The sequence below is a fragment of the Bacillus vallismortis genome, from assembly GCF_004116955.1.
GTDB classification, from domain to species: domain Bacteria; phylum Bacillota; class Bacilli; order Bacillales; family Bacillaceae; genus Bacillus; species Bacillus vallismortis.
Window position 1 is genome coordinate 3,627,672 of record NZ_CP026362.1, and the last position, 57,671, is coordinate 3,685,342.

Sequence of the window (57,671 nt, forward strand, 5' to 3'; positions counted from 1 at the left end):
GCGAAATGTAATGTAGTATCAAAAAAGGTACTATTGGAGGTCAAGTATGAGTGAAAAAAAGAATAAATACCCGAACAAAGAAGGCTGTCCAGTTGAATTTACGCTAGATGTCATTGGCGGAAAGTGGAAAGGAATTCTTTTTTATCACATGATAGATGGCAAGAAGCGGTTTAATGAGTTTCGCCGGATCTGCCCGAGTATCACCCAAAGAATGCTCACTCTTCAGCTGCGGGAGCTGGAAGCGGATGGCATCGTGCATCGTGAGGTATACCATCAGGTGCCGCCAAAGGTTGAATACTCTCTGACGGAATTCGGGCGAACGCTGGAACCAATCGTGTTGCAAATGAAAGAGTGGGGAGAATCTAACAGAGATGTGCTGGAATCTTATCGTTCGAACGGCATGCTGAAGGATCAGCACAAATAGCAGCAAAGGGATCTCCTTTGCTGCTTGTTTTATTTCATTGAAAGAGCTTTGTTGGCGTTTCTGACATCATTTTTCAATAGTTCAGAAAGGTTGTAGGCTGGATAGTATCCGTGCTGATACATGTATTGGAATACTTGCGCATGCCACTTAATGGCTGCGTTGAGCTGTTTGACAAGCACATTTCTTAATTGAGGTGTCGCTGTTTCAGTGATGGCGATCGCGTAGTTGCGGACTGATGTTTTGGCAAGAACAAGCAGGTCGCCGCTGTAGAATGGGTTATCCGCGCGTTCTTCCTCGTCATCACGAGCCATCGGTGCTTGTGGGAAGAATGGGAGAAGCTCTCTTAGATTTTGCTCTATGGCTTGTATGGATACGGCATAAAGCTGTTTAAGCTGGGGATCTCTTACTTCCTTTATCATTTTCTTCAGTTTAATGAGTCCGATTGACTGAAAAGCGACCAGCTCATGCAACTCTAATGTTTCATGCCAAGCCAATGTTCTGCGTTCATCCATTTAACAATTCTCCTTTATCAATGAGATTCCATACCAGCATATGCCCAACGCTCAATGTTGTTCATGATGTTTTGAAGTTTTTAAAACGGGAAATTCACCTTATAAAGGATACGGGTTGAGAACATGCAAATGAGGTGAAACACATGTGGGACATGATAAGGAATTTTTTCTTGTTTAGCAGCGGCGTTCTGCAAGCAACAACCCTTTTACTAGTGATTTTAATCTTTATGTATGTCAGAAAAACGAAAAAGAAAAACAAGGAATCTTCTGGCTTTATGGATGATAAACATTAATCGTGATGGGCATTCTTTTCAAAGAATGTCTTTTCATTTGCAATGTTTCACATGAAACATCAGCGTCATTTTACTTGCGATTTGGACTTATGTTAAAATGGAAAAGGAAAATGCAGAGAAGATATGAAAACTTTCGGTGCAAAGCATGTTGCAGCGATGAAGAAAGAGCAGTCGTTTATGCTGCTCTTTTCTATTCGTGTGTTCAGGATGATACGAGGTGACTAAGTGAAACAAACGAGAGCATTAATGGAAGGTGCTGTTTTAATCAGTCTTTTTGCGATCATCACGCTTTTGGTCGTATATGTACCTGTGATCGGAACAATTCTGTTTTTGGCAATGCCTCTGCCCTTGATCCTGTATACGATCAGACATGGATTGAAATTAGGGATGTGGATGGGCGCTGTCAGTCTTCCGGTTGTTTTTATTGTCGGGTCTTTCAACGGACTTATTTTAGCTTTTATGTCAGCTTGCGCTGGCATTGCCATGGGGCACTTTTTCAAGAAGAAAGAACCCGGGAACGCCATCATTTCGGGCGCTCTTATTTATATGCTTTGTATTGTCTTCTATTTTGTGATAAGCATTCAGTTTTTGGGTATCAATATCATTGATGAAGCAATGATACAATACCGGCAGACTCTTGATATGGTAGGAACGGTAGTGAAGCAGTCGGGCAATGCTGAACAGCTTGATAAGCAATTGAAACTGATGGAAGAACAAATGGGTATCGTTCAATATCTTTTTCCAACAGCTATTGTGATGGTCGGAGCTATTTTTTCTTTCCTCAGTTACCTTATCGCTAAGCCGCTCTTAAGGCGATTCTCCCCCGATATTCCTAATCTAAAGCCTTTTAGAGAGTTGAAGTTTCCACAAAGTGTTGTAGTGCTGTATTTAATGATTGTGTTGCTTTCATTTTTGCCTTTAGAAAAGGGCCAAATGCTGTACTCTATCGCTTTAAATGGGGAGTTTATACTCGGGTTTCTGATTTTCATCCAAGGTTTATCATTTATCTTTTTCTATTGCCATAAAAAACAATATCCGAAGGCTGCGGCAGTGATTGCAGTGATTCTTGGGCTGATGCATCCGATTTTTATGGCAGCGATTCGCATTTTAGGCGTAATAGATATAGGCTTTCATATAAGGAAAAAGGTGAAGTGAACATGAGTTTTACTCACATGGTGGGGAGTGATAGAATTGCCAAGCTTTTATGAAAAACCGCTGTTTCGGTATCCCATCTATGCAATGATTGCTCTGTCAATCATTACAATCCTCATCAGCTTTTATTTTAACTGGATATTAGGAACCGTCGAAGTGCTGCTGCTTGCAGTTATTTTGTTTTTTATTAAACGCGCTGATTCTCTTATTCGACAAGAGATTGATGCTTATATTTCTACGTTATCCTACAGGTTGAAAAAAGTCGGTGAAGAGGCATTGATGGAAATGCCGATTGGCATCATGCTTTTTAATGACCAATATTATATAGAATGGGCAAATCCGTTTCTTTCTTCTTGCTTTAATGAAAGCACATTAGTGGGGAGATCACTTTACGACACTTGTGAATCGGTTGTGCCGCTCATCAAACAAGAGGTGGAATCGGAAACGGTTACATTGAATGACCGCAAGTTTAAGGTTGTCATCAAACGGGATGAGCGCTTGCTGTATTTCTTTGATGTAACAGAACAAATCCAGATTGAAAAGCTTTATGAAAACGAAAGAACCGTGCTGGCGTATATTTTCCTTGATAACTATGATGATGTGACACAAGGATTGGATGACCAGACGAGAAGCACGATGAACAGCCAGGTGACATCTTTGCTGAACGCTTGGGCGCAGGAGTATGGGATCTTCCTGAAAAGGACGTCTTCAGAACGCTTTATCGCTGTGCTTAATGAACATATCTTAACGAAACTCGAAAATTCGAAGTTTTCGATTCTTGATGAGGTGCGGGAAAAAACCTCATTTGATGGCGTTGCGCTGACGTTGAGCGTTGGTGTCGGGGCTTCAGTCTCCTCGCTGAAAGAACTTGGCGATTTGGCGCAATCCAGCTTGGACTTGGCGCTGGGGCGCGGCGGAGACCAAGTAGCCATTAAGCTGCCGAACGGCAAGGTGAAGTTTTACGGAGGTAAAACAAACCCGATGGAGAAACGAACAAGGGTGCGGGCCCGCGTCATTTCTCACGCCTTAAAAGAAATCGTCTCTGAAAGCAGCAATGTCATTATCATGGGGCATAAATTCCCCGACATGGATTCTATCGGCGCGGCGATCGGGATTTTAAAGGTCGCACAGGCAAATAACAAAGATGGTTTTATCGTGATTGATCCAAATCAAATCGGATCAAGTGTCCAGCGCTTGATTGAAGAAATCAAAAAATATGAAGAATTGTGGTCAAGGTTTATTACGCCTGAAGAAGCGATGGAAATTTCCAATGATGACACGCTGCTTGTGATCGTTGATACACATAAGCCGTCACTTGTCATGGAGGAACGGCTGGTCAATAAAATTGAACATGTCGTGGTCATCGACCATCACCGCAGGGGTGAGGAGTTTATCAGAGATCCGTTGCTCGTTTATATGGAGCCGTACGCTTCTTCGACAGCGGAATTGGTGACTGAGCTGCTTGAATATCAGCCGAAGCGCTTAAAAATCAATATGATTGAAGCAACAGCCCTATTAGCTGGTATAATAGTGGATACAAAGAGCTTTTCTCTCCGCACGGGCTCGCGGACTTTTGATGCGGCTTCTTATTTAAGGGCTAAAGGCGCCGACACGGTGCTTGTGCAGAAGTTCCTGAAAGAAACCGTTGATTCCTATATTAAACGGGCAAAGCTGATCCAGCATACGGTCCTTTATAAAGAGAACATTGCGATTGCTTCTCTTCCTGAAAATGAGGAGGAATACTTCGATCAAGTGCTGATTGCGCAGGCAGCTGATTCATTGCTGTCGATGAGTGAGGTTGAGGCTTCATTTGCTGTCGCGAGACGAGATGAACAAACCGTTTGCATCAGTGCGCGGTCACTTGGCGAGGTCAATGTTCAGATCATCATGGAGGCGCTGGAAGGCGGAGGACATTTAACAAATGCGGCGACTCAGTTGTCCGGCATTTCAGTAACGGAAGCGCTGGAACGGCTGAAGCACGCCATAGATGAGTATTTTGAGGGAGGCGTACAGAGATGAAGGTTATTTTCTTGCAAGATGTAAAAGGAAAAGGGAAAAAAGGCGAAGTCAAAAACGTAGCAGACGGATATGCGCAAAACTTTCTGGTTAAAAAAGGCCTCGCGGTTGAAGCGAATGCGTCAAACATCAGCGCGCTAAACGGACAAAAGCAGAAAGAGAAGAAAGAAGCCATCGCCGAACTTGAGCAGGCTAAGAGCCTAAAAGAGACTTTAGAAAAACTGACTGTTGAGATCAGCGCGAAATCAGGTGAAGGCGGCCGTTTATTCGGTTCTGTGACTAGCAAGCAAATTGCTGAACAGCTCCAAAAAGACCATAAGATTAAAGTGGATAAGCGGAAACTTGACCTGCCGGATGGTATTCGCGCGTTAGGTTACACAAACGTGCCTGTGAAGCTGCATCCTGAGGTGCAGGCTGTATTGAAGGTGCATGTGAAAGAAGAAGCTTAATAGAAATAGAAAAGAGGCTTGGCGCAATCCAAGCCTCTCAGTTGATGACAAAGTCCTAAAACGGTTTTCATTTTAGGGCTTTGTCATTTTTTTAGGCTGAATTTCTTTGTCTTCCTGTCTGAAAAATGTATTGATCCCGTCCGGCTCCCAGTCCGGCTGCTCCCATTGCAACCAGGGCAGCAATGAGAAGGATAAGCGGCATTGTCCATGAATGCGTCTGGTCAAAGAGATAGCCGACAAAGATTGGCCCGATGGCCGCAAGCAGGTAGCCGAAAGACTGTGACATGCCTGACAGCGCCGCGGCCTGCTGGGCATTTTCACTGCGGAGGCCAATCAAAGTGAGTGCCAGGCTAATGCTGGAGCCTTGTCCGATACCGATAATCACCATCCAGATGGCAAGAAGTGTGTGGCTGCCGCCTGCCAGCAATCCGCACAGCCCGATGAGGTAAACGGCGATCAGCCCCGCAACAATGCCGCGCTGGTGTTTCAAGCGGTCTGCGAAAACAGGTGTCAGAAACGTGGAAGGCAGACTCGCAAATTGCATCAGTGACACCATCCATCCGGCTGTTGCCGTATCAATCCCGTGGGAACGGAGAATTTCGGGAAACCAGGTGATGCTGCTGTAAAACAAAAAGGATTGCAGTCCCATAAAGATGGTGACATACCATGCCATTTTTGAAGCCCAAATGGAACTGGTTTGAAGCTTTACCGCTTTGTTTGCCGTATCGCGGTGGCGCAGCTGTGGTATCCATATCAGCAATGCGAGTAAAGCCAGCCCGCCCCATAGGAGAAAGGCCTGCTTCCATCCGCCAGCCATCTGGGCCGCTAAAGGAACGCTGACACCCGATGCCAAAGCGGCGAATATGTTCATTGATGTTGTATACAGGCTGATCATGATCCCTGACTTTTCGGGGTATTTATGTTTGATTAAGCTTGGCAAAAGTACGTTTCCGAGCGCAATTCCGATACCGATGAGTGCCGTTCCGAAAAACAAAGCGGGAGTATAGCCGGCAGAGCGAACCAAGACGCCGATTAACAGTGCCAAAAGGCCAAGCCATAATGTCCGTTCATTTCCGAGCCGCTGTCCAAGCTTGGGTGCAAGCGGAGAAAAAACGGCAAACGATAGCAGCGGGAGTGCCGTCAAAAACCCGGCCGCCCCATTGGACATATGCAGCTCTGCCCGGATTGAGCTGATGACCGGACCGACTGAAGTGATCGCGGGCCGTAAGTTAAACGCAATAAAAATGATGCCGGCGATCAGCCAAAACGATTGGATTTTTTTATTTTGTGGATGTGGCAAAGCAGTTACCTCTTCTTTCTAACATATAATGATTATGATTCCGTAAGACGTAAGCAAGTATGCGAACGAAATGCTACGATTGTTTTTCTTCTTTCTGCAATTCAGCCAACTTGGCCAGCAGGGTATGCTGAGGCATATGCATGATCTGTTCAAGCGGCAGATTCAAGGACGCTGCAAGCTTTTGTGCAGTTTCAGCAGAAATTTGCAAAGGTCTCACAAAAGATCCCTCCTCTCTTCTGTCCATTGTACAAGAATCAGATGGGAAACGTAAGAAGATGTCACAAAGGAGTGGAGCAATCCGAAAATGCCCGTTATAAAAGAGGTAAAGGAGGGTTCCTATGCACGCGCAGTTGCCATTATTAAGACAAATGCTGATTGAACACCAAAAAGACACTCAGAAAGCTGTCACCTTTGAAGAATATGTAGAAGTGAAGCGAAAGCTTCAGGAGCTGATGGGGAAATGTGCTTTATTCGAGGAGTGGGACCTGTATCAAAAAGCCGCTGATCTGATGATGCACACAGGCTTCCAATGGATGAAATAAGCGAGTATCGCTAAAAAAACCCCCGCTGCAGCGAAGGGTTTTAATCATTAAAATGAGTGTTCTTCTTCCACATTTTTAAACTTGTCATAAATCACAAGCTTTGCCGGACTGTTTTCTTTTGCCACCTGTTTGGCTTTTTCAATTGCGGCGTCCTTAGATGTATACAAAGCTGTCGGCGCCACATTCTCCACTTTGATAAACCAGCCGTCCGCATCGACATTGGGTGTAACGGCATATTCTTTCATCATATTTCATTCCTCCCTCACGTTTTATTTCGTATTTCCCGAGCTGTTGCTGTCCAAAACGATCCAATCGGCTAGCTGAAAAAAATAGGAAACCAACAAATTTTCTATTTTTTTTCTGCAGAAATGGTAGAATGGGGTTTGGAGATTTTTTAATGAGAGGACGGTGCTTAGCATGACAGACCTTCTAAATGATCGGCTTCCTCCTCAAAACATAGAAGCCGAACAAGCCGTGTTAGGCGCTATTTTTTTACAGCCGTCTGCTTTAACACTGGCTTCAGAAGTATTGATACCAGATGATTTCTATAGAATGTCCCACCAAAAAATCTATAATGCGATGCTGGTGCTCGGTGACCGGGGTGAGCCTGTTGATCTAGTGACGGTTACGTCTGAGCTTGCGAACACGGAACTGCTGGAAGAAGTGGGCGGCATTTCATATCTGACAGATATCGCAAACTCGGTGCCGACAGCGGCTAACATAGAATATTACGCGAAAATCGTTGAGGAAAAATCGATTCTTCGCCGATTAATCAGAACCGCGACAACCATCGCTCAAGACGGATATACCCGTGAGGATGAGGTCGAGGATTTACTCAGTGAAGCGGAAAAAACGATTATGGAAGTGGCACAGCGCAAAAACACGAGTGCCTTCCAAAATATTAAGGACGTCCTTGTCCAGACTTATGACAATATCGAGCAGCTTCACAATCGAAAAGGCGATATTACGGGAATTCCGACAGGGTTTACAGAACTTGACCGGATGACTGCGGGGTTCCAGCGCAACGACTTGATCATTGTGGCTGCCCGTCCGTCTGTGGGGAAAACGGCCTTTGCCCTGAACATCGCCCAAAACGTGGCGACCAAGACCGACGAAAGCGTAGCGATTTTCAGTCTTGAGATGGGTGCAGAGCAGCTCGTGATGCGTATGCTCTGTGCCGAAGGAAATATCAATGCCCAAAATCTTCGTACCGGAAACCTGACGGAAGAGGATTGGGGCAAGCTGACGATGGCGATGGGAAGCCTGTCAAACAGCGGAATTTACATCGATGATACACCGGGTATCCGCGTGAGTGAAATCCGCGCCAAGTGCCGCCGTTTAAAGCAGGAAAGCGGACTCGGCATGATTTTGATCGATTACCTGCAATTGATTCAGGGAAGCGGGCGGTCAAAGGATAACCGTCAGCAGGAAGTATCAGAAATTTCCCGTGAGCTGAAGTCGATCGCCAGGGAGCTGCAAGTCCCTGTTATCGCGCTTTCTCAGCTCTCACGTGGTGTTGAGCAGCGTCAGGATAAACGTCCGATGATGTCTGATATTCGGGAATCAGGAAGTATCGAGCAGGATGCGGATATTGTCGCGTTCCTTTACCGCGATGACTACTATGATAAAGAGAGCGAGAATAAAAACATTATCGAAATTATTATTGCCAAACAGCGTAACGGCCCGGTGGGAACCGTGTCTCTTGCGTTCGTAAAAGAATACAATAAGTTCGTCAACCTGGAACGGCGTTTTGATGACGCAGGTGTTCCGCCTGGCGCATAAACCCCAAGAGCTGATCTTGGGGTTTTTTCATTCGAAAGATGGAAGACATTCCGGTCGCTCAGCGGATGTAAGTTTGAAAGCGTTTTAATAAAATGGTGTAAAAAGGAGATGGTAACATGGGAAATCGTTTTTCATATTTTCACGCTGCGCAAATCCGGATTGCCCGGCCTACGGGCCAGCTAGATGAAATCATTCGTTTTTACGAAGAGGGGCTGGGCTTGAAACGAATCGGAGAATTTTCGCAGCATAACGGATACGACGGTGTCATGTACGGCCTCCCGCGTGCTGATTATCATTTGGAATTCACTCAATATGAGGGGGAAAGCAGTGCCCCTGTTCCCCATCCCGACAGTCTCCTCGTTTTTTATGTGCCTGACGCTGATGAACTGGCAGCGATCACGTCAAAGCTTCAGCACATGGGCTATCAACAGGTGGAATCAGAGAACCCTTACTGGAGCCATGGAGGCGTGACGATAGAGGATCCGGACGGCTGGCGAGTCGTTTTTATGAATACAAAAGGGCTATCAGGCAAGTGAGACTTTTTTATGGTAAAGGACAAAAGTTTCGCAAGCTTTTGATGGCAAATCGGTGAGAAAACGCTTCTAAAACGAATGAAAGCGAACAAATATAGATTTACATTAATTTAATGTTCGGATTTACAATTGACTTTCTGTTTCTTCACTGATAAACTTGATTTGTTTGAATAGAATCGTTTTGAAAGGTTAACGGAGGTGCACGGACATGTCTTCAGTAGTTGTAGTAGGTACGCAATGGGGCGATGAAGGAAAAGGTAAAATTACAGATTTCCTGTCAGAAAATGCAGAAGTGATCGCCCGTTATCAAGGCGGAAATAACGCAGGGCATACAATCAAGTTTGACGGAGTCACATACAAGCTTCACTTAATCCCGTCTGGAATTTTCTATAAGGATAAAACGTGTGTGATCGGAAACGGAATGGTTGTAGACCCGAAAGCATTAGTCACAGAGCTAGCGTATCTTCACGAGCGCAACGTCAGTACAGATAACCTGAGAATCAGCAACAGAGCTCACGTCATTCTGCCGTATCACTTGAAATTGGATGAAGTGGAAGAAGAGCGAAAAGGGGCTAACAAGATCGGCACAACGAAAAAAGGAATCGGCCCTGCTTACATGGATAAAGCAGCCCGCATCGGAATTCGGATCGCGGACCTGTTAGACCGTGACGCATTTGCGGAAAAGCTTGAACGCAATCTTGAAGAAAAAAACCGTCTGCTTGAGAAAATGTACGAGACAGAAGGGTTTAAAATTGAGGAAATCTTAGACGAATATTATGAGTACGGCCAGCAGATTAAAAAATATGTCTGCGATACATCTGTTGTCTTAAATGATGCGCTTGATGATGGCCGCCGTGTATTGTTTGAAGGCGCGCAAGGGGTTATGCTCGATATCGACCAAGGAACATACCCGTTTGTGACATCATCTAACCCGGTTGCCGGCGGTGTCACGATTGGTTCTGGTGTCGGCCCGACCAAAATTCAGCACGTTGTCGGTGTATCAAAAGCATATACGACTCGTGTCGGTGATGGTCCTTTCCCGACTGAGCTGAAAGATGAAATCGGTGATCAAATCCGTGAAGTCGGACGTGAATATGGAACAACAACAGGCCGTCCGCGCCGTGTCGGCTGGTTTGACAGCGTCGTTGTCCGTCACGCCCGCCGTGTGAGCGGAATTACAGATCTTTCCCTGAACTCAATTGACGTTTTAACAGGAATTGAAACGCTGAAAATCTGTGTGGCGTACCGCTACAAAGGCGAAATCATTGAAGAATTCCCGGCAAGCCTCAAAGCGCTTGCTGAATGTGAGCCGGTATATGAAGAAATGCCGGGTTGGACTGAGGATATCACAGGTGCGAAGAGCTTGAGCGAGCTTCCGGAAAACGCGCGCCACTATCTTGAGCGTGTGTCTCAGCTGACAGGCATTCCGCTTTCTATTTTCTCTGTCGGTCCAGACCGTGCACAGACAAATGTCCTTCGCAGCGTGTACCGTGCGAACTAATAGATCATGCCCTTACAAGCCCCTAATTCTGGGGCTTGTTGTTTGTTTGAAAGCCGCATATAAGTTGGTCTGAGAAAAAAATATGAAAAAAAACCAAAAAAGTTATTGCCACTTCTATTTGTTCGTGATATTATAAATCTCGTTGTTACGGAAACTGCTTCAATAGAGTACAAGATGAGAACTTGATCCGAGTCGTTTGCTCTATGGAATATCCGGCATATTGAGAGCCATTAGCTCAGTTGGTAGAGCATCTGACTTTTAATCAGAGGGTCGAAGGTTCGAGTCCTTCATGGCTCACCATTTCGTGAAGGCCCGTTGGTCAAGCGGTTAAGACACCGCCCTTTCACGGCGGTAACACGGGTTCGAATCCCGTACGGGTCATTGATTTACTTTAGCGTTATTGCTAAATTCCTTATTTGTCTGTGAGAGCTGACACGACAGCTCTCCGGGCAATTACTGTAAGGTCCGGTAGTTCAGTTGGTTAGAATGCCTGCCTGTCACGCAGGAGGTCGCGGGTTCGAGTCCCGTCCGGACCGCCATTTTACTTTACATAGTAGAGAAAAATAAAACATTTGGCTCGGTAGCTCAGTTGGTAGAGCAACGGACTGAAAATCCGTGTGTCGGCGGTTCGATTCCGTCCCGAGCCACTTACCAAACGCATCTGCAATTGTAGGTGCGTTTTTTCTTTTAGGAAAAGGCAAACATGAGAAGTGTTATAATAGAAGAAAAAGGGAGAACCGGCCCTGCGGCCGGTTCAAAGAAGAAGACGTCATTGATAAAGACGCACTCCTATGAGGGGAGGTTTCAATTGAATGATCATTTTTTTTAAAAGATTTACCAGTATGACAAAAGAGAAACCATTGGCGGATAAAGGTGAAACATGTGTTTTTTTCTAAACCTTTATTTTTTTTATCTTTTCACCTTAAACCGTTATAATAGACAAGGACCTATTGTTTACAGGGCCATAAGTGATGAAATGAATAGGATATAGATGAAATGAAGTTATTCGGCAGGAGGAAAATCAAAATGATGGATAAAAAGATCCTTGTAGTAGATGATGAAAAACCGATTGCAGATATATTGGAATTTAACTTAAGAAAAGAAGGCTATGAAGTGCACTGCGCCCACGACGGAAATGAAGCCGTTGAAATGGTAGAAGAGCTTCAGCCTGATTTAATTCTTTTAGATATTATGCTTCCTAATAAAGACGGCGTTGAAGTGTGCCGTGAAGTCAGAAAGAAATACGATATGCCGATCATTATGCTGACGGCCAAGGATTCAGAAATTGATAAGGTCATCGGGCTTGAAATCGGTGCGGATGACTATGTGACAAAGCCATTCAGCACACGTGAGCTTCTGGCGCGTGTAAAAGCGAACTTGCGCCGACAGCTGACAACAGCGCCTGCGGAGGAAGAGCCGTCCTCTAACGAGATTCATATCGGTTCTCTCGTCATCTTCCCTGACGCGTACGTCGTATCAAAACGAGATGAAACAATCGAATTGACTCATCGTGAGTTCGAATTGCTTCATTATTTAGCAAAACATATCGGACAAGTGATGACACGTGAACATTTGCTTCAAACCGTTTGGGGCTATGATTACTTCGGTGATGTCAGAACGGTTGACGTAACAGTCCGCCGGCTTCGTGAAAAAATTGAGGACAACCCCAGCCATCCAAACTGGATTGTCACGCGCCGCGGAGTTGGTTATTACTTGAGAAACCCAGAACAGGACTAATGCCCTTATGAATAAGGTTGGTTTTTTTCGGTCGATCCAATTTAAGATTACCTTGATCTATGTGCTTTTGATCATCATTGCCATGCAAATCATTGGGGTGTATTTTGTCAATCAGGTCGAGAAATCGCTGATGAGCTCTTATGAACAGTCGCTGAATCAGCGAATCGACAACCTTTCTTACTATATCGAACAAGAATATAAAAGTGATAACGACAGTACCGTCATCAAGGATGACGTCAGCCGTATTTTGAATGATTTCACGAAAAGTGATGAAGTTCGGGAAATTAGTTTTGTAGATAAAAGCTATGAAGTGGTCGGTTCATCAAAACCGTATGGTGAGGAAGTAGCAGGGAAACAAACGACTGATCTCATATTTAAAAGGATTTTCTCTACTAAACAATCGTATTTAAGAAAGTACTATGACCCGAGAAGCAAAATTAGAGTGCTCATTTCCGCAAAGCCCGTCATGACTGAAAACCAAGAAGTTGTCGGTGCGATCTATGTTGTCGCGAGTATGGAAGAAGTTTTTAACCAAATGAAGACCATCAACACGATACTGGCGTCCGGCACTGGTTTGGCGCTCGTTTTGACGGCGCTCCTCGGTATTTTTCTGGCGCGAACCATCACCCACCCGCTTTCAGATATGAGAAAGCAGGCGATGGAGCTTGCGAAAGGGAATTTCTCGAGGAAGGTTAAAAAGTATGGGCATGATGAAATCGGGCAGCTCGCCACCACGTTTAACCACTTAACGAAAGAGCTTGAAGATGCCCAGGCGATGACAGAAGGAGAACGCAGAAAGCTAGCTTCTGTTATTGCGTATATGACAGACGGCGTTATCGCCACGAATCGTAACGGAGCGATTATTCTCTTAAACAGCCCGGCGCTTGAGCTGTTGAACGTTTCACGTGAAACAGCTTTAGAAATGCCGATTACGAGTTTGCTGGGGATTCAAGAGAATTATACGTTTGAAGATTTAGTGGAGCAGCAGGATTCTATGCTGCTTGAAATTGAGCGTGATGATCAATTAACGGTGCTTCGCGTGAATTTCTCTGTGATTCAAAGGGAACATGGCAAAATTGATGGCTTAATTGCGGTCATTTACGATGTAACCGAGCAAGAGAAAATGGATCAGGAGCGCAGAGAATTCGTGGCAAATGTATCACACGAGCTGCGGACGCCGCTTACGACAATGCGCAGTTATTTAGAAGCGTTAGCCGAAGGCGCGTGGGAAAATAAAGACATTGCCCCGCGTTTCTTAATGGTGACGCAAAATGAAACGGAGCGTATGATCCGGCTTGTCAATGACTTGCTTCAGCTTTCCAAATTCGACAGCAAGGATTATCAATTTAACCGGGAATGGATTCAAATTGTCCGGTTTATGTCCCTTATTATTGACCGTTTTGAAATGACAAAAGAACAGCATGTGGAATTTATCCGTAATCTGCCGGATAGAAATCTGTATGTTGAGATTGACCAAGATAAAATTACGCAGGTGCTTGATAATATTATTTCCAACGCTCTGAAATACTCACCGGAAGGCGGACATGTGACATTCTCAATTGACGTAAATGAAGAGGAAGAGCTTCTCTATATTAGCGTCAAGGATGAAGGGATCGGTATTCCGAAAAAAGATGTCGAAAAAGTCTTTGACCGCTTCTACAGGGTGGATAAAGCAAGAACGAGAAAGCTCGGCGGGACCGGTCTCGGACTGGCGATTGCCAGGGAAATGGTTCAGGCGCATGGCGGGGATATTTGGGCGGACAGCATAGAAGGAAAAGGCACGACGATTACATTTACTCTTCCATATAAAGAGGAACAAGAGGATGATTGGGATGAAGCGTGAAAATATAAAAACGATATTACTTACGGTACTCGTCGTCATCAGCCTTGTGTTTACGTGGGGGATATGGACGTTCCAGCCAAATTTTTCCGGAGGCTCATCTTCAACAGCGTCTCCTGTGCGTGAGAAGCATAAAATTGAAAAAAACACCCAAAGGCTGTCTGAAACGGTAAGGCCGAGAGACATGTTTATCCATGATAGCGGCGCTCATTATAAAGTGGACGATGATTCCCTTTATCATGAAGTCTGGTCTGACTTGCCGCATTGGGATGTAAAAGGAATCAAAGATATTTCTGATCAGTATGACAAGACAGCATTTAAGAGCTGGTTTTATGGGATAAGCGGGTATGATGCTAAACTCGACTTGCAATTCAATGACACGATTCCGATTGATATTTTCCAAACGCTGTTTAAATGGTCTAACCAGTCATTTGAATACAGTTCGTTTGACCACATTCTGATTCCGCTTCATGAAACAAAAGCGAACAAGAAAATCTATTTGGTATCTTTCAGCAAGCAGCTGATTCTGGAAGTGACTGTTGAATCGGCAAACTACCGAAACATGATGAATGACTTGAAAAACAGTCAATCAAACATGCCGGCATACAGTCTGTTCTCTATCGGTTCCAAGAAAGAGTTTCTGTTGCCGAACAAAACGCTTACGATGGATAAAAAAGAATTTGTGACAGAATCCATTAAAACAAACACCTTTAAGCAAGCGTTGTTCAGCGATCCAAGCATTGTAAGAGAAGATTCGAATTATAACAACAGAAACGTACTGACAGATGGGATCAGCCGTTTAGATGTGAATTTAAGCCAGCGCCAGGTGCAATTTCAACAGCGCAATTTGGTGCAGAGCACATCCTATCAAACCGGAGAATTGATTAAAAAGAGCCAAAAATACCTTGAGGATACGGGAAGCTGGACAGATCATTATCAATTTTTCAATATCAATGACAGTCAGCAGCTAAGCTTTTATATCTTTATGGACCAGACGCCGGTCATTAACAGCACCTCCAAACCATTTGGAGCAACATCAGCGATTACGGTACAGTGGGCGAACGATGAAATTCTCAGCTATAAGCGGCCGAATTTCAGTCTCGGGACAAATCCGATTAAAACGACTGAGACTGAGCTGATGAGCGGAAGTGAAGTGAAGCTGCTGCTTTCTAAACAAACCGCTTATAATACGGATAAAATTGATCAGATTTTCCTTGCGTATCAATTGGTATCAACATCATCCAATAATGACCCTCTTGTTGAGCTGGAACCTGTTTGGGCGATGAAAATAAACGGGAAAATTGTGCCGATTACGAAGGACCTATTGAAGAAGGAGGGGGCAAACAGTGGAGTGGAATAAGACAAAATCAATCTTCATCGTTGCCTTCCTCATTTTAGATATTTTCTTAGGCTATCAGTTTTTTCAAAAATGGCAGTCTACCAGCAAAGATTACGAAGTCATTAAAAATGATGTCGAGCATGACATGAAGGCCGATCATATTACGTATGAAGGGCTGAATAAGGAAGCGACAGAAGGCTACCGAATCACAGCGAATCAAAAGGCCTTCACCAAGGACGAAATTGAGGCGCTTAAGGATCAAAAGCCATTGATGGACATGCCTAGTGATGATCGTAAAGTAACGACCCTGAAAATGAAATTTACAAATCCGATCGCCTTGTCCAAGAAGAAAATCGAGGACGATGCCGAGGCGCTTGTTTCTTCGAAAATCCAAGACGGTGAAAAATATAAGCTTTGGAAGGTTGATAAATCGCAAAAAGAAATTATTTTCTTCCAAACATATGAGGGCCATTATATTTATCAGCAAACCGACACGTCTTCTAATATGATCGGGCAAGTGATTTTGCGTTTGAACGATAAAAACGAGGTTGTGTCATACGACCAGACGACGCTTGACACCTTTAAGCAAATCCAGAAGGAAAGCCTGATCACTGAAATGGATGCGGTCGAGTTATTGTATTACCAAAATCAATTAAAAGAGTACAGTACGATAAAGAGTGTCAAATTCGGCTACGTTGCGCAATATCCGCTGACAAGTACACAGGTGCTGGCGCCGGTATGGAGAATTACGGTTGAGTATGACAAAAAAGTGAACGGTGAGAAAAAGACCGTACAAGAGTATTTTACTGTCAATGCTTTGGAGAGCACGATTTTAGATACAGATCAATGAAAATAATGGAGTGAGACAAACATGAGCTTGCAATTTAGCGTACTTGCGAGCGGGAGTACGGGGAATGCGTTTTACCTTGAAACGGAGGATCACGCATTTTTGGTAGACGCCGGTTTGAGCGGGAAAGCCATGGATGGGCTGATGGCGCAAATTGGGCGTAAGCTGGATGATGTAGACGGCATTTTTGTGACGCATGAGCATAGTGACCATATTAAGGGCCTCGGCGTGGTCGCCAGAAAGTACAAGCTTCCGATTTATGCGAATGAGAAGACGTGGAAAGCAATGGAGAACCAGATCGGCAAAATTGATACCGACCAGAAATTTGTGTTTCCGATGGAGACGGTGAAGTCGTTCGGCGGACTTGACGTGGAGTCGTTTGGCGTCTCGCACGACGCGGCGGAGCCTATGTTTTATGTGTTCCATTATAACGGCCGAAAGCTTGCATTAATGACAGATACGGGATATGTCAGCGACCGGATGAAAGGCATCATCCGTTCAGCGAATGTGTTTGTGTTTGAAAGCAATCACGATGTCGGCATGCTGCAAATGGGAAGATACCCATGGAGCATTAAGCGGCGGATTTTAAGTGATGTCGGGCACGTGTCAAATGAAGATGCTGCCTTGGCAATGACTGATGTTATTGGTGATGAGACGTCTCGCATTTATCTGGCGCATTTGAGCCAGGACAACAACATGAAGGATCTGGCGAGAATGTCTGTGCAGCAGACATTGGCTTCTAAAGGATTTGTGACGGGGGAGACATTTGATTTGTTTGACACCGATCCGAAGAAGGCTACTCCGCTTTGCGCTGTATAATTTTTATGTAAACCATGACTATTATAGGAGTTTCTAACCCACAATATAACCATATTAACGTTCTTGGAAAGGGTGGAATATGGTGGATTACGATCGTGAGGAAGACTATACTGCTCCTGAACAGCAAAAGCGAAGCAAAAAAGGATATTTCCTTTCTAGTCTGATTGGCGTGATTGTGGGTGCCGTATTAATGGCGTTTCTCATGCCGTACCTTTCAGATGAAGGGGTCGATACGGGCGCCTTAGAACAGCAGCAGAACAACAATAACCGGGAATCAATCAGGACGGTGAATGTCAGTGTCAACAACGCAGTCACCAAGATTGTCAGCAATGTGTCGCCCGCCGTTGTCGGTGTTGTGAACATCCAAAAATCAGATATTTGGGGAGAGAGCGGCGAGGCTGGGAGCGGCTCTGGCGTCATCTATAAGAAAAATGACAACGCTGCTTATGTCGTGACCAACCATCATGTGATCGAGGGCGCTTCCCAAATTGAAATCAGCTTGAAAGACGGTTCGCGTGTATCGGCTGAACTGATTGGCAGCGACCAGCTGATGGATCTTGCTGTGTTACGAGTGAAAAGCGATAAAATAAAAGCAGTCGCTGACTTCGGGAATTCAGACAAAGTGAAGTCAGGGGAGCCGGTTATCGCGATTGGGAACCCATTAGGCCTTGAATTTGCAGGCTCTGTCACACAAGGTGTCATCTCGGGTACGGAGAGGGCCATCCCGGTGGATTCAAACGGTGATGGACAGCCTGATTGGAACGCAGAAGTCATGCAAACAGATGCGGCCATTAACCCTGGAAACAGCGGCGGCGCATTGTTAAATATGGACGGAAAAGTCATTGGCATCAATTCAATGAAAATAGCGGAGTCGGCGGTTGAAGGAATTGGCCTGTCCATTCCGTCTAAGCTTGTGATCCCGGTGATAGAGGATCTGGAGAAATACGGCGAAGTTAAACGTCCGTTCCTTGGCATCGAGATGAAATCGCTAAGCGACATTGCAAGCTATCATTGGGATGAAACATTAAAGCTTCCTAAGGATGTCACCAATGGCGCGGTAGTGATGGGTGTAGATGCCTTTTCACCAGCTGGAAAAGCAGGGCTTAAGGAACTGGATGTCATCACGGAATTTGACGGCCAAAAAGTAAATGATGTTGTTGATCTGCGCAAAAGCCTTTACCAGAAAAAAGTTGGTGACCGCGTCAGGGTGACATTTTATCGCGGCGCTAAAGAACAATCCGTTGATATTAAGCTCTCCTCGGCAGATCAGCTAGGAAGGTAATCAAAGCAGTCTGGCACAATGGCCAGACTGCTTTTTTATGCAAAAAAACTGAACGAGGTCCAGGCCCGTTCAGTTGAAAAGAATATATACTAGATGGGTGTTACACGTGAAACAACAGCATTGAAAGTGATAGTTTGTTCCGGGTGGTTGCTGGGTGTGAGGTATACATAGATGCTATTTTCTTTCTTCATTGCAGAAGATATGGCTGTACCTTTGCAGTTGTTCAGCCTACTGCTTTTAGATGCTGTGTTAGGCTGCTTGTTTGTGTCCATACGTGATGTTTGACGACTCATCTTCCATTGCTGTTGACATTGTGAACTTTGCGCATATGCGCCATCTTCCCTGCGCTGGAACAGGCTGTTACTCGGCAGGCGGGTGAGAAAATTTCTTCAGCCGGTATTGAAGGCTTTGTCTGCTTATGCCAAGCTCCTGAGCGGCCTGCGAGATGTTATGTCCGTGTTTTCTTAACACATTTTGAATCACATATTTTTCGAAGCTCTCCAATTTTTCTTTTAAGTCCGCGGCCGGCTGGTGTCTTGGTATTTCCGGTTCCGGGCTGTCAGCCGGCTTGATTTTCATGCGGTATTGATAGGGCAGGTGGGAAGCTGTGATGGTTTGCTCGTCCGTCATGAAGTTCATTGCGCCTTCAATCATATGCTCTAACTCACGAATATTTCCCGGCCAGTCGTAGGATAAGAAAAATTGCTTCACGTCTTCACTGATATGTTCCACATTCATTTGGAACAAGTGGTTGTTTTTCTGAATAAACTCGGATGCGAGAGGCAAAATATCCTCTTTTCGTTCCCGAAGCGGCGGGATAATGAGCGTCACGACGCTCAGCCTGTAATACAAGTCCTTTCGCATTCGTTCGCCCGCAATCGCATCAATGGGGTCTTCATTCATCGTCGCAATAATACGCACGTCAATCGGCGTATCCTTAGTGGAACCGATACGCCTGATTTTCCGTTCTTGAAGGGCGCGCAGCAGCTTTGCCTGAAGGCTGAGATTCAGTGAGTTGATCTCATCTAACAGAAGCGTGCCGCCATGGGCTTGTTCGAACAGGCCGGGCTGGTCCACAGCGCCGGTAAACGCGCCTTTTTTCGTTCCGAACAAAATGCTTTCCACAAGACTGTCTGGCAGCGCCGCGCAGTTTTGTGAAATAAACGGGCCGCCTGAACGGTCGCTGCCATTGTGGATGCTTTGTGCGAACAGCTCTTTTCCCGTTCCGGTTTCTCCTGCGAGAAGAACCGATGAAGATGTGCGCGTAGCCCGTTTCGCGTTTTCGATGACGTCTTGAATGGCCGGACTGGTGCCGAGAATGCTGTCAAATGTATAGGTTGTGCTGCCCTTTTTGTTCATATTCTCCCTGATCAGCCGTTCAAGCTTTGTTACATCTTTGGCAATTTCGACTGCGCCCCTGATTTTGCCGTCTTTGACGATGGGATATGTATGATTGATTGTCGTAATTTCCTGGCCTTTATTATTAAAGTAGCTTTGTTTGCCGTTTTTAATCGTTTTGCCTTCCTGAAGGGCCTGTACCAAGGTGCTGTCCTGCTGCTTAGAGAACATAAACACATCCATCAGGTTTTTATTCAGGACGTCATGCTTTTCCATATCTTCAATCTGCATCATTTTATTGTTATAAACGATCGTGTTTCCGTGCTCGTCCACCACGTGCAGGCCAACATCAATTTCATCCAGTATGCTCTGAAAAACCAATGTGAGGAATTCGCTGTCCTTGACCAATGTATAAACCTCCCTCAATTATTTTCTTAATATTTCTTCTATTTTATAAAAGAATGCAGAGGATATGCAAAAGAATTTTGCACTTGCTGAGATTTTCACTTAAAAAACTGAATATTTTTGCACCTTGTCCTCGAAAATTGTAGAAAACACACGAAATCTTGATTTGGCACAGAACTTGCATTTATATAAAGGGAAAGCAGGATATCATGTTGAAACAGAAAATAAGGGGGAATTCAAATATGCCATCTATATCTAAATCCAAAGACATTATTGATCAGACGTCTCATTACGGAGCCAATAATTATCATCCGCTCCCAATTGTCATCTCTGAAGCGCTGGGTGCTTGGGTAAAGGACCCGGAAGGCAATGAATATATGGATATGCTGAGTGCCTATTCTGCGGTAAACCAGGGGCACAGGCACCCGAAAATTATTCAGGCATTGAAGGATCAGGCTGATAAAATCACCCTCACGTCACGCGCGTTTCACAACGATCAGCTGGGACCGTTTTACGAGAAAACAGCTAAGCTGACGGGCAAAGAAATGATCCTGCCGATGAATACAGGAGCTGAAGCGGTTGAATCCGCGGTGAAAGCGGCGAGACGCTGGGCATATGAAGTGAAAGGTGTGGCAGACAATCAAGCGGAAATCATCGCGTGTGTCGGGAACTTCCACGGGCGGACGATGCTGGCGGTCTCTCTGTCTTCTGAAGACGAATACAAAAGAGGATTCGGCCCGATGCTTCCGGGAATCAAATTAATCCCATACGGCGATGCGGAAGCGCTTCGTCAAGCCATTACGCCGAATACAGCGGCATTCTTGTTTGAACCGATTCAAGGCGAAGCGGGTATCGTGATTCCGCCTGAAGGGTTTTTGCAGGAAGCAGCGGCGATTTGTAAGGAAGAGAATGTCCTGTTTATTGCCGATGAGATTCAGACGGGTCTTGGGCGTACAGGCAAGATATTCGCCTGTGACTGGGACGGCATTGTTCCGGATATGTATATCTTGGGCAAAGCGCTTGGCGGCGGTGTGTTCCCGATTTCATGCATTGCGGCGGACCGCGAGATTTTGGGCGTATTTAACCCGGGTTCACACGGATCGACATTTGGCGGAAACCCGCTTGCCTGTGCGGTGTCTATCGCCTCATTGGAAGTGATGGAGGATGAAAAGCTCGCGGAACGTTCTCTTGAGCTTGGCGAATACTTTAAAAGAGAGCTTGAGAGCATTGACAATCCTGTCATTAAAGAAGTCCGCGGGAGAGGGCTGTTTATCGGTGTGGAATTAACGGAAGCCGCGCGTCCGTATTGTGAGCGTTTGAAGGAAGAAGGGCTTTTATGCAAGGAAACGCATGATACAGTCATTCGTTTTGCACCGCCATTAATCATTTCGAAAAAGGATTTGGATTGGGCGATAGAGAAAATTAAGCACGTGCTTCAAAACGCATAACGCCGCATCATGGCGGGATATTCACTTCGTTTGTATAAATTTACAACAGAAAAATTAGCACTCCCTATTTGCTCAGCTACAGTATTTTAGTATAATGTATCTTTATGAGAAGAAGTGAATTTTATATTAAATAGATAAAAACTCTTTGGACAGCAAACTGGGATATGCACCGTGTAGTTGTTCCAGCTTAGATCCAATACAAGTTGCTGAAGGGGTGCAGAATGTGAATACAAACCAAGATAACGGAAATCAGCTCCAGCGGACAATGAAATCACGCCACTTGTTCATGATTTCATTGGGCGGAGTGATCGGAACCGGTTTCTTCCTTGGAACCGGATTTACCATTAACCAGGCGGGACCGCTCGGCGCGGTTCTGTCCTATTTAGTGGGCGGCTTTATCATGTTTTTGACAATGCTTTGCTTAGGGGAGCTGGCAGTCGCCTTTCCTGTGTCGGGGTCCTTCCAGACCTACGCGACGAAATTCATCAGCCCGGCTTTCGGGTTTGCGTTCGGCTGGCTGTACTGGCTCGGCTGGGCGGTTACATGCGCTATTGAATTCTTATCAGCGGGACAGCTGATGCTTCGCTGGTTTCCGCACGTAGACGTATGGATATGGTGTCTGGTATTCGCGGCACTGATGTTTATCCTAAATGCGATAACAGCAAAAGCCTTTGCAGAATCTGAATTCTGGTTTTCAGGCATTAAAATTTTGGTTATCCTTTTATTTATTATTCTCGGCGGAGCCGCCATGTTTGGCCTGATCGATTTGAAGGGCGGAGAGCAGGCGCCGTTTTTTACGCATTTTTATGAAGACGGGTTATTCCCGAACGGTATTAAGGCAATATTGATAACGATGATTACCGTGAACTTCGCGTTCCAGGGAACTGAGCTGATCGGGGTTGCAGCAGGAGAAAGTGAAGACCCTGAAAAAACGATTCCGCGGTCTATCAAACAGACAGTTTGGAGAACGCTTGTCTTCTTTGTTCTTTCCATTATTGTCATTGCCGGCATGATACCGTGGGAACAGGCGGGTGTTGTGAAAAGTCCGTTTGTTGCGGTATTTGAACAAATCGGAATTCCGTATGCAGCTGATATCATGAACTTTGTTATTTTAATCGCGCTGTTATCTGTTGCGAATTCAGGTTTATACGCATCGACACGTATCCTGTACGCGATGGCGAATGAAGGACAGGCCTTCAAAGCGCTGGGCAAAACAAACAAACGAGGTGTGCCGCTGAATGCGTTAATCGTAACGATGGCTGTGGCCTGCCTATCGCTTCTATCGAAAGTGGCGGCGGCTGAAACCGTGTATATGGTGCTTCTATCTTTGGCGGGCATGAGCGCCCAGGTCGGCTGGATCACGATTACGCTCTCTCAAATCATGTTCAGACGCAAATATATCCGCGAGGGCGGCAAGAAGGAAGATCTGAAATTCAAAACACCGCTTTATCCGGTGCTTCCGCTGATCGGCCTGACATTAAATACGGTCGTTCTCATCAGCCTTGCGTTTGATCCGGAGCAGCGTATCGCGCTGTATTGCGGCATACCGTTTATGATCATTTGCTACATCGTTTATCATGTCGTCATTAAAAAACGCCAGCAGGCAAATCGTCAGCTAGAGCTTTAAACACATTGTCCGCAAGTCATCTTTGTTATAACCCGCATAGGACATTATCTTATATGTTGAGGTGGAATCACAGATGGATAAAACGATTTCGGTTATTGGAATGCCAATGGATTTAGGACAAGCACGACGCGGAGTGGACATGGGCCCGAGTGCCATCCGGTACGCCCATCTGATTGAGAGGCTTTCAGACATGGGGTATACGGTTGAAGATCTCGGTGACATTCCGATCAACCGCGAAAAGATCAAAAATGACGAGGAATTAAAGAACCTGAATTCCGTTTTGGCGGGAAATGAAAAACTCGCGCAAAAGGTCAACAAAGTCATCGAAGAGAAAAAATTCCCGCTTGTCCTCGGCGGCGACCACAGTATTGCGATCGGCACGCTGGCAGGCACAGCGAAGCATTACGATCATCTCGGCGTCATCTGGTATGACGCGCACGGAGATCTGAATACGCTTGAAACATCACCATCAGGCAATATTCACGGCATGCCGCTTGCCGTCAGCCTCGGCATCGGCCACGAGTCACTGGTGAACCTTGAAGGCTACGCGCCTAAAATCAAACCGGAAAACGTCGTCATCATCGGCGCCCGGTCACTTGATGAAGGGGAGCGCAAGTATATTAGGGAAAGCGGCATGAAGGTGTACACGATGCACGAAATCGACCGTCTCGGCATGACAAAGGTGATCGAAGAAACCCTTGATTATTTATCAGCATGTGACGGCGTCCATCTCAGCCTTGATCTGGACGGGCTTGATCCGAACGACGCACCGGGTGTCGGAACCCCCGTCATCGGCGGCATCAGCTACCGTGAGAGCCATTTGGCGATGGAAATGCTGTATGACGCAGGCATCATCACCTCAGCTGAATTCGTCGAGGTCAACCCGATTCTTGATCATGAAAACAAGACTGGCCAAACAGCGGTAGAGCTCGTAGAATCTCTGCTAGGGAAGAAGCTGCTGTAGACATGAGAAAACCCCCGCATCCCGCGGGGGTTTTTGATTTATCCAATCATTTTCTCAGCGACTTTCATCTCCTGTGAATGAGTTTGGTGGTCTGCAATAAACCATCCTGATAAAATCACCGCTGCGACGCCTACACCAATCAGACATTTTTTCATTTATATAACCTCCGTTCGTTTAATGAGTTCTTCAATTTGTAATGCCTCATAAAAAAAGTGGGCAGCTTCTTTATAAAGCTCATGCTCTTTATACTTTTCGCCAGCCAAAATGGAAAGTTCTCTTACACTGTCATACTCTTTCTCGGACACCAATTCATCCATATGTTGTTTGCATAAGTGAAACGTTTCCGCATGACCTCCTTCTGCATAAATGGCATATAAAATATCTATTTTTGCCTCACATATTCTATTCGGCTCGATAGCCAATTTTTCCTTCACATCTTGGTAATAAGATAAAGCCTGTTCTTTCTTTTGACTCTTAAACAGTTCTCGTATCAGTAGATAGACAGAATAATAGTAATAGGCGGAGCGGGCAAATTCTTCGTGTTGCAGGGCCTCTTCTAATTTGGAGACCGCTTCTTCTGATTTGCCGCTTTGCGCATGAAGAAGTCCGAAGTTATGCAAAAGCTGGGCTTCAAAAAAATGATCCTCTAATTCTCTCGTGATCCGGATCGCTTCGTCCAAATATGTTTCAGCTTCTTCAAACTGGTTCATCTCGGTGCAATTGCCTGACATCGTGATCAGCGCCGAGGCGAGTTTCTTTTTATAATCGGTCTCTTCCCTAAATGTTTTGACCGCTTGCCGTGTATGATTGAGGGACACAATATTTTGACCCAGTTTGTAATAGAGCTTACCGACCTTCAGGTGAAACTCGGCTTTTTCAATCGGATCGGGAATGTTGCCAAGATACTGCTCGGCCTCTTTATAAAGCCCAATGGCGATATCGTAATTATTTTTATAGGCTTCGTACATGCCTTCAAACAGAAAAAAGTAATATTTCAGCATGTCTGACGTAGCATTCATATGAGAAGGCTCCTCATGCTGGAAGCCCTGTCCTCTCGCCTCGTGAAGCAATACCTTGTGGCGCAGTTCCAATAAGGAGAAGTAGGCAAGCACCTCCTGATCCTCTTCCATGTCATCCAATAAAGGCTTCACTTCTTCAAACAAACGGGCGGACTCTTCCACTTCATGTTTCTTGATTGCAAGGTACCAATCGTTGAGCATATTAGCGATTTCTGCAGGTGCAATTTTATTCATGTGAAACTCCCTTCTCTCGTGACTTATCAATCTCAGTTGCTTATTCTGATAGTAACACCTCTTTCTATTTTATGTAAAATCCTCTAGTCAATAAATAAAGGAGAGATGATATGACAATGATGCTGACTCCCATGCAGACAGAAGAATTTCGGTCTTATCTCACGTACACGACCAAGCATTACGCGGAAGAGAAGGTTAAGGCGGGAACATGGCAGCCTGAAGACGCACAGCTTTTGTCTAGGCAGGCCTTTTCCAATCTGCTTCCGAAAGGGCTGGAAACCCCCCATCATCATTTGTGGAGCCTCACGCTGAATGAAAAGGAAATCGTCGGCTGGCTCTGGGTCCATGCTGAACCGGAGCACCCGCAGCAGGAAGCGTTTATTTACGATTTCGGGTTATATGAACCATACAGAGGCAAGGGCTATGCAAAGCAAGCATTGGCGGCATTAGACCAGCAAGCACGCAGTATGGGAATCCGGAAGCTGTCCCTCCACGTCTTTGCCCACAACCAGGCGGCGCGGAAGTTATATGAGCGAACCGGATTTCAAGAAACGGACGTGGTGATGAGTAAGAAGCTGTAAGAAAAGGGCCTTTATCCGGCCTTTTTTTGTGGACAGCCTTCTGTAAATGATTTCTAAACATTCTGTAAATAACCTAGTTCCTTTCCTTATGTTCCTAATATAATATGGGTGAAGGAAATCACCTTCCTTACATTCACAAGAAAAGAGGAGATGTAATTGAAGTTCAAGACAAGGATGTCAATATTTATGGTAGCGCTTGCAATGTGCGGCGGATTGTTTGTTTCTCCCGCCAAAGCCGTAAAAACCACAAACTATGCAGAAGAAATCGCCGCACTGCAGCCAGGCACGACGCCGGAAGAAATCATGAAGTCCGCCAGCCAGATTGCCAAACAGCAGCACGTCAAGCAAGACGTCATTCTGAAACAGTTCTATGAGGAAATCACAGCTGATAAGGCAGAAGGCGACAGGCTCGCCAAGGAAAATGGCATGTCTATCATGGGCGGCTCGTCCGGCACGAAAAAACTTCCGACAAGCGCGAAAGGGAATATCTACTACACCAACTCCTACACAGCCTACTACAATCACGGCCACGTCGGCATGTATTCCGCCGCTGACAAAATTGTTGAATCTGTCCCGAGCGACGGCGTGAGGCAGATCGCTTACAATGCCAGAGACGTGGAAAACAACTCCATCGTACAGACAGTCAATGTCACTTCTTCACAGAAAACATCCGCTGCCGACTGGGCGGTATCTAGAGTCGGTGACCCATACTCATTTAACTTCGTCAATAACAGAAATACCGGCCATGACGGCGCCAAAAACTGTTCAAAGCTCCTATGGTCCGCCTTTTTGCTGAAAGCAGGCATTGATATAGACGGCAACGGAGGCTTAGGCGTATATCCGCGCGACATCACTGACTCTTCCTATACGTCGACCATCATGACCATTTACTAAGGAGAAGGATATGAGGAAGTGGATGATCGCTATTGCCATGCTGATTCTCGCAGGGATCGCACTATTTGTCTTCGTTTCTCCTCTCAAAAGCCATAAAGCTGTGAGTCAGCAGGAGCTCCGAGATCCTGATTTTCTCGATGACAAAGAAGTCCTGCTGTATCTCTCAACCTCTGCGGATCAAGATGCATACGGCGGCGGGAAAAGCTACGCCCTGTTTATCAGCCAAGACGGGTCGCTGTCTTCTTTTAAGATGAAGGGTCTTGAGCTGGGCTCAGCCAAGGTTCACGGAGACAGTGTGATGCTGGAGGATAAAAACACGATTTACACGATCAAAAACGGCCTGCGCTCCCATAAAAGAGCCTATCAGCATACCGGTGACAGTGCGGGCTTTTTACAACAAACGGACGGTTTTTACACGCTCTACAACTCCGGCTATGACAAAAAGGGAGACGGATACCGCTCAGAGCTGTACCGCCAGATGGACGGAGAGTGGAAAAAAGACGTCATCCCCCATTACATCCGCGCCTCCGGTTTTCATGACGGCACCATCTACACACTTGTCCCGACAGCTGACGAAAAAGGCTATCAGCTCCTCCAGATTCAAGCCGATCAACAGAAGCTCGCCTATCACACGATAACGGAATGGCAGTATCGGGAAGGAGCCTCAATCGAATCCCAGCTTGCTGTGGACGATCAAGCGGTTTATGTCATGATTCGCGGCCAAAAGGCTCGTAATCTTTATCAAATGGTCAAAATCAACAAGAAAAGCGGAAAAATAGAGATGCACGACATCGCCGAATACAAAAATGACGAACAAACGATATACAGCTCCATGCCCTTCAGCTTTAAAAACAGCTTTTTCTCTCATGGTGGATACCTGTACTTCATTGACGGCTTCGGAAAGGTATACAAAATCGACGCAAAGACAGGAAAATCAACCATTGCCTTCGCCCTTTCACCGGAAAAAATGAAAGCCGATTTCAAAGAAATCACCCGAAAAGGCGGCAGTCTCTATTTCTTCACATACACTTATAACCAGCCTGCATATATTGAACAATACAGCCTGAAAACCGGAAAAAAAGTGAAAGAAAAGGAGATGAAGAAGGTAAAGGATGTCGTGACGCCGAAGAGTCATTTGAAGCTGTATGATTTTGAAGTGATGAAGGGGTTGTAAGGGCTAGGAGGTTAGTATGGGAGCCATCGCTGTGTTATTTATCGTTTTTGGTTTTCCAATCATCGCAGGTGTATTTGGTATAGCGGGTCATTTTTTATTCAAGAGATTTTGGGTAGCGCCTCTTATCGTCCTTATCGGGAGTTTGATCTAGTTGTTTACGTTAGCCGCTGGCAACAGTTCATTCATGTTTTGGGTTGTGCTTTATACTGCAATTGCGTTAGCGACCAGTGTTGTCACATTATTTCTCAGGAAATGTTTTAACTGATCGCTGTTTATGAAGAGACTGGGTGAAGTCTCTTTTTTTGTTGAATCAATTTCGCAGTGATTTGTAAAGGAGGGATCAAATGGGCACCAAACGTGTCATTATGCAAGCAGCGATTATTGGTTTGACTTCGGCGGTTACTGTGTTCCTGCTGAATGGAGGGAAAGCGGGCTGGTTGGACATCGTCGGAACCATTGTCGGCTGCTGGCTTGGCATTTTTATTGTTATTAAGATGCAGAAAAAACAGTCGTGAAAAAGGGAAAGGGTCATGACGAACCGAAGTCATGTGCTAGGGCGCAAAGTCCAAAACCATGAATGGGAGGAATGGCGTTGACTGGAAACAAAGCGGTTGTGTACAAAGGCAAAGGATCTGTAGCGGTGGAGGATATCGGTTATCCGGAGTTAGTCTTGAAGGACGGGCCCGGTGTTCCGAAGGCGAATGTGAACCGAAAATGTGAGCACGGGGTGATTTTGAAGGTGCTTACCACCAACATTTGCGGAAGCGACCAGCACATGGTGCGGGGGCGCACGACGGCGCCTGAAGGCTTGGTGCTCGGGCATGAAATTACGGGAGAAGTCATTGAAACGGGGCGTGATGTTGAATTTATCAAAAAAGGAGATATCGTATCCGTTCCTTTCAATATTGCCTGCGGACGCTGTGTGATGTGCAAAACGCAGAAAACGCATGTGTGCCTGAATGTCAATCCGGAACGGCCAGGATCGGCTTACGGCTATGTCGATATGGGCGGCTGGGTCGGCGGCCAGTCGGAATACGTCATGGTGCCGTACGCCGATTTTCAGCTATTGGTGTTCCCGGATAAAGAACAGGCGTTAGAAAAGATTCTCGATTTGACGATGCTATCCGACATTTTTCCGACCGGCTTCCACGGGGCGTACACAGCGGGCGTGCAAACAGGTTCAACCGTTTATATCGCTGGAGCGGGACCTGTCGGCTTAGCCGCCGCACACTCCGCCCAGCTTCTTGGCGCTTCGACGGTGATTGTCGGTGATCTGAACGAAGACAGACTGGCACAGGCGAGAAGCTTCGGCTGTGAAACGGTCAACGTGCAAAAACACGACCGCCTCGGCGAGCAAATTGAACAAATACTAGGCGAACCGACCGTTGATGCCGCCGTGGACTGTGTCGGCTTTGAAGCATCTGGACACGGCAGCCAAGGAGAAGCGCCAGCCGCCGTACTGAACTCGATCATGGACGTCACCCAGGTCGGCGGAAGCCTTGGCATTCCAGGCTTATACGTGACCGAGGATCCCGGTGCAAAGGATGCGGACGCCAAAACAGGCTCATTAAAAATCCGCTTCGGACTTGGCTGGGCCAAAGCCCACACCTTCGTCACCGGACAAACACCTGCCATGACATACAACCGCAATTTGATGAAAGCAATCCTGAGCGGCAGAGCGCAAATCGCAAAAGCTGTCAACGCCACCGTTATCTCTCTGGATGACGCGCCAAAAGGCTACAGCGACTTCGACAAAGGCGCAGCCAAAAAATTCGTCATCGACCCGCATGGAACGCTGAAATAAGAGAAAAAGCCGGACGTTCTCGGAACGCCGGCTTTATTGCTGGTCATCTGTCTCTTCAAAGCGATCTCCTGATTCGTCTTGTACGATTAAATCCCCTTCGATTTTGTCCAGTCCAATCAGAATATAAGGGTTTTTCTCATTTGCCTTGGGAGCGGGTTTTCGCGTCACAGTTACAATCGTTTCTTTAGGCGAGAATTTAACGTCTGACATCTCAAGCTTTTTAGCCTTATCGTTGCTTCCGAGAGACACCACAACCATTTTTTTGCCTTCTGAAATGGTAAAGACTTGATATCCTTTTACGTCATCATGCATTTGAAGATCTTTCACGTAACTTTTAATGTCTGGAACCTCATCAATCCGGTCCTTCTCTAACACCCAATAAGACGACTGACACTCAGCAAGCAACAGCATGATCACAAAAAGCCAAACCCATTTGAAGCGCAAACGCAGACCTCCCCAACCATCGTTTACATCCAACCTAACATACGAGCGAGATAGAGTCATCAACAGCTTGTTTGTTGAATTGTGGATAAAACTCAGCCCGAAGCACTACTAACATGTGAATAAATAGGTTATATTGGGAAGAGAATATTTGCAAAAACGCAAGAAACCATCGGAGGATTTGAACATGAAACAAACGTATTATTCCTGTGAAGAACACATCGAAACCGTGCTGGATATGTACATAGACGACCACGAGCTGCCGCCCGAAATCAGAAAAATCGAACATACTAACAGTTTATCCACAGCCTGTGAATTATGTGAAGACCCCGCAGTATATATAGTGGGGAACGAATGATCTTACACAAAATACAGAAAAGATATCCACAATTGTGGACAACATATATGAATAACTTGTTTCTAAAGTGGGGATGACCTGTGAATATCAATATTGTGACAATCGGAAAACTAAAAGAAAAATACCTCAAGCAAGGCATTGAAGAATACACAAAACGACTATCGGCCTACGCAAAAATCGACATCATCGAACTCCCGGACGAAAAAGCGCCGGAAAACCTAAGCGACCAGGACATGAAAATCATAAAAGACAAAGAAGGCGACCGCATCCTATCAAAAATCAGCCCCGACGCCCACGTCATCGCCCTCGCCATCGAAGGAAAAATGAAAACATCCGAAGAACTAGCCGATACAATAGATAAGCTGGCTACTTATGGAAAAAGCAAAGTCACCTTCGTCATCGGCGGATCACTCGGATTGAGTGACGCAGTGATGAAGCGAGCAGATGAAAAGCTGTCGTTTTCGAAAATGACGTTTCCTCATCAGTTGATGCGTCTCATACTAGTCGAGCAGATTTATCGGGCTTTTCGGATTAATCGTGGGGAGCCTTATCATAAGTGAATGAGGTTTTTTAGCAAATAAGTTAAAAAGAATATTTCTAAATTAGGAATTATATTTCCATAATTCTAGCTGAGAAATTAGGTTGACATTCGTTCCTAATAAGTAAAATGTAATCACCCATAAAAGTATCAAATGATTAGGAACCTTTAATTACATAAATCTTTTCAGAATAGGGTTAGTCTTTAAATAAGTGATTTTTTTATGAAGTGTAATGTTTAATTTGTATAAAAGGTTGAGAAGGTTTCATAACACAAGAAAGGAGTGTATTTATGATTAAACCAGATTGGAATATCTTTAAAGCGAAATTTAGTGAGAACCCACAGAATAACTTTGAATGGTTATGTTACCTTTTATTTTGCGAAGAGTTTGGAAAAGAATTTGGTATTTTTAGGTATAAGAATCAATCTGGGATTGAGACAAATCCAGTTGATGTAGATGAAGAAGTTATAGGATGGCAAGCCAAATTTTATGAAACAACTTTGTCGGATCATAAAGGCGAACTAATTAAAACCTTAATTAAAAGCAAAAGAGACTATTCAGATTTAACAAAAATTATTTTTTATACAAATCAAGAATGGGGGCAAAGTCATAATCCTGAAAATCCTGAACAAAATGATCCCCAAGCAAAAGTTGATATTGAAAGTAAGGCTAAGGAGATTGATATCCAAATTGAATGGAGGACTGCAAGTTTCTTTGAGTCACCCTTTGTTACCATAAAAAATGGTTTAATCATTCAACATTTCTTTAGTTTTGAAAAGAGTATTGTTCAACTCTTATCGGAAAAACAAACCCATGCCGAGTCTATCTTAAAGGATATACAAACATCCATAAACTTCCATGGGAGAAAGATAGAAATAAATAGAAACGCCCTTCTTGAAAGGATAATAAGTGAAATCGAAAAAGAACAAGTATTGATGTTAACTGGTGCAGGTGGAATTGGAAAAACAGCGGTTATCAAAAGGCTATATGAAGATCAAAATACAAATACCCCTTTTTATATTTTTAAGGCAAGTGAGTTCGAAATAAATGATGTAAATAATTTGTTTGGCGGATATAGTTTGCAGGGTTTTATTGAAGCTCACAAAGAGGAAGAGAAAAAGTTAGTCGTAATTGACTCGGCGGAAAAGTTGTTAGATTTAGAAAACACAGACCCATTCAAAGAATTTGTCTCTGTTTTAATAAAAAATGAATGGAAATTTATATTTACAGCGAGAAGTAATTACTTGTCTGATTTGGACATGCAATTTATTGACCAATATCAAGTTAAACCCATCAAATTTTATATTGAAACTCTGAGCGAGGAAGAACTGATAGGCTGCTCTCAAATTAATAATTTTAACTTACCAACCGATACGAGGCTGTTGGAGTTACTCAGAAACCCATTTTATTTAAACGAATATTTAAAGTTTTATAATAATGACGAAGTTATTAATTATCAAAACTTTAAAGAGAAACTATGGAATAAGTTAATAAAAAAATCAAAGCCAACCAGAGAGCAATGTTTTATGAAGATTGCATTTCAAAGAGCAAGTGAAGGTCAATTTTTTGTTTCTCCTAATTGTAATGAATCGACAATTAATTCCTTAGTGCACGATGGTATCTTGGGATATGAAACAGCAGGATACTTTATTACCCATGATATTTACGAAGAGTGGGCTTTGGAAAAAATTATTGAATCTGAATTTATTAGGCAAGAAAATCACCATGAATTCTTGAAGAAAATTGGGGAATCTCTGCCTATTCGGCGAAGTTTCAGAAAATGGGTGTCTGATAAGCTCTTAACCGAGGATGATTCCATTGAGAATTTTATAGAAGAAGTCATTGAGGATGAAAACATTCCCTATTTCTGGAAGGATGAAGTTTTGGTATCAGTATTACTGTCGTCTTACTCGGATCACTTTATTAATTTATTTGAGGAAAAGTTACATGAGAATAACCAAAAACTATTAAATAGAGCAACATTTTTATTAAGAATAGCATGTAAAGAAGTAGATGAAGATTATTTAAAAGGAGTAGGATTAGATAAATACTCTATCTCTTATATGCAGTATATATTCACCAAACCAAAAGGAAAAGGATGGGAAAGTATAATTAAACTAATTTACAAAAATAAAGACAAAATTGAGGTAGAAAAACTTAACTTTATATTGCCGATAATAAATGAATGGAATAATAAATTTAAAAGCGGCGAAACGACAAAGTTATCAGCTTTAATTGCCTTAGAATATTACCAAGTAATCGTTAAGGAAGACATTTACCTTTCAAGAGGAGAAGGTATTGAGGAGAAACTTATTCAAACAATTTTATATGGAGCTGCCGAAATAAAGGAGGAACTTACTACCATTTTTGATAAAGTAATTAAAAATGAGTGGAGGAATTATAGAGATCCTTATTATAATTTAGTAAATGCTATTTTATCGAAAGTGGGCGAAAATCAGGAGATTCTTAAGTCACTTCCTAATTATGTATTAAGCCTAGCAGATTTATACTGGTTCAATCCACAGGAAAAACGTCATCCGTTTCATTATAGTGTTGGCGTCGAAGGTGATTTCTGTATTGATGAGAATCAGAGGGATTATTACCCTCCAAGTGCATTTCAAACACCTATTTATTGGTTGCTTAAATATTCACTTAAAGAAACCGTTGATTTCTTGCTAAGGTTTATAAATAAAACAGTTGAATGCTATGTAAACTCAGATTTAGATAAATCTGAAGTTAAAGAAGTAGAAGTTGTTACCGACTCCCATGTAGTAAAACAATATATAAGTACCAGACTTTGGAACACATATAGGGGAACTCAAGTTTCACCTAATGTTTTTCAATCCATTCATATGGCGTTAGAAAAGTTCCTTCTTGAAACAGCAAAAAATACTGACTCTAAAATACTTGAAAGTAACCTTTTATACTTAATCAAAAACTCAAATTCTTCTTCATTGACAGCAATAGTGGTAAGTGTAGTTTTAGCCTACCCCGAAAAAACTTTTAATATTGCTAAGGTTTTATTTCAAACAAAAGAATTCTTTTTTTATGACAGCAGGAGAATGATACTTGAACACTATGCAAAAAGTCAGTACTTGATTGGAGCTGGATTGATACCTAAAAATAAAATTTATAAAGATGAGAGAATTAAATCGTGTAATGACAGCCATAGAAAAAAAACACTTGAGAATCTCGCTCTAATGTATCAATTATTTAAGGGTGAAGCTGTAACTGATGAGGAAGCAGAAAAAAGGCAAAAGGCTATATGGGCTATTTGATCAGTATTATAGGGAAAGTACAGACGATTCTGGGGAAGACTTTAAAACATGGAGACTTTTTCTTGCTCGAATGGACAGGAGAAAAATGAATCCTACTTTTGAAGAAGTCGATGAAGGATTGCAGATAAATCTTAATCCAGAAGTCGATCCTGGCTTAAAGGAGTATAGTGAAGTAGCTCTCCAAGAGAGTTCTGAAGCAATGAAATACCTTTCATTAAAACTGTGGGCTGACTATAAAGTCAAAAATGATGAGAAGTACAAAGAGTATACTAAATATGAAGAGAATCCAAAACAGGCGTTGAAGGAAGTTAAGCAAATTCTTGAAAAATTAAAAAAGAGTGATGTTGAATTTCAACTTTCTAATAAGGCGATTCCTGCTCATGTTTGCACTGTTTTAGTACGGGATTATTTTGAGGAACTTTCAAAATCTGAAAAGGAACTTTGTAAAGATTTAATTTTAACATTTGCATCTTCATCTTTCAGACCGAATTATATGTATCAGATATGGGATGGTGTTGAAGCGGCGATATCAGTATTGCCCCTTATATTAGAGAAGTTTCCTGAAGAAAAAGAATATATAAAAGGCATTCTGTTATTAACTTTGTTCGATTCCCATTCAATAGGAATGTATAAAAAATTTTCCGATTACTCAGCTGAGACAATCTTAAATAATTTGTGGGACATTAGTTATGATGATGCACAATCTCTACTCCTTGGGTTCCTATACTTAAAGCCAAAATATGATGAAATGCGAGAGAGTATGAGACAAGAACACCCTAAGCAAAATAAATATAAGCTATATGAGAATGAGTTAATCGAGACATTCATAAGAGAGTATGAAAAAGATATAGAGAGGGTCATAACAAATTCAATTACTTTAGATGAAATAAAATATATAAAAAATATAAACTTATGTATCTTAAGAACAGCTTTTCAATTAATTCCATTAAATAATTATGATGAATCTCATAAAATAATTACTCAACATATTATAACTGCTTTTGCAGAAAAATTATTATCGAATGATAGAGAAGATATAGTTGATTACGAAGTGAGCCATGATTTCTTAAGGAAATTCTCTAGGATTGTTTTAACATCACATAGGGATGATGTTTCTTTGTTTCTACAACCGTTTATTGAAAGCTTTAATAACAATGAACCTATGGCAGATTTATTTGAAGAATTCATCTTGGCAGAAGATATACTAAGAACTTATGATAACTTTTGGCTAGTATGGGACTTGTTTTATGACAAAGTCGCCCAGTTGTCAAAAGGTGAAAGTTATTATAATCAAAAAATCATTAAAAGTTATCTCTTTGCTTCGATACCATGGAATGAAGATGTATCTGAATGGCATGCGTTTAAAGATAATAATAAAAGATTTTTAAGTAAGGTTGCGAGAAGAATGGGGGAATCTCCATCTGTTTTATATTCAATAGCAAAATTACTAAATGGAGTTGGGCAAAAGTACCTGAATAATGGGATCACTTGGATTTCCAAACTCTTAATTGAAAACAATAATATATGGGCAGCGAAATTAGAAGAGAATACTACTTATCATTTAGAAAACTTGGTAAAAAGTTATATTTATAAGAATCGGGAAAGAATAAAAAGAGAAACAAAACTAAAACAAGAAGTTCTCGTAATATTAAACTTTTTAGTGGAGAAAGGATCAGTAGCTGGATACATGCTAAGAGAGAACGTTCTATAATAACTCTCGGTATTTTAATATTAATTTTAGAAAGAGCTTGGTTTTTACTGTCAGGCTCTCTCCTTTTATTTATAATTCTTTGTATCAATTGGATGCGCACAATGCAATTCACTTTACTAAAGTTAGAGGAGATCAATAGAAATTTAACTGATAGTGATTATTTAGTTCATGTGTTCTTAAAAAAGAAATGCCCTCTGCCCTTTAAATCATTTCCGGCTCCCATGCCCTTCTTTTTCATGTTAATAAGTAAACTTCATGGTAATCTTCTTGGGGGTTTGTTTGATAGCAAATCATTTCATTTTTCATTTTTTGTTCATACAAAATAGCACACTCTATATTTGTATTGGCATTTTATTTACGCATTTATGAATTAAAACGTTGCAGAAAATTGTAATTTACAGTGCTAAATGAGATAATGGAAAACCAAAAAAAGAGCCCAGAGAATAATCTCTGAACCCCGTATACCTCACTTCATATACCGATACTCCCGCAAACTCTCCAAAATCGCAACTTCCTGCAGCAGTTCCTCACCGACATTGGTTTCCTTCACTTTCTTCCGCTCAAGCTCTTTGTCCACTAATCGCTTCACCGTTAAGACGTCGGTTCCGGTGCTTAGGACTTCTGCCTTGGAGTTGAAGTGTTTATGGGCGACGAGCTGCATGCCGTAGGAGTTGTATAGCAGCGTGTAGCCGGCGATGCCTGTTGTGGATTGGTAGGCTTTGGAGAAGCCGCCGTCGATGACGATCATTTTTCCGTTGGCTTTGATTGGGTCTTCTCCCTCGATTTCTTTTACGGGTGTATGGCCGTTGATGATATGGCCGTTATCTGGATTGAGGCCGAATTCTGCCAGGATGTTTCGGCAGGTTGCCTCGTCTTCACGTAAATAGTAATACGGGTTTTTCTTCTCTTTATGCGTTTCCTTCTCTTTCATGAAATAGCGCTCAAATGTCGTCATGGCACGTTTTCCGAAGAGAGAGGAGGATTCGCCTGTCCATAAATACCAGACCATATCTGTGGCCAGGTCATCGGTTTTGTCCGGGTGGGCAAACGCTTCCCGTAAGAATCGCTCAAATACATCGAGCAGCTCGCGTCCCGCATAGGCTTTGCCCTCAATCATCATTGTTTCCATATTGCCGTTTTCATCGACAGGAATACAGCCGTGAATTAACAGGTTGCCGTTATATTTTAAATAAAGGCTGCCTTTTTTCATCATAAACTTCATATGGCGGCCCAGCTTTTCAGAATGCTGAACGGAGAATAGCAGCTTGTCCATGACTTCTGCTTCTTCCTCTAATAGCTCATCAGGCTGTTCCGGGTTAATCGTCGCAAAGCAGGTGTTTTCCAGTTGATATGTTTTCCCGTGCAGTGTGATTTCATTTTTATCATAATCAATTTTCTCTAGTAACAAGCGTTCTTCCATATTAAAGTTCGGCCGTCTCTTAATAATCGGGCTCTCAAGCTTGAATTGGATCATCGCAATCGCTTGATGGATTTTTGTTATTTGCTTTATCTCGGCCTCTGGCCTGTTTTCGTCTGCTTTTGGACGGAACGCTGGATTATCGTCATAATACTTTTCGGCCAGGTTCAGCAGCGGTCTCAGGTTGATGCCGTACACGTCTTCAATAATATCCAAGTTGTCATAACGGGCACAGATACGGATAATGTTGGCCAGGCATACTTTCGAACCGGCGTAGGCGCCGATCCACAGCACATCGTGATTGCCCCACTGAATATCGACAGAATGATAGTTGATCAGTTCTTCCATAATCCGATCCGGCTGCGGACCGCGATCGTAAATATCGCCGACAACATGCAGATGGTCGACCACTAGTCGCTGAACGCTGTAAGCAAGGCCGGTGATCAGCTTATCCGCCTGGCCAAGTTCAATAATCTGATCTATGATTTCAGAGTAATATCGCTCCTTGTTGGCGGCTTCTTCTGTTTTGTACAGCAACTCCTCCGTAATATAAGCAAACTGGGCAGGCAGTGCTTTGCGCAGTTTGGAGCGGGTATACTTGGAGGAGCAATAAGAAACGAGCTTAATCATTCGGTTAATCGTTTCTTTATACCACTCGTTTAATGCTTCTTTCGCATCAAAGTCATGTTTGATTAACTTCAGCTTGTCTTCCGGATAATAGACCAATGCTGCTAATTCATCAATTTCTCTATCGTAAATGACACCGCTGAAAATATCGCGAATTTTTTCTTTTACTCGTCCTGAACCATTCCGCAGCACGTGCTGGAAGGCCTGATATTCCCCGTGCAAATCACTGACAAAATGCTCGGTGCCTTTTGGCAGGTTCAGAATCGCTTTCAAATTAATGATTTCCGTTACAACTTTTTCTTCACAATCGTATTTTTGCGCGAGTAGATCTAAGTATTTGCTTTCCAAAATCGTCCATCCCCTTTATAGAATAAAGCTGTCCCTATTGATAAGCTTTTGCATGATAAGGTGAATTTAAAAGTGTGACATTCTTTTTCATCATTGGACCTTTATATGATAGTACCGCATAACGCCTTTTAGAGACAATGAAAACGAAGGGAAATGAGAAAGGAAGAGAGCCTAAAAACCGTCAACAACAGCATCCATGAGGAGAGATATTTGGTCGGGGGATAGGCTGAAAGGGACAAGCTAGCTCCTTATTCTTGTTTTCAATTCATATAGTGGTAACAATCATTTGTTTAGATTAACTAAGAGTGGGAGCAATTGTTGCTTTTGTTTCTGTATTTTTGAAGATCTGTTTACCTATTGTAGTCTATTAGTGTGTTTTGATTCGGAAGTGAACTATGACTTTTAATCTATATGATAAAGGTAGCAGTGAATCAATATCGAAGGCGAGTGAGTGATATATCCTAGAATTAGAAAAATTGTTCTGAATTTTTAGTCTAATGTGTTGACTCATATTGGACTATATGGAATAATTGGGTTATATTAGTAGAGAAGGAGGGGATATTATGAAAAAGGAAAACACAAACAATGAGCCTGTAAAAAACTTAGAGTTTAAGGGTCTACTAGACGAATCACAGAAGTTAGCAAAAGTGAATGACCTTTGGTACTTTGTGAAATCAAAAGAAAATCGTTGGATTCTTGGAAGTGGTCATTAATTAGGGGGCATAAAGGAGAGTTTAACTCTCCTTTACCATTTTTGGGGGGTTAATCATGTATGATAAAACAGTATCAATCAATTTAGATTCTAAGTGTAATGCGTCTTGTGATCATTGTTGTTTTTCTAGTTCGCCAACTTCTACAATTAAGATGGAAAAGGATTATATAAGAGACTTAGTTACTGAATTTGCAAAAAATAAAACCATTCAAGTAATTTCTTTTACAGGTGGGGAGATTTTTTTAGATTATACTTTTTTAAAAGAACTAATGGAAATCATTAAACCATATGAAAAACAAATAACGTTGATTTCTAATGGGTTTTGGGGTGTCAGCAGGAAAAGGGTTCAAGAATACTTTTATGATATGAATTTGTTAAATGTCGTAGCCTTAACTATAAGTTATGATGAGTACCATGCTCCTTTTGTCAAATCGTCCAGTATTAAAAACATATTAGAACATAGCAGGAAATACCCTGATATCGATATTTCTCTTAATATGGCAGTTACTAAAGATAAGATGTCCAACCATATTTTGGAAGAGTTAGGTGATTCAATCTTAGGTGTAAAGATTACAAAATTTCCAATGATATCTGTTGGTGCTGCCAGAACTAGGATTAGACAAGAAAATATACATAAGTTTTACAATCTTGATGATGAGGATTCCTTATATTGTCCCGGATATGAGATTGTATATCATCATGACGGAGAGATTTATCCGTGTTGTTCCCCCGCTATTTTTGAAACAAAAATAACCTTAAGAGAAGAATATAATCAGAATTTCAAAAGAACAGTGGAAAAATTAAGTTCCAATTTGCTGTTATTTATTCTTAGGAAAGAAGGGTTCAAATGGTTCTTGGATATTTTAAAAGAAAACAATAAAATAGAAGAATTTGATATCCCTTATGAATTTTCTTCAATTTGTGGTGTTTGTGGTTCTCTATTTAACTCCGCGGAAAAAATAAACTACTTTTATCCTCACATGGAAAAATATTATTATGAAAATTTTGAAGTATGAAGATGAGAAATATGAAGTGATTGTGCAAAATAACGTTTTTATAAAAGATAAAATAAGTGGAGATTATTATAAGAAGAACTTAGATTCTCTTACAGATGAACAATTATCATATTTTAAGACTTATAAAGAGAAAGTGTCGTCAAAGTTCTTTTATCTGTTCTTATCTTTTACGGCTATAATGTTCATATTGAATTATATTCATTTGATAAAATTGCAAAATGAGTTAAGCCCTGTAATATTTGGATGGGGAATGTGGATAATTATAGCTATTTACTTTATAATGAATATAGTGCTTCATGAACTGGGACATGTTTATTCTTTAAAATTTTTTGGGAAAAACTTTGATAAAGTTGGATTTAAACTGAATTTTTATGTGTTCCCTGCTTTTTATGTCCAATTGAATGAAACCTACATGCTATCCAGAAATGAAAAGATAATCGTTCATTTATTCGGCTTGTTTATCAATTATTTTATCATTAATATTCTAGAATTAATAAATCATTTTACAATTTCCAGTGAACCTTTAACGATGGCATTTATGCTATTCTCATCTACTTTACTGTGGAACTTAGTTCCAATATTGAATTCTGATGGCTACAAAATTCTTTTGGCTTTTCTCAGCTTAGACGAATATAGTCGCTTTAAAACAAACCATTGGCTAGTCCTTACTATTCAAATTATAGGAGTTGGCCTTGCGGTAAATTCCGTTGTACATTGGATATTATATATTGTAGACTAGAGTAAAAGATCTCCAAATCAATCATCGAAAAAACATTTCTTCAAGTGCCGAATCGGAGACGAAAGAGGTACCTCAAAATGAAAACAGTAGTAACCAATTAACAAAATAGAAGTGTCTCTTTCTTTATGTAAATATTTCCTAGGAGTATGCATATGAACATAGCGAATTATACATTAAAAGTGAAAGGCAAAACGTTACTTCAGGACACTGACTTACATTTTTCGAGTGGGAAAATCAATCATGTTGTCGGAAAAAATGGGGTCGGCAAATCACAGCTTGCTAAAGACTTTTTGTTGAATAATAGCAAACGAATTGGCAGAGATATTCGTCAAAATGTATCTTTAATATCTAGCTCGTCGAATATACCTCATGATGTTTCTAAGGACTTTTTATTACAATTTTTAAGCGAAAAGTTCGATTCAGAGAAGATAAATAAGATTGCACATTTACTTAATCTTGATAATATCGACGGTAAAGTTCTTATTAAGAATTTGAGTGATGGGCAAAAGCAAAAATTAAAACTGCTTAGCTTCTTACTAGAGGATAAACATATTATTGTTCTAGATGAAATAACGAATTCGTTAGACAAAAAAACAGTTATAGAGATTCATGGCTTCTTAAACAATTATATTCAGGAGAACCCAGAGAAGATGATCATTAATATTACACACGATCTGTCTGATTTAAAGGCGATAAAAGGGGATTATTTTATATTTCATCACCAAGAAATCCAGCAGTATCATTCAGTGGATCAATTAATTGAAGTGTATATAAATGAGTAATAAAACAGTGGGGGCTTAAGATGAAATTAGAGTTTAAAAAAAGTATGAGCAACAAAGTTTTCATTATTTTAGGAGCAATGTTCGCGTTTTTATTTTTACTGGGGTATTTTTTGCTTGTTGGAATCGATAAAGTCAGCCATGTTACACCTGAGATGTTTTTCTTTAGCTCCTATACCGTTGCGACCCAGTTTGGTTTGATGTTATTTTCATTTGTTATAGCTTTCTTTATTAATAGAGAGTATTCAAACAAAAATATTCTCTTTTACAAATTAATAGGGGACAACATCTATACCTTCTTTTATAAGAAGATAGCTGTTTTATTTTTGGAATCTTTTGCGTTTATCGCGCTAGGCCTGCTAATCATTTCGTTGATGTACCAGGATTTTTCGCATTTCACATTATTACTGTTTTTATTTTCAGCAGTTATACTGCAGTATATTTTCATCATTGGTACGATCAGCATGCTATGTCCGAATATATTAATTAGCATAGGTGTAAGTATCGTTTATTGGATGACTTCTGTTATTTTAGTTGCTGTAAGCAACAAAGTGTTTGGTTTTATTGCTCCATTTGAGGCAGGTAATACGATGTATCCCCGAATCGAAAGAGTATTGCAATCTGATAACATGACACTTGGGAATCATGATATGTTATACATTATTTTATATTTAGTTTCAATCATGATCATAAATGCGATTATACTTCGCTTTTCTAAAACGAGATGGATCAAAATGGGCATATGATAAAGGAAGCTACTTCTCTTAGTGAAGTAGCTTTTTGCTTTTTGTGTGCATCTATATCGTTATTTTTCTTTCACCATCTTTATAAAGAGGAAAAAGATAATGAATACAATAAAGTAGTTCATTGGATTCTTAAAGATGCTCATCTCTAGTGAAATCTGTAAGAACATCCATAGCACGAAGATGGCTAGTATGGCAGGAATGATGATTTTGTACATGTCGACCACCTTCCATAGTGAAGCAGCCCTACAACAAAAAACTATTCGCCTGCACCACAAACTGCGACTGCTCATAATTATAAGAAATCTTCGAGAAATCAAACGGGACGCCATTCGTCAGGTGAAAAATACTTTCTATATATAGCTTCGGCAGTCCAGCCTTCAGCCCCAAATATTCCGCTTCTTCCTCATTAAGCTGTCCCACGTGCAGAAACAAATCAGAAAAACCAATCTTCAATCCCAGTCCTTCCCGGATGTAATGGAAGATGGAGTGGGAGACGATTTCGTTGTTCAAATATGTGACGATGGATTTGTTGTAATAGGATTCCTCGTAGCAAAGGGTTTGGCCGTTGATGTAGCGGACCCTTTTGACAAAGTAGACGTCCTCATGAAGTCCGATGTTGAGGTTTTCCGCTGCCTCTTGTGTCGGCTTTCTCACGTCCAGTTCAATGACTTTTGAGGTGATATTGAAATCCTCAAGGTCTTTTTTAAATCCTTGATTCGACAGAAGGCTGATGTAGCCTTTTCGTTTATGCTTTCTGACGAAGATGCCGCTTCCTCTGAGCTGAAAGATCGCGCCTTTTTGCTCTAATAGATCCAGGGATTTTGTGATTGTGCTTTTGCTGACCTCAAAATGGGCCATGAGGGTTTCTAGCACTGGCAGTTTGTCTCCCTGTTTCAGCTCATGTTCTTCTATATACTTTTCAATCTCCGCTGCGATTTGCTGGTACTTTAACATACGCATTCCTCATTTATTCGTTAGTTTCACTTAAAGAAATTATAGCATAAACCGCTTACAATTATAGTTAATGAATAAATATTTTGTTTGGGTATTGATAAATTATACCGGTACAATTATAATGAAAGCGTAACCAAAACAAAGGGGTGGGTGAAAATGTCGGGGAAAGTGAGAGATTATAGCAGACTAGCAAAAGACATTTTGGAGGCCGTAGGCGGGGAAGAGAATGTCATTGGAGCTTCTCGCTGCGCGACGAGGCTTCGATTGGTGCTGAAGCGGTCTAACCCTAAAGCGAAGGATATCGTGAAATCGATGCCCGGCGTCATTACGGTTGTAGAGAACAGCGGCCAATTTCAGATTGTCATTGGACAGCACGTAGGAGAAGTCTTCGAAGAATTTTCGAAGCTGGTCAATATCGATCTGTCTGAGGAACAGAGCGAGAATAAAGGGACGATTCTGAACCGGATCATTGCGACGATGTCAGCGGTGTTTGCGCCGTTTGTGTACATTCTGGCCGCTGCTGGTATTTTGCAAGGGGCATTAATTATCATTAATTTATTGTTTGATGGCTTTGAGAAAACAGGAGCTTATCAGGTTTTTAGTTTCATATCTTGGGCGCCGTTTACGTTTTTGCCTATTTTTATCGCAATTACGGCATCAAAGCATTTTAAGACGAACATGTATATCGCTGTAGCGTGCTGTGCCGCGTTAGTCAGTCCGACATGGGCGGAGATGGCTGTTCAAATCGCAGACGGAAAGAGTATTTCTTTCTTAGGGATTGCTTTATCGGAAACGACATACACATCCTCCGTACTGCCGCCATTATTTTTAGTGTGGATATTGTCTTATCTCGAACGATTTTTGAATAAGAGAATGAATGAAGTGGTCAGGCCGTTATTTGTTCCGTTTCTGTGCATGGTGGTTATGGTGCCGTTAACGATCGTCCTCATTGGCCCTGTGACAACATTAGGCGCAAATGGGATTGCGAACGGTTACAACTTCTTGGCGGAAAACGTGCCGGCTTTAGCTGGAGCGATCATCGGCGCCTTCTGGCAGGTCATCGTCATCTTTGGCGTACATTGGGGTATCACGCCGATGGTATTGGCGAATTATGATTTATACGGACGTGATTCATTCCAGGCGTATCAAACGATTGCGGTCATTGCACAGGTTGGGGCGGTCCTTGGCGTCATCCTAAAAGCAAGAAACAAGGAAACGAGAAAAGTCAGTGTTTCAGCTGGGGTCACAGGCTTGTTCGGCATTACAGAGCCGGCTATCTACGGCGTGACCTTGAGATTTAAGAAACCATTTATTTTTGGCTGTATATCTGGTGCGATTGGGGCAGTTGTGGCAAGCTTTTTCAATCCGTATTACTTTGCGTATGCGGGGCTTCCGGGACCGCTGACGATCGTGAATGGCATCAATGAACAATTCCCGGCGTCTATTTGGGGCATTTTGATCGGTTCGGCGATCGCGATTATTCTCCCTGTTGTGCTGATTCAAATCTTTGGCTATGGTGAAGATACAGCTAAACAGGCGGAAAAGGAACATGTTCAAACGGCACAGGCAAATGAAGAAACAGTATATGCACCGTTTAGCGGCAAGGTCATCCCGCTTTCTGACGTGCCTGATGAGGTATTCAGTTCAGGTGCGATGGGACAAGGGCTGGCGATTGAGCCATTTGAAAATAAGCTTTATGCTCCGTTTGACGGAACTGTCGTCATGGTCGCGCCTACAAAGCATGCGATCGGCCTTCGTACGGCGTCTGGCGTCGAGTTGCTTGTGCATATCGGACTGGATACAGTGACATTGGACGGCACCCCTTTTGCTTTGAAAGTGAAAGAGGGCGATACAGTCAAAAAAGGCGAAGTGCTTGTTGAATTTGATAAAACTATCATTGAAGAAAAAGGGTTATCAACGATCACCCCGGTCATCATCACGAATTCACATGCGTATCAGGAAATTCTCATTGAGGAGCTTGAAGAAAGTGCATTAGGCCAAAAATTATTTACAGTCGTAAGCTAAGGAGGAATAAAACATGGGACATATGCCAAAGGATTTTTTATGGGGCGGCGCATTAGCTGCCCACCAATTTGAAGGAGGATGGAATCAAGGCGGGAAAGGGCCGAGTGTCGTTGATGTGATGACTGCGGGTGCGCACGGCGTGCCGAGAAAAATCACGGATACGATTGAAGAGAACGAGTTTTATCCGAACCATGAAGCCATAGATTTCTATCACAGATACAAGGAAGATATCGCTTTGTTTGCAGAAATGGGCTTAACATGCTTGCGGACGTCTATAGGATGGAGCCGGATTTTCCCGAAGGGTGATGAGGCTGAACCGAACGAAGCGGGCTTGCAGTTCTATGATGATGTGTTTGATGAATTGCTGAAGCATGGGATCGAGCCGGTTATTACCCTGTCTCACTTTGAGATGCCGCTGCACCTGGCAAGGGAATACGGCGGCTTCAGAAACCGGAAAGTCGTGGACTTCTTCGTGAATTTCGCAGAGGCTTGTTTCAAGCGTTATAAAGATAAAGTGAAGTACTGGATGACCTTTAACGAGATCAACAACCAAATGGATGTGAGCAATCCGCTGTTCCTATGGACAAACTCGGGTGTTACGGTGGGCGAAAACGAAAACGCCAAGGAAGTCATGTACCAAACGGCACACCATGAATTAGTGGCGAGCGCTTTAGCGGTGGCAAAAGGAAAAGACATCAATCCAGACTTCCAAATTGGTGCCATGGTGTCACATGTGCCGATTTATCCTTTCTCCTCCAATCCTGAAGATGTGATGCTGGCTGAAGAAGAAATGAGACAGCGGTATTTCTTCCCGGATGTGCAGGTTCGCGGGTACTATCCGAGCTACGCGTTGAAAGAATTTGAGCGAGAAGGCTATGACATCACTTTCGAAGACGGCGATGATGAGATTTTACGAAACGGAACCGTCGATTACTTAGGCTTCAGCTATTACATGTCAACCACTGTGAAAAGCGATGTGGAAAATGATAATACAGGCGATATCGTTAACGGCGGACTGCCAAATGGTGTCGAAAATCCATACATCACATCGAGTGACTGGGGCTGGGCAATTGATCCAACCGGATTGAGATATACGTTAAACCGTTTTTATGACCGGTATCAAATTCCACTATTCATCGTGGAAAACGGCTTTGGCGCGGTGGATACGGTGGAGGAAGACGGCAAAATCCATGATCCGGAACGAATCCAATATTTGAAATCACATATTGAAGCATTGGAAAAAGCGGTCACTTATGACGGTGTAGATTTGATAGGCTACACGCCGTGGGGCATTATTGATATCGTCTCTTTCACAACAGGTGAGATGAAAAAGCGCTATGGCATGATCTATGTTGATCGTGATAATGAAGGAAATGGTTCCATGAAGCGGTATAAGAAAGATTCATTTGAGTGGTACAAAAATGTGATCCAAACGAATGGCGAAGAATTATAAGAAGCGGCCCGAATCATGCACTTTTACTCAAGTGCATGGTTTGGGTTTTTTTATGTAATGTAAACAGATACCTATTGATGGGGATATACTTCCAGTCCCGATCGCTATGTTATGATTTCACCTGTAAGACCCTTTTTTGTATAATTGACTATTAGAACGGAAGAGAGGGAGAGAAAAGGGATGAAAAATGAAGAACATGAGAGAGTTCCCTAAGCAAATCTCCTACTAAAAATTTTGGTGAGAAAGGGGCAATATGACATTGAAAAACATTTTAATCAGAGCTGGCATATCACCGTTCGATACATTCAATGCAGCTGAAATGATTGTTCGCAACTCCATTGGCGGAAACGTAGGAAACTTAGTATATGCCTATAGTGTGTTTCGTACGCTGATGACAGAAGGAACGACGATAACTCCTGATTATTATCGGATTCATCCGGCGGATGCGGAGAAAATCAATGAAAAATATGATATGTATATTATTCCGCTGGCAGATGCATTCCGCGAGGATTTTGTGCCTTCTTTACGGAAATATACCCAATTAATTAAAAAGTTAACCATTCCGGTTGTTGTGATTGGTGTTGGTTTGAGGGCTCCGTTTGAACCAAAATTAAATGAAGGTTTTCCTTTTGATGAAGATGTGAAGGCGTTTGTGAGTGCCGTGCTGGAAAGATCAAATATGATCGGTGTCCGCGGTGAAATTACTGCGAAATACCTTTCCAGATTAGGATTCCGTAAAGGCATTGACCACACGGTTATTGGCTGTCCATCTATGTATGCATTTGGCAGAGAGCTGAAGATTAGAGAAACCAATATCACACCGGAATCAATGGTGACGGTTAACTCATCAAGGCTGTCTCCAAAGCATGTGCTGGACTTCATTACGAGAAGCATGAAAGAATTCCCGAACCATTACTTTATCCCCCAATGGCGAAAAGAGTTGATTCTGACGTATGCCGGGGCGCCTGCGATAGCGAAGCCTGCCAATAATTATCCGGTAAGCATGGAAGACCCTGCTTATCAGAATGATAGAGTCCGGTTCTTTTTAAATGTGCCGACTTGGCTGGATTTCCTGAGACAAGCTGATTTCAGCTTTGGCGCAAGGCTGCATGGGAATATCGCGGCGACGATTGCCGGAACACCGAGCCTTCTGCTTCCGAAAGACGCCAGAATGAGGGAATTAGCTGAGTACCATCAGTTAACGCATATCATGGCAAATGAGATAACGGAGAAAACAAAACTGTCAGAGTTAATTCAAACAGTTGATTTTCAACAGCCTGAAAAACGGCAAGCGCAAAACTTTGACCACTTCATCAGCTTCTTGAATCAAAATGAATTGGATCATATTTATAAAGAGAAAGCGACTCCTGATACCGTTCCTTTTGACGAAAAACTATCTAACACGAAGCTTCTATCGCCTGTGACTACAGTTAGCGGCTGCAGTTCCACAGAAACAGCGAAACGCTGGGAAGCGCTGATGGCACTAGAAAATGCCAAGAAGGAAAAAACCATTAAAGATCTAAAGCACAAGGTCAAAAAGTATCAGGGCACTTTAAATAGAAAATCAGTGCGTTTCGCTTTAAAAACAGCAAATATGCTGAGAGTGAAGTGATGTTTCACTAACATTACAACTATATTACAAATGGATAAAATATGCAATATAGTTAGAATGAAAAAGAAAGCCGCAATGCTGCCAATCTGGCAATATTGCGGCTTTCTTATATTAGTTGCGGATAAGGTAATCAAATGCGCCGAGAGCGGCAGTTGCACCTGATCCCAAGGATTCGCATTGTTGTGCAACCACCAGTCAAGAAGGTACAAGAAAGAATATCAATCATTGTTATCATTTAAGGGGTCTGTCTTGTTGTTAACGGCAGCCTCTTTTCTTTAATCTTTGAAGGACTGTATTCCAGTTTTGTTCAAAGTATCTATTTAGGACTCAATACTGTGATTATAATTGAGTCTTTTCTAAGACTAAAGCAGACAGAGAGATTTATTTTAAGGAATAAAGAATATTTATTAGAAAAGAGTCCATAATGAGTATATAATTTAAAAAAATGACGATTTTTAAATTAGAAAGGTGATGGTTAGTATGAATTATGAGAAATTATCAAAACTTTATTATAAAGTTGATGCTGATTCATATGATAAGGAATTCTTAAAAAGAAAAAGCAGCTATGGCACCTATTCTACATCTTTAACAATACGCGGATTCCGTAAAGGTCATCTTACTAATGATTCATTCGAATTATTTTATGTAAACATCCCTGAACTCATGAAGTTGAATAATGAAGTGTTATTAAATAGTTCTAAAATCTCTTCATTAATTAGTCAACTTCCTAAATTTGTTGTTAAACCTTATTTTAATAAATTAATTATTAATGAAGCACAGAGCAATAATGAAATTGAGGGGATTCGAAGTACAAAAAAAGAATTGAAAGAAGCTCTTAATGCACTGGAACAATCAGAACCACAACATAAGCGTTTTGTAGGGCTAATGAAGACATATCAATTTATAGATCAGATTGATTCTTTTAAGAGTGTTCGTGACGTCAGAAAATTATATGATGAATTGGTGGCTGATGAGATCGTGGCAGAGGATGCTCCGGATGGAGAGCTCTTTAGAAGAGGATATGTTGAGGTAAATGACGGAAATAGAACCACTCATATTGGCATTAGATCTGAACGGAAAATCACAGAAGCATTGGAGGCGTTAATTGATTATTTGGATGATGAATCACATCCACAGCTTTATCGTTATATGGTTGCACATTATTATTATGAATATATTCATCCTTTCTATGATGGTAATGGTAGAACAGGACGACTAATCGTCGGGAGTTACTTATCCAGTTATTTAGAGAAGTATTCAGCTATTACGTTTTCTTACGCAGTGAATAAGAACAAAGATAAGTACTATAAAGCTTTAGAGGAAATTCCCTCCCCTTTAAATCGAGGAGAAATGACTTTTTATTTAATCAATATGCTGGAATTGCTTCTGTCAGGACAAAAAGGGATAATTGAAGACCTTGAATTCAATTTAATGAAACTTAATCGAATTAAAAACTATATGAAAAGTGATCAATGGGTTGATTATAAGGATGAACGTGAACTCTTCTACATCATCATCACTATTACTGTATTTGTAAATGATCATGTCATGCTTTCGGTGCAAGAGTTAATGAAAATATCGGGTAAATCAAGACATATTGTTAATAAAGTTATGGATTATTTAGAAGAACAAGGATTTGTCGAGCTTATGACCAGAAGGCCAAAATCTTATAAAATCAGTGAAGATTGTTTAGAAGAAATACTGCCTTCTTAATACAAAATATAAAAGCCGCAATGCTGCCAATCTGGCAATATTGCGGCTTTCTTATATTAGTTGCGAATAAGGTAATCAAACGCGCCGAGAGCGGCAGTTGCACCTGATCCCATGGAAATAATGATTTGGTTAAACGCACTGTCTGTGCAGTCGCCGGCAGCGAATAAGCCTGGGACGCTTGTCGCGCCGTGCTTGTCGACGATGACTTCGCCGATGCGGTTGCGTTCAACTGTTTCATCTAACCAATCTGTGTTTGGTACGAGGCCGATTTGGACGAATACACCTTGGAGTTCAACATGTTTTTCTTCGCCTGTTTCACGGTCAACGTATGTGATGCCGTTTACGCTTTGATCGCCTGTGATTTCTTTCGTTTGCGCGTTTTTCACGACAGTGACGTTAGGCAGGCTGTAGAGGCGTTTTTGCAACACTTCGTCTGCTTTCAGTTCTGGCGCGAATTCAAGCACAGTGACGTGTTTGACGATGCCTGCAAGATCGATAGCAGCCTCGATTCCGGAGTTTCCTCCGCCAATGACCGCTACGTCTTTGCCTTCAAACAATGGCCCATCACAGTGCGGGCAGTATGCGACACCTTTGTTTTTGAACTCTTGTTCACCAGGTACGTTGACATTGCGCCAGCGGGCACCTGTTGACAGGATGACTGTTTTACTTTTCAGAACAGCTCCGTTTTCGAGTTCAAGTTCGAAAAGGTCTTTCTTTTCAAGGCGTTTTGCGCGCTGAAGGTTCATGACATCAATATCATATTCCTTCACGTGCTCTTCAAGGCTTGCCGCAAGCTTCGGACCTTCTGTCGCTTTGACGCTGATGAAGTTTTCGATGCTCATTGTGTCGAGAACCTGTCCGCCGAAGCGCTCAGCGACGACACCAGTGCGGATGCCTTTACGGGCCGTGTAGATCGCTGCGCTTGCGCCAGCAGGTCCGCCTCCGACAACAAGAACGTCAAACGGCTCTTTGTCCGCAAATTCAGATGCGTCTGCGCCGCTGCCCATTTTTGCAAGAATTTCTTCAAGCGTCATACGGCCGCTTCCGAAGGATTCACCATTGAGGTAAACGGTCGGCACTGCCATGATGTTTTTGCTTTCAACTTCCGCTTTGTATGCTGCGCCGTCGATCATCGTGTGCGTAATGTTCGGGTTCAGCACGCTCATCATGTTTAAAGCTTGTACAACGTCAGGACAGTTGTGGCAAGTCAGGCTGATATAAGATTCAAAGTGGAATTCACCGCTGATCTTCTTCACCTGATCAATGACTTTTTGGTCTACCTTAGGCGGTCTGCCGCTCACTTGAAGCAGCGCCAAAACCAATGATGTAAATTCGTGTCCTAGAGGGATACCGGCGAATGTAACACCAGTGTCTTCTCCGACACGATTGACACTGAAGCTTGGCGTTCTGTTTAATTCAGCTTTTTCTACTGTGATTTTAGATGACATGGAAGCCAGCTCATCAACGAGAGCCAGCATGTCCTTAGAAATGTCATCTTCACCTGCGCTCACTTTGAGAACAATGTCATTCTCAATAAGCTGCATGTATTGATTTAATTGTGCTTTGATATTTGCATCAAGTACCAATGGAATGCACTCCTTAGATTTTACCTACTAGGTCAAGGCTAGGTGTAAGAGTTTCGCCGCCTTCTTCCCATTTAGCCGGGCAAACTTCACCTGGGTTTTGACGAACGTATTGTGCTGCTTTTACTTTGCTGATCAGGTTGCTTGCGTCACGGCCGATACCGCCTGCATTGATTTCTACAGTTTGGATGACGCCATCTGGATCGATGATGAATGTTCCGCGGTCAGCAAGGCCAGATTCTTCGTCAAGAACATCGAAGTTGCGAGAGATCGTTTGAGATGGGTCACCGATCATTGCGTAAGTGATTTTGCCGATTTTTTCAGAGCTGTCGTGCCAGCCTTTGTGTACGAAGTGTGTATCTGTAGAGATAGAGTATACTTCAACACCTAATTCTTTAAGTGCAGCGTATTGCTCTTGAAGATCTTCAAGCTCAGTCGGGCATACGAAAGAGAAATCTGCTGGGTAGAAGCAGAATACGCTCCATTGACCTTTCAAATCTTCGTTTGTTACATCGATGAATTCACCGTTTTTGAATGCTTTCGCTTCGAATGGTAGTACTTCTTTTCCGATTAAAGACATAATATCTTCCTCCTAAATGTATTTGAAAGCAGATTTGCTTTCGATAATAATTCTAATTATATACCGATTATTAATTAATATATATTTTTTGTCAAGCCAAAACCCATTATTCACTTGCTTTTTTTCATCCTGTTTAAGGTATGACAGGAAGAGTATTGGCATTTCTTTTCAAGTAGATGAAAATGTAAATATGGGCTGTTTCTCAATTAGACAGGGTTTTCTGGGACTAATGTGAATCAGCATGTGTCAGTCCGTTCTAGGCATTTGAACATTTTATGAGACCATGGGCAAGGGGCAGAAAGATACGATTTGAACATATACCTTCAGTTCTCATACAATAAACCGATATAGAAAGTAAAAATAGAACGGAGCAACAAGCATGTCGACTTTTACATTATTTTCTTGGGGGCTGTTTCTCGCTATTATTGTATCACTGTTTATGATATTTAAAACATTACTTATGTCTCCTGTTGTTTGGGTGATTCTGTTATTGCTGTTTCTCTTTTTTAGAGGAAAGAAGAAATAAGATAAATAAACACGGTTCAGTTGAAACTGACCGTGTTTTTTGATGGCTGCTATTCAGACCAATTCGTATGAAAAACGCCGTCCATATCTGTTCGTTCGTACGTATGGGCGCCGAAGTAATCGCGCTGCGCCTGCAAGAGGTTCGCATTGGAACGTCCTGTGCGGTAGCCGTCGTAATAAGAGAGCGCGGTGGTTAAGCATGGGAATGAGATTCCTGTGCTGATGACCTCGCAAACGACTTTTCGCAGGCCTGTTTGATAGCCTTGCAGCTTATCTGAGAAATAAGGCGCGATCAGCAGGTTTGACAGGTTTGGCTGCTCGCTGAATGCTTCGCTGATCACGTTTAGGAAATCTGCGCGGATGATGCAGCCGCCGCGGAAAATCAAAGCGATGTCTTTGAGCGGCAGGTTCCAGCCGTAAAGCTCAGATGACATTTTGTATTGGGCAAAGCCTTGTGCGTAGGCGCATACTTTCCCCATGTAAAGTGCCTGTCTGACGTATTCAACCCAAGTCTCTTTATCGAAGTGTTTTTCTTCAGTTTCCGGGCCTGCTAACACGTCTTGAGCTGCCATCCGTTCTTCTTTTAAGGATGACAAGTAGCGGGCGAACAAGGACTCTGTGATGATGGTGGACGGAATGCCGTTATCAATCGCCTGCATGCTCGTCCATTTTCCGGTGCCTTTTTGGCCGGTTTTATCAAGGATGACATCAATCAGAGGCTGTCCTGTTTTTTCGTCTTTTTTGCGTAAAATCTCAGCTGTAATTTCTATTAAATAGCTTTTCAGCTCACCTTGGTTCCATGTTTCAAAAATAGATGCAATCTCATCGAGCGGCAGGCGCAGTCTTTCTCTTAGAAACGTGTACGCTTCTGCAATCAGCTGCATGTCGGCATACTCAATGCCGTTGTGCACCATTTTTGTAAAGTGCCCTGCCCCTTTTGGGCCGATGTAGACACAGCACGGATCTTCTCCGACTTGCGCTGCGATTTTTGTCAGGATAGGAGCGGCTTTGTCATAGACGTCGCGATCCCCGCCCGGCATGATGGAAGGCCCTGTTAATGCCCCGACTTCGCCGCCGGAAATGCCGATTCCAAGGTAGCCGATGCCTTTTTCCTTCAGCTCGTCATATCTTCTTTCTGTATCTTCATAGTGGGAGTTGCCTCCGTCCATGATGACGTCGCCTTCTTCAAGCAAAGGCATTAATGATTGGATGACGGAATCTACGGGTTTCCCCGCTGTGACCATCAGAAAGATTTTTCTTGGTTTCTCTAACGATTGAACAAAATCCTTGAGCTCGTAGTACGGGCTGAGAGATTGTCCGTCCAGCTTTTGGACAAGCTGGTCCGTTAAGTCTCTGGTGTAATTATAGACGGCGACGTTTTCACCTTTGTTTGCCATGTTTAAGGCGATATTGCTTCCCATTACGCCTAAGCCTATGACACCAATCGTATTGAACATGTGTTACAGCTCCTTCTTAATTTCATACAACTAAACTTAACAATAATATGAATCCAAGTCCAGCAACGGAAATAATCGTTTCCAGCAATGTCCATGTGGCAAATGTTTCTTTCATGCTTAATCCGAAGTACTCTTTGAACATCCAGAAGCCGGCGTCATTGACGTGCGAAGCAATGACACTTCCGGCGCCTGTTGCAAGCACGACTAATGCCAAGTTGACATCAGAATGTCCCAATAACGGAATGACGAGCCCTGTTGTGCTTAACGCGGCAACGGTGGCTGATCCTAGAGAAATGCGGAGGATCGCCGCGATGAGCCAGGCCAGGACAATTGGCGACAATGCCGTTCCTTTGAAAAGGTCTGCCACGTAATCGCCGACACCGCCGTTGATCAGCACTTGTTTGAAGGCGCCGCCTCCCCCGATGATCAATAGCATCATGCCGATTTGCGAGATGGCTGCTGAACAAGAGTCCATCACGGTTTTGACTGGAATGTTGCGTGCGATGCCCATTGTATAGACTGCGACCAATAACGAAATAATCATAGCAGTCGATGCGTTTCCAATCAATCGAATAAAAGCTAAAACGCCGTTGTCCGCAAATCCGATTGTTTCTTGAAGCAGGTCGATAATGGTCGCGACCGACATGATGATAATCGGAAGCATTGCAGTAAAGACGCTGATTCCGAAGCCGGGTGTCTCCTCAAGCTTGAACGTTTTTTGCGTGCCGAGTGATGCGATGTTGCCGTTTTTCGCGAATGATGCAGGAACGATTTTTTTCGCGATCTTTGTAAACAATGGCCCTGCGATGAGCACTGTCGGAACAGCAACGATAAAGCCGTACAGCAGCACTTCCCCAATGTTTGCGCCGTACTCACCGGCAATGGCCGTAGGCCCCGGGTGCGGCGGCAGGAATCCGTGCGTGACGGAGAGCGCTGCGACCATCGGAATTCCAAGGTATAAAATAGAAATCTTCAATTCTCTTGAAATCGCAAATACAATCGGAATTAATAGAACCAATCCTACTTCAAAAAATAATGCAATTCCAATAATGAATGAGGCAATGACAACGGCCCATTGAATGTTTTTCTCCCCGAATTTATTGACGAGTGTCATCGCGATGCGCTGTGCGCCTCCTGAATCCGCGATCAGCTTGCCCAGCATCGCACCAAGCCCGAAGATGAGCGCGATGTGGCCAAGAGTTCCCCCTATTCCTGCTTCTATAGAGCTGACAACTTGATCGAACGGCATCCCGAGTGCCAATGCCACGCCGAACGATACGATCAGCAAGGAAATAAATGTATTTAATTTTAAGCCCATTATCAACAGCAGTAAAGCTAAGATCCCAAATGCAACGATGATTAATGGCATGATAATGCCCTCCCCTTCATGTCATGTACTAGTTGTGTGTGATTAAGCCTCTCTGATAATCTGCAATTTGTGTATATTGATTCTCTAATGATCTTGAGAGATTAATAAAGATCGGGATTAATTTTCTGTATTCCTTGGCTGAGTCTTCAATCGGCGTGTGCCTGTGTGTGCTGCCGACCATGTCGGACACAGCCTCGAATGAATCAATTTTTCCTAACGCATACAGGCCTAAAATGCAGGCGCCGAGACATGAGCTTTCGTAGCTTTCCGGAACGACGACCTCTGATTCGAAGATATCCGACATCATTTGGCGCCAAACCTCAGACCTTGCAAATCCCCCTGTCGCCTGAATGCGGGTTACCGGGCCGTCCATGCATTCGGTTAATGCCAGGAACACCGTGTACAGGTTGTAAATGACCCCTTCTAATGCCGCGCGTATCATATGTTCTTTCTTATGCGACATGGTCAAGCCGAAAAATGAGCCGCGTACATCCGGATTCCACAGCGGAGCGCGTTCTCCGGCGAGGTATGGGTGGAACAGCAGACCGTCGGAACCGGGCCTGACGCGTTGGGCAATCTTCGTCAGCACGTCATATGGATCAATTCCCAGCCGTGTCGCTGTCTCGATTTCGGAAGAGGCAAATTCGTCTCTGATCCAGCGCAGGACGATTCCGCCATTGTTCACCGGTCCGCCGATGACCCAGTGCTTGTCCGTCAAGGCGTAGCAGAAAATCCGTCCCTTTTCATCGGTTTGCGGCTGGTCAATAATCGTCCGGATAGCGCCACTTGTTCCGATGGTGACGGCGATCTCGCCCTTATGAATGGCGTTGACGCCGAGATTGGACAAAACACCATCACTCGCGCCGATGACAAAAGGTGTTTCCGGATCGATGCCCATCTGTATCGCTACATTCGGGTTGCAATGCTGAAAGATCTCGGTTGTCGGCACGAGTTTTGATAAGTGGTCCGGCGTAATGCCTGCGATGCGCAGTGCTTCTTCGTCCCAATCCAAGCTTTTCAGATTCATCATGCCTGTCGCTGAGGCCAATGAGTAATCAATGACATATTCATTGAACAGCTGTTTGAAAATGTACTCTTTGATGCCGATATATTTTTTTGCTTTGGAAGCGATTTCTTTTTGTTCGTTCGTGATCCAGGTGATTTTGCTTAGCGGTGCCATCGGATGAATCGGTGTTCCTGTCCGTTTGTACACCTCATGCCCGTTCAATTCCTCCTTAATCTTATGCGCCCAGCCTTCGCTCCGGTTGTCGGCCCATGTGATGCATGGCGTCAGCGGCTGGTCATTTTCATCGATTGCGATGACACTGTGCATGGCGCTGCTGAATGATATGAATGAGATCTGTTTTTCTGGATGCTGCTTTGTCATTCTCGCGGTTGTTTGGATGACCGCACGAAAAATCTCTTCCGGATCTTGTTCAGCCGTTGAGATGTCCGGTGTATGGAGCGGGTAGCCGATGCTTTCTTTCTGTACCACGTCTCCTTTTTCACTGAACAACACAGCTTTTGTGCTTGTCGTGCCGATATCGATCCCTAACATATAACTAGTCATTATGGTGTTCAGCTCCTTTTGCCAGCATTTGTTGTGAGAGCCACAGGTCTTCTACCTTTTCTTGCACATCATCAAAGTTTTGGTGAAGAGACTGAATCATCAGCGCCCTGTCTTTTGCTTTAATGGCCTGAATATAAAGCTCATGGTTATCTAAAATCCTTGTGAAATCCTCGTGTTTTTCCTTTAACCGTGCCCGCATGGACAACAGAATAAAGCTTTCCATAACGGGTTTTAGATTGTTCCAGATCATCTGAATGTATGAA

General features: G+C 42.9%; 53 protein-coding genes, 4 tRNA genes and 1 pseudogene (1 of these 58 only partly in view). 41 read left to right on the plus strand and 17 right to left on the minus strand.

What is annotated here, in order from left to right; genetic code table 11:
• Nucleotides 1-46 precede the first annotated feature (46 nt).
• Entirely contained in the window at nt 47-424 is a 378-nt protein-coding gene (gene hypR, locus BV11031_RS19235; RefSeq protein WP_121641626.1) for a transcriptional regulator HypR, read from the plus strand.
• 29 nt (nt 425-453) lie between these two features.
• Here hypR and BV11031_RS19240 read toward each other — a convergent pair whose 3' ends face one another.
• Nucleotides 454-936: a spore coat protein gene (locus tag BV11031_RS19240; protein WP_039074902.1), complete on the minus strand. Its 483-nt coding sequence runs from the start codon at nt 934-936 to the stop codon at nt 454-456.
• Nucleotides 937-1,079: 143 nt separating this feature from the next.
• Here BV11031_RS19240 and BV11031_RS19245 point away from each other — a divergent pair, with 143 nt between their 5' ends.
• The 4 genes from BV11031_RS19245 to rplI all read left to right on the plus strand — a co-directional run bounded on the left by BV11031_RS19245 (nt 1,080) and on the right by rplI (nt 4,846).
• Nucleotides 1,080-1,229, plus strand: a complete 150-nt coding sequence (locus BV11031_RS19245; protein WP_087993668.1) for a hypothetical protein — start codon at nt 1,080-1,082, stop codon at nt 1,227-1,229.
• Between the two features lie 225 nt (nt 1,230-1,454).
• Nucleotides 1,455-2,384 (plus strand): YybS family protein, encoded by a 930-nt coding sequence (locus BV11031_RS19255; RefSeq protein WP_129550863.1) that lies wholly within the window; start codon nt 1,455-1,457, stop codon nt 2,382-2,384.
• Nucleotides 2,385-2,420: 36 nt separating this feature from the next.
• The gene (gene gdpP, locus BV11031_RS19260) at nt 2,421-4,400 is read left to right on the plus strand and encodes a cyclic-di-AMP phosphodiesterase GdpP (RefSeq protein ID WP_129550864.1); all 1,980 of its coding nucleotides are present in this window, start codon (nt 2,421-2,423) and stop codon (nt 4,398-4,400) included.
• Nucleotides 4,397-4,846 carry a 50S ribosomal protein L9 gene (gene rplI, locus BV11031_RS19265; protein WP_039074906.1) on the plus strand — a complete coding sequence of 150 codons (450 nt, stop codon included), beginning with the start codon at nt 4,397-4,399 and terminating at the stop codon, nt 4,844-4,846. The genes gdpP and rplI overlap by 4 nt, the downstream gene beginning before the upstream one ends.
• Nucleotides 4,847-4,937: 91 nt before the next feature.
• On the opposite strand, the gene BV11031_RS19270 is transcribed toward rplI, so the two are convergent.
• Nucleotides 4,938-6,146, minus strand: a complete 1,209-nt coding sequence (locus BV11031_RS19270; protein WP_129550865.1) for a CynX/NimT family MFS transporter — start codon at nt 6,144-6,146, stop codon at nt 4,938-4,940.
• Between the two features lie 73 nt (nt 6,147-6,219).
• Nucleotides 6,220-6,363 carry a YycC family protein gene (locus BV11031_RS19275; RefSeq protein WP_052245589.1) on the minus strand — a complete coding sequence of 48 codons (144 nt, stop codon included), beginning with the start codon at nt 6,361-6,363 and terminating at the stop codon, nt 6,220-6,222.
• A 121-nt stretch (nt 6,364-6,484) separates the two neighbouring features.
• Here BV11031_RS19275 and BV11031_RS19280 point away from each other — a divergent pair, with 121 nt between their 5' ends.
• Nucleotides 6,485-6,688 (plus strand): hypothetical protein, encoded by a 204-nt coding sequence (locus BV11031_RS19280; protein WP_129550866.1) that lies wholly within the window; start codon nt 6,485-6,487, stop codon nt 6,686-6,688.
• Between the two features lie 47 nt (nt 6,689-6,735).
• Here BV11031_RS19280 and BV11031_RS19285 read toward each other — a convergent pair whose 3' ends face one another.
• Complete coding sequence (locus BV11031_RS19285) at nt 6,736-6,936, minus strand: DUF2188 domain-containing protein (RefSeq protein WP_082022651.1); 201 nt, start codon at nt 6,934-6,936, stop codon at nt 6,736-6,738.
• Nucleotides 6,937-7,105: 169 nt separating this feature from the next.
• Between BV11031_RS19285 and dnaB the strand changes: the two genes are divergently transcribed.
• The 13 genes from dnaB (at nt 7,106) to BV11031_RS19350 (ending at nt 18,368) form a co-directional block, all read left to right on the plus strand.
• Nucleotides 7,106-8,470 (plus strand): replicative DNA helicase, encoded by a 1,365-nt coding sequence (gene dnaB / locus BV11031_RS19290; RefSeq protein WP_039074908.1) that lies wholly within the window; start codon nt 7,106-7,108, stop codon nt 8,468-8,470.
• Between the two features lie 116 nt (nt 8,471-8,586).
• Nucleotides 8,587-9,006: a VOC family protein gene (locus BV11031_RS19295; protein WP_129550867.1), complete on the plus strand. Its 420-nt coding sequence runs from the start codon at nt 8,587-8,589 to the stop codon at nt 9,004-9,006.
• Between the two features lie 205 nt (nt 9,007-9,211).
• The gene (gene purA / locus BV11031_RS19300; RefSeq protein WP_039074910.1) at nt 9,212-10,504 is read left to right on the plus strand and encodes an adenylosuccinate synthase; all 1,293 of its coding nucleotides are present in this window, start codon (nt 9,212-9,214) and stop codon (nt 10,502-10,504) included.
• Nucleotides 10,505-10,728: 224 nt separating this feature from the next.
• Nucleotides 10,729-10,804, plus strand: a tRNA-Lys gene (locus tag BV11031_RS19305).
• 9 nt (nt 10,805-10,813) lie between these two features.
• A tRNA-Glu gene (locus tag BV11031_RS19310) sits at nt 10,814-10,885 on the plus strand.
• 81 nt (nt 10,886-10,966) lie between these two features.
• A tRNA-Asp gene (locus tag BV11031_RS19315) sits at nt 10,967-11,043 on the plus strand.
• 35 nt (nt 11,044-11,078) lie between these two features.
• Nucleotides 11,079-11,151: transfer RNA gene (locus BV11031_RS19320), tRNA-Phe, on the plus strand.
• 382 nt (nt 11,152-11,533) lie between these two features.
• Nucleotides 11,534-12,241 carry a cell wall metabolism DNA-binding response regulator WalR gene (gene walR, locus BV11031_RS19325; protein WP_003244363.1) on the plus strand — a complete coding sequence of 236 codons (708 nt, stop codon included), beginning with the start codon at nt 11,534-11,536 and terminating at the stop codon, nt 12,239-12,241.
• A 7-nt stretch (nt 12,242-12,248) separates the two neighbouring features.
• Nucleotides 12,249-14,084, plus strand: a complete 1,836-nt coding sequence (gene walK / locus BV11031_RS19330; protein WP_039074911.1) for a cell wall metabolism sensor histidine kinase WalK — start codon at nt 12,249-12,251, stop codon at nt 14,082-14,084.
• A complete protein-coding gene (gene yycH / locus BV11031_RS19335) occupies nt 14,074-15,441 on the plus strand; it encodes a WalRK two-component regulatory system regulator WalH (protein ID WP_121643680.1) in 1,368 nt (455 codons plus the stop codon). Before walK ends, yycH begins: the two co-directional genes overlap by 11 nt.
• A complete protein-coding gene (locus BV11031_RS19340) occupies nt 15,428-16,270 on the plus strand; it encodes a WalRK two-component regulatory system regulator WalI (protein WP_121641620.1) in 843 nt (280 codons plus the stop codon). Before yycH ends, BV11031_RS19340 begins: the two co-directional genes overlap by 14 nt.
• Nucleotides 16,271-16,291: 21 nt before the next feature.
• Complete coding sequence (locus BV11031_RS19345; RefSeq protein WP_039074913.1) at nt 16,292-17,086, plus strand: MBL fold metallo-hydrolase; 795 nt, start codon at nt 16,292-16,294, stop codon at nt 17,084-17,086.
• Between the two features lie 79 nt (nt 17,087-17,165).
• Nucleotides 17,166-18,368 carry a S1C family serine protease gene (locus BV11031_RS19350; protein WP_129550868.1) on the plus strand — a complete coding sequence of 401 codons (1,203 nt, stop codon included), beginning with the start codon at nt 17,166-17,168 and terminating at the stop codon, nt 18,366-18,368.
• Nucleotides 18,369-18,728: 360 nt separating this feature from the next.
• Here the strand turns inward: BV11031_RS19350 and rocR are convergent, their stop codons facing one another.
• Nucleotides 18,729-20,114 carry an arginine utilization regulatory protein RocR gene (gene rocR, locus BV11031_RS19355; protein ID WP_129550869.1) on the minus strand — a complete coding sequence of 462 codons (1,386 nt, stop codon included), beginning with the start codon at nt 20,112-20,114 and terminating at the stop codon, nt 18,729-18,731.
• A gap of 239 nt (nt 20,115-20,353) precedes the next feature.
• On the opposite strand from rocR, the gene rocD reads away from it, so the two are divergent.
• The 3 genes from rocD (at nt 20,354) to rocF (ending at nt 24,150) form a co-directional block, all read left to right on the plus strand.
• Nucleotides 20,354-21,559: an ornithine aminotransferase gene (rocD, locus tag BV11031_RS19360; RefSeq protein ID WP_129550870.1), complete on the plus strand. Its 1,206-nt coding sequence runs from the start codon at nt 20,354-20,356 to the stop codon at nt 21,557-21,559.
• 223 nt (nt 21,560-21,782) lie between these two features.
• On the plus strand, nt 21,783-23,186 hold the full coding sequence (locus tag BV11031_RS19365) for an amino acid permease (protein ID WP_129550871.1): 1,404 nt from the start codon (nt 21,783-21,785) through the stop codon (nt 23,184-23,186).
• A gap of 73 nt (nt 23,187-23,259) precedes the next feature.
• Nucleotides 23,260-24,150, plus strand: a complete 891-nt coding sequence (gene rocF / locus BV11031_RS19370; RefSeq protein ID WP_087993685.1) for an arginase — start codon at nt 23,260-23,262, stop codon at nt 24,148-24,150.
• Between the two features lie 38 nt (nt 24,151-24,188).
• Here rocF and BV11031_RS19375 read toward each other — a convergent pair whose 3' ends face one another.
• Nucleotides 24,189-24,305 carry a Phr family secreted Rap phosphatase inhibitor gene (locus tag BV11031_RS19375; protein WP_039074919.1) on the minus strand — a complete coding sequence of 39 codons (117 nt, stop codon included), beginning with the start codon at nt 24,303-24,305 and terminating at the stop codon, nt 24,189-24,191.
• Nucleotides 24,306-25,403: a response regulator aspartate phosphatase RapG gene (gene rapG / locus BV11031_RS19380; protein ID WP_129550872.1), complete on the minus strand. Its 1,098-nt coding sequence runs from the start codon at nt 25,401-25,403 to the stop codon at nt 24,306-24,308. It abuts the gene before it with no gap.
• A gap of 110 nt (nt 25,404-25,513) precedes the next feature.
• Between rapG and BV11031_RS19385 the strand changes: the two genes are divergently transcribed.
• The 6 genes and pseudogenes from BV11031_RS19385 to fdhA all read left to right on the plus strand — a co-directional run bounded on the left by BV11031_RS19385 (nt 25,514) and on the right by fdhA (nt 29,856).
• Entirely contained in the window at nt 25,514-25,984 is a 471-nt protein-coding gene (locus BV11031_RS19385) for a GNAT family N-acetyltransferase (RefSeq protein WP_129550873.1), read from the plus strand.
• 156 nt (nt 25,985-26,140) lie between these two features.
• On the plus strand, nt 26,141-26,878 hold the full coding sequence (locus BV11031_RS19390) for a YiiX/YebB-like N1pC/P60 family cysteine hydrolase (RefSeq protein ID WP_129550874.1): 738 nt from the start codon (nt 26,141-26,143) through the stop codon (nt 26,876-26,878).
• Nucleotides 26,879-26,888: 10 nt separating this feature from the next.
• A complete protein-coding gene (locus BV11031_RS19395) occupies nt 26,889-28,052 on the plus strand; it encodes a hypothetical protein (protein ID WP_129550875.1) in 1,164 nt (387 codons plus the stop codon).
• 16 nt (nt 28,053-28,068) lie between these two features.
• Nucleotides 28,069-28,317, plus strand: a pseudogene (locus tag BV11031_RS19400) (DUF2651 family protein).
• Nucleotides 28,318-28,396: 79 nt separating this feature from the next.
• On the plus strand, nt 28,397-28,567 hold the full coding sequence (locus BV11031_RS22705; protein WP_164998440.1) for a hypothetical protein: 171 nt from the start codon (nt 28,397-28,399) through the stop codon (nt 28,565-28,567).
• A 62-nt stretch (nt 28,568-28,629) separates the two neighbouring features.
• On the plus strand, nt 28,630-29,856 hold the full coding sequence (fdhA, locus tag BV11031_RS19405) for a formaldehyde dehydrogenase, glutathione-independent (protein ID WP_129550876.1): 1,227 nt from the start codon (nt 28,630-28,632) through the stop codon (nt 29,854-29,856).
• Nucleotides 29,857-29,889: 33 nt separating this feature from the next.
• Here the strand turns inward: fdhA and BV11031_RS19410 are convergent, their stop codons facing one another.
• Entirely contained in the window at nt 29,890-30,300 is a 411-nt protein-coding gene (locus BV11031_RS19410) for a hypothetical protein (protein ID WP_129550877.1), read from the minus strand.
• 184 nt (nt 30,301-30,484) lie between these two features.
• On the opposite strand from BV11031_RS19410, the gene BV11031_RS19415 reads away from it, so the two are divergent.
• The 4 genes from BV11031_RS19415 (at nt 30,485) to BV11031_RS22800 (ending at nt 36,183) form a co-directional block, all read left to right on the plus strand.
• A complete protein-coding gene (locus tag BV11031_RS19415) occupies nt 30,485-30,655 on the plus strand; it encodes a CxxH/CxxC protein (protein ID WP_129550878.1) in 171 nt (56 codons plus the stop codon).
• A gap of 80 nt (nt 30,656-30,735) precedes the next feature.
• Entirely contained in the window at nt 30,736-31,215 is a 480-nt protein-coding gene (rlmH, locus tag BV11031_RS19420; RefSeq protein WP_003226975.1) for a 23S rRNA (pseudouridine(1915)-N(3))-methyltransferase RlmH, read from the plus strand.
• A gap of 269 nt (nt 31,216-31,484) precedes the next feature.
• Nucleotides 31,485-34,472 (plus strand): NACHT domain-containing protein, encoded by a 2,988-nt coding sequence (locus BV11031_RS22795; RefSeq protein ID WP_197156065.1) that lies wholly within the window; start codon nt 31,485-31,487, stop codon nt 34,470-34,472.
• Nucleotides 34,429-36,183, plus strand: coding sequence for a hypothetical protein (locus BV11031_RS22800; RefSeq protein ID WP_197156063.1), 1,755 nt, complete (start codon nt 34,429-34,431; stop codon nt 36,181-36,183). Before BV11031_RS22795 ends, BV11031_RS22800 begins: the two co-directional genes overlap by 44 nt.
• Nucleotides 36,184-36,649: 466 nt before the next feature.
• Here BV11031_RS22800 and fbp read toward each other — a convergent pair whose 3' ends face one another.
• Nucleotides 36,650-38,575 (minus strand): fructose-1,6-bisphosphatase, encoded by a 1,926-nt coding sequence (gene fbp, locus BV11031_RS19430; RefSeq protein ID WP_129550879.1) that lies wholly within the window; start codon nt 38,573-38,575, stop codon nt 36,650-36,652.
• A gap of 563 nt (nt 38,576-39,138) precedes the next feature.
• Between fbp and BV11031_RS19435 the strand changes: the two genes are divergently transcribed.
• The 5 genes from BV11031_RS19435 (at nt 39,139) to BV11031_RS19455 (ending at nt 42,567) form a co-directional block, all read left to right on the plus strand.
• Complete coding sequence (locus BV11031_RS19435) at nt 39,139-39,288, plus strand: epipeptide YydF family RiPP (RefSeq protein WP_014115819.1); 150 nt, start codon at nt 39,139-39,141, stop codon at nt 39,286-39,288.
• Between the two features lie 55 nt (nt 39,289-39,343).
• Complete coding sequence (locus BV11031_RS19440; protein WP_129550880.1) at nt 39,344-40,303, plus strand: YydG family radical SAM peptide epimerase; 960 nt, start codon at nt 39,344-39,346, stop codon at nt 40,301-40,303.
• Nucleotides 40,284-41,042 (plus strand): zinc metalloprotease LiaK, encoded by a 759-nt coding sequence (locus BV11031_RS19445; RefSeq protein WP_100739596.1) that lies wholly within the window; start codon nt 40,284-40,286, stop codon nt 41,040-41,042. Before BV11031_RS19440 ends, BV11031_RS19445 begins: the two co-directional genes overlap by 20 nt.
• A gap of 152 nt (nt 41,043-41,194) precedes the next feature.
• Nucleotides 41,195-41,824, plus strand: a complete 630-nt coding sequence (locus BV11031_RS19450) for a YydI family epipeptide exporter ATP-binding subunit (protein ID WP_129550881.1) — start codon at nt 41,195-41,197, stop codon at nt 41,822-41,824.
• A 20-nt stretch (nt 41,825-41,844) separates the two neighbouring features.
• The gene (locus BV11031_RS19455) at nt 41,845-42,567 is read left to right on the plus strand and encodes a YydJ family epipeptide exporter permease subunit (protein WP_100739593.1); all 723 of its coding nucleotides are present in this window, start codon (nt 41,845-41,847) and stop codon (nt 42,565-42,567) included.
• Nucleotides 42,568-42,626: 59 nt separating this feature from the next.
• Here BV11031_RS19455 and BV11031_RS19460 read toward each other — a convergent pair whose 3' ends face one another.
• Nucleotides 42,627-42,782: a hypothetical protein gene (locus BV11031_RS19460; RefSeq protein ID WP_121641603.1), complete on the minus strand. Its 156-nt coding sequence runs from the start codon at nt 42,780-42,782 to the stop codon at nt 42,627-42,629.
• A 28-nt stretch (nt 42,783-42,810) separates the two neighbouring features.
• Nucleotides 42,811-43,521, minus strand: a complete 711-nt coding sequence (locus BV11031_RS19465) for a GntR family transcriptional regulator (RefSeq protein ID WP_121641602.1) — start codon at nt 43,519-43,521, stop codon at nt 42,811-42,813.
• Nucleotides 43,522-43,677: 156 nt separating this feature from the next.
• Between BV11031_RS19465 and BV11031_RS19470 the strand changes: the two genes are divergently transcribed.
• The 4 genes from BV11031_RS19470 (at nt 43,678) to BV11031_RS19485 (ending at nt 50,324) form a co-directional block, all read left to right on the plus strand.
• Nucleotides 43,678-45,546: a beta-glucoside-specific PTS transporter subunit IIABC gene (locus tag BV11031_RS19470; RefSeq protein WP_129550882.1), complete on the plus strand. Its 1,869-nt coding sequence runs from the start codon at nt 43,678-43,680 to the stop codon at nt 45,544-45,546.
• A gap of 13 nt (nt 45,547-45,559) precedes the next feature.
• On the plus strand, nt 45,560-46,999 hold the full coding sequence (bglA, locus tag BV11031_RS19475) for a 6-phospho-beta-glucosidase BglA (RefSeq protein ID WP_129550883.1): 1,440 nt from the start codon (nt 45,560-45,562) through the stop codon (nt 46,997-46,999).
• Nucleotides 47,000-47,258: 259 nt separating this feature from the next.
• Nucleotides 47,259-48,611, plus strand: a complete 1,353-nt coding sequence (locus BV11031_RS19480; RefSeq protein ID WP_129550884.1) for a polysaccharide pyruvyl transferase family protein — start codon at nt 47,259-47,261, stop codon at nt 48,609-48,611.
• Nucleotides 48,612-49,091: 480 nt separating this feature from the next.
• Nucleotides 49,092-50,324, plus strand: coding sequence for a Fic family protein (locus BV11031_RS19485; protein WP_129550885.1), 1,233 nt, complete (start codon nt 49,092-49,094; stop codon nt 50,322-50,324).
• A gap of 56 nt (nt 50,325-50,380) precedes the next feature.
• Here the strand turns inward: BV11031_RS19485 and ahpF are convergent, their stop codons facing one another.
• The 6 genes from ahpF to gntR all read right to left on the minus strand — a co-directional run.
• A complete protein-coding gene (gene ahpF / locus BV11031_RS19490) occupies nt 50,381-51,910 on the minus strand; it encodes an alkyl hydroperoxide reductase subunit F (protein ID WP_100739580.1) in 1,530 nt (509 codons plus the stop codon).
• A gap of 13 nt (nt 51,911-51,923) precedes the next feature.
• Nucleotides 51,924-52,487: an alkyl hydroperoxide reductase subunit C gene (gene ahpC, locus BV11031_RS19495; RefSeq protein ID WP_003219098.1), complete on the minus strand. Its 564-nt coding sequence runs from the start codon at nt 52,485-52,487 to the stop codon at nt 51,924-51,926.
• Between the two features lie 575 nt (nt 52,488-53,062).
• A complete protein-coding gene (gene gnd, locus BV11031_RS19500) occupies nt 53,063-54,469 on the minus strand; it encodes a decarboxylating NADP(+)-dependent phosphogluconate dehydrogenase (RefSeq protein WP_129550886.1) in 1,407 nt (468 codons plus the stop codon).
• Between the two features lie 22 nt (nt 54,470-54,491).
• A complete protein-coding gene (gene gntP, locus BV11031_RS19505) occupies nt 54,492-55,838 on the minus strand; it encodes a gluconate permease GntP (protein ID WP_121641597.1) in 1,347 nt (448 codons plus the stop codon).
• 28 nt (nt 55,839-55,866) lie between these two features.
• A complete protein-coding gene (gntK, locus tag BV11031_RS19510; RefSeq protein WP_129550887.1) occupies nt 55,867-57,408 on the minus strand; it encodes a gluconokinase in 1,542 nt (513 codons plus the stop codon).
• On the minus strand, nt 57,401-57,671 hold the 3' end of the coding sequence (gntR, locus tag BV11031_RS19515) for a gluconate operon transcriptional repressor GntR (RefSeq protein ID WP_121641595.1). It continues 461 nt past the right edge of the window; the window shows 271 of its 732 coding nt (coding positions 462-732); its start codon lies beyond the right edge, outside the window; its stop codon occupies nt 57,401-57,403. Before gntR ends, gntK begins: the two co-directional genes overlap by 8 nt.

Coding starts and splice junctions, on each gene's coding strand:
- hypR (WP_121641626.1), top strand. CDS start 47: ATGAGTGAAAAAAAGAATAAATACCCGAACAAAGAAGGCTGTCCAGTT.
- BV11031_RS19240 (WP_039074902.1), bottom strand. CDS start 936: ATGGATGAACGCAGAACATTGGCTTGGCATGAAACATTAGAGTTGCAT.
- BV11031_RS19245 (WP_087993668.1), top strand. CDS start 1,080: ATGTGGGACATGATAAGGAATTTTTTCTTGTTTAGCAGCGGCGTTCTG.
- rplI (WP_039074906.1), top strand. CDS start 4,397: ATGAAGGTTATTTTCTTGCAAGATGTAAAAGGAAAAGGGAAAAAAGGC.
- BV11031_RS19280 (WP_129550866.1), top strand. CDS start 6,485: ATGCACGCGCAGTTGCCATTATTAAGACAAATGCTGATTGAACACCAA.
- BV11031_RS19285 (WP_082022651.1), bottom strand. CDS start 6,936: ATGATGAAAGAATATGCCGTTACACCCAATGTCGATGCGGACGGCTGG.
- dnaB (WP_039074908.1), top strand. CDS start 7,106: ATGACAGACCTTCTAAATGATCGGCTTCCTCCTCAAAACATAGAAGCC.
- BV11031_RS19295 (WP_129550867.1), top strand. CDS start 8,587: ATGGGAAATCGTTTTTCATATTTTCACGCTGCGCAAATCCGGATTGCC.
- purA (WP_039074910.1), top strand. CDS start 9,212: ATGTCTTCAGTAGTTGTAGTAGGTACGCAATGGGGCGATGAAGGAAAA.
- walR (WP_003244363.1), top strand. CDS start 11,534: ATGGATAAAAAGATCCTTGTAGTAGATGATGAAAAACCGATTGCAGAT.
- walK (WP_039074911.1), top strand. CDS start 12,249: ATGAATAAGGTTGGTTTTTTTCGGTCGATCCAATTTAAGATTACCTTG.
- yycH (WP_121643680.1), top strand. CDS start 14,074: ATGAAGCGTGAAAATATAAAAACGATATTACTTACGGTACTCGTCGTC.
- BV11031_RS19345 (WP_039074913.1), top strand. CDS start 16,292: ATGAGCTTGCAATTTAGCGTACTTGCGAGCGGGAGTACGGGGAATGCG.
- BV11031_RS19350 (WP_129550868.1), top strand. CDS start 17,166: ATGGTGGATTACGATCGTGAGGAAGACTATACTGCTCCTGAACAGCAA.
- rocD (WP_129550870.1), top strand. CDS start 20,354: ATGCCATCTATATCTAAATCCAAAGACATTATTGATCAGACGTCTCAT.
- rocF (WP_087993685.1), top strand. CDS start 23,260: ATGGATAAAACGATTTCGGTTATTGGAATGCCAATGGATTTAGGACAA.
- BV11031_RS19375 (WP_039074919.1), bottom strand. CDS start 24,305: ATGAAAAAATGTCTGATTGGTGTAGGCGTCGCAGCGGTGATTTTATCA.
- rapG (WP_129550872.1), bottom strand. CDS start 25,403: ATGAATAAAATTGCACCTGCAGAAATCGCTAATATGCTCAACGATTGG.
- BV11031_RS19385 (WP_129550873.1), top strand. CDS start 25,514: ATGACAATGATGCTGACTCCCATGCAGACAGAAGAATTTCGGTCTTAT.
- BV11031_RS19395 (WP_129550875.1), top strand. CDS start 26,889: ATGAGGAAGTGGATGATCGCTATTGCCATGCTGATTCTCGCAGGGATC.
- BV11031_RS22705 (WP_164998440.1), top strand. CDS start 28,397: ATGGGCACCAAACGTGTCATTATGCAAGCAGCGATTATTGGTTTGACT.
- fdhA (WP_129550876.1), top strand. CDS start 28,630: ATGGGAGGAATGGCGTTGACTGGAAACAAAGCGGTTGTGTACAAAGGC.
- BV11031_RS19415 (WP_129550878.1), top strand. CDS start 30,485: ATGAAACAAACGTATTATTCCTGTGAAGAACACATCGAAACCGTGCTG.
- BV11031_RS22795 (WP_197156065.1), top strand. CDS start 31,485: ATGATTAAACCAGATTGGAATATCTTTAAAGCGAAATTTAGTGAGAAC.
- BV11031_RS22800 (WP_197156063.1), top strand. CDS start 34,429: ATGAGGAAGCAGAAAAAAGGCAAAAGGCTATATGGGCTATTTGATCAG.
- BV11031_RS19435 (WP_014115819.1), top strand. CDS start 39,139: ATGAAAAAGGAAAACACAAACAATGAGCCTGTAAAAAACTTAGAGTTT.
- BV11031_RS19440 (WP_129550880.1), top strand. CDS start 39,344: ATGTATGATAAAACAGTATCAATCAATTTAGATTCTAAGTGTAATGCG.
- BV11031_RS19445 (WP_100739596.1), top strand. CDS start 40,284: ATGAAAATTTTGAAGTATGAAGATGAGAAATATGAAGTGATTGTGCAA.
- BV11031_RS19450 (WP_129550881.1), top strand. CDS start 41,195: ATGAACATAGCGAATTATACATTAAAAGTGAAAGGCAAAACGTTACTT.
- BV11031_RS19455 (WP_100739593.1), top strand. CDS start 41,845: ATGAAATTAGAGTTTAAAAAAAGTATGAGCAACAAAGTTTTCATTATT.
- BV11031_RS19460 (WP_121641603.1), bottom strand. CDS start 42,782: ATGTACAAAATCATCATTCCTGCCATACTAGCCATCTTCGTGCTATGG.
- BV11031_RS19465 (WP_121641602.1), bottom strand. CDS start 43,521: ATGTTAAAGTACCAGCAAATCGCAGCGGAGATTGAAAAGTATATAGAA.
- BV11031_RS19470 (WP_129550882.1), top strand. CDS start 43,678: ATGTCGGGGAAAGTGAGAGATTATAGCAGACTAGCAAAAGACATTTTG.
- bglA (WP_129550883.1), top strand. CDS start 45,560: ATGGGACATATGCCAAAGGATTTTTTATGGGGCGGCGCATTAGCTGCC.
- BV11031_RS19485 (WP_129550885.1), top strand. CDS start 49,092: ATGAATTATGAGAAATTATCAAAACTTTATTATAAAGTTGATGCTGAT.
- ahpC (WP_003219098.1), bottom strand. CDS start 52,487: ATGTCTTTAATCGGAAAAGAAGTACTACCATTCGAAGCGAAAGCATTC.
- gnd (WP_129550886.1), bottom strand. CDS start 54,469: ATGTTCAATACGATTGGTGTCATAGGCTTAGGCGTAATGGGAAGCAAT.
- gntP (WP_121641597.1), bottom strand. CDS start 55,838: ATGCCATTAATCATCGTTGCATTTGGGATCTTAGCTTTACTGCTGTTG.
- gntK (WP_129550887.1), bottom strand. CDS start 57,408: ATGACTAGTTATATGTTAGGGATCGATATCGGCACGACAAGCACAAAA.